Raw genomic sequence first — 56963 nt, forward strand, 5'->3', positions numbered from 1 at the left:
CACGCGCTCGTCGAGCAAGGCGACGACCTGTTCTTGCGGAAGGGTGTGTGCTTCGGCCAACGCCACCCGGAAGATCGGGTATTCCTGCACCGGTGTCCGCAGCAGGTCAGCGATCCGCCCCCGCAGCGCGGTCCGCCCGGAATCGGTGATCCGATAGGTGGTCCGCTCGGGCCGGTTCCCGGCCCGGCCGATCCCCTCCGCCGCCACCATCTCGTCGTCGGCCAGCCGGGCCACCACGTGATACAGCGACCCGGGCCGCACCTTGACCAGCAGATCCTCCCGCCGAGCGATCAGCAGTTGATACATCTCGTACGGATGCATCGGCCGCTCGTCGAGCAACCCGAGCACCGCGATAGCCAACGGCGTCATCACATTCCGCCCGGGCTGCCCCACCCCGCCACCTCCACTCAGCACTATAGTCCACACCAAATATTCCAGTAGGAATATACGGAGCGGAACATAGCCTGGCAAGGGCGCGACAGAGCCGCCGACACTGCCTGCCGTGATGACAGAGTTCGGAAGGTTGTTGGGGGTGCCTGACGATAAGGCGCAGTGGCGCTAGAGGCTGTGGGCGTCGAGCCAGGAGCGGGCGGCGTCGGCGGGGCGGGTGCCGGTTTCGATGTCGTGGATCAGATCGACCAGCTCATCGGTGGTCAGTTCGCCTGCTACGTAGTTGAGCTTCTTCAGCTGTTGGCGGTCGAAGATGCCGCTGCGGTAGAGGGCGACGATGCTCTGGGTGCGGGCGGCGCCCTCGGGCGCTCCGCTCTGCGCGCGGGGACGCAGGTCGGTGCCGTCCGCGGCGTCGGAGACCGAAATACCCTGGGGCAGAGCCGAGTTGACCGCGGCGACCACCTCGTCGGGCGTGCGGGCGGGCGAGGCCGGGTTCCAGAGATCCACGAGGGCACCGTTGCGGGCGGGGAGGACGGCGATGCGGCCCGCGTCGAGATCGGCGAGGGGGGTGCTCGATCCGGTCATGACGGTGGAATCGGCGCCCGCGCGGTCCAGTGCTTGGGAATAGATCTCGGCGAGCAGAACCGATTCCGTCGTCGAATTCCCACCCACCACAACCACCGGGGCGGGGTCGTCGGAGGCGCAGGAAATCGTGGTGAAAGCGCAGGCTGCGGCCAGGATCGCGGCGGCGGTTCGACGCACAGCGACCGAGTACATCCGGCGACACCAACTTTCCGTATTTGCCGTCAACCCGCGCAATTCGGCCCGACGGCGGGCAGTATGAACTACCAGAATGTACCTGTGGCCCCCGGGTCGCACGCACAGCGCACTGCCCGCCTTTGCCGGAAGGACACCAGTGAAAACCGACTTCGCCTCCTCATCGCCAGGACAACGTCGACCGGCACGCCGCCTCGCGATGCGAGCGGGCCGGGTACTGGTTGCCGCGGTGGCGCTGGCCGCCGCCATGATCGCCTCCGCCTGCGGCAACAACGATCCCCTTGCCGCCAAGGGTGATTGCACCAGCGACGCGTTGATCATCGGGTCGGCCAACTTCCCCGAGTCCGAGACCGTCGCCAACATCTACACCGAGGTGCTGCGGATCAACGGCTTCAAGGTCGACACCAAGTTCGACATCGGCTCGCGCGAGGCCTACATCCCCGCGCTGCGCCAGTGCGCGATCTCGCTCATCCCCGAATACACCGGCAACCTGCTGCAATACCTCGACAAAGACGCCACGGCCACCGCCGCGCCCGAGGTGAACGCCGCGCTCACCACCGCACTCGGCGACGACCTCGCCATCGCGACACCGGCCCCCGGCGAGGACTCCGACGCGGTGGTCGTCACCCGCGCCACGGCCGACAAGTGGAACTTGAAGTCCATCGCCGACCTCGCGCCGCACTCGGCCGAGGTGAAGTTCGGCGGGATGGCCGAATTCGCCCAGCGCCCGGGCGGACTGCCGGGCTTGAAGAAGAACTACGGCCTCGACATCACCGACGCCAATTTCGTGCCGATCGCCGACGGCGGCGGCCCCGCGACGGTGCGCGCACTGGTCGACGGCCAGGTCACCGCGGCCGACATCTTCACCACGTCGCCGGCGATCGCGCAGAACGACCTGGTCGTGCTGGCCGATCCGAAGCACAATTTCGCCGCGCAGAACGTGGTCCCGCTGTTCAACGCCGCGAAGAAGTCCGACAAGGCCGTCGCCGTGCTCGACGCGGTCTCGGCCAAGCTCACCACCACCGAACTGATCTCGCTGAACACGGCCGTCTCCGGCGACAGCAAGATCGAACCGAAGGCCGCCGCGCTCGCCTGGATCACCGCCCAGGGGCTGAACTCCCCCATCGGCTAGGCGACCCCGCGCCTCGAGGAGAATCTCATTGTCCGACATCGAATTCCGCGGTATCGACAAGACCTATCCGAACGGCACACACGCGGTCCGCGATCTGAACCTGCACATCGACTCGGGATCGTTCACCGTGTTCGTCGGGCCGTCCGGCTGCGGCAAGACCACCTCGATGCGCATGATCAATCGCATGGTCGACCCCAGCGCGGGCACCATCACCGTCGACGGACGCGACATCGCGACAGTCGACCCGGTGAAACTGCGCCTCGGTATCGGCTATGTGATCCAGAGCGGCGGGCTGCTGCCCAACCGCAGGGTGATCGACAACGTGGCGACCGTGCCGATGCTGCTCGGGCAGTCACGCAAGGCCGCCCGCGCGGCCGCACTGGAGGTGATGGACCGGGTCGGGCTGGATCGCGATCTGGCCGAACGGTATCCGGCGCAACTGTCTGGCGGCCAGCAGCAGCGAGTCGGGGTGGCGCGAGCGCTGGCCGCCGACCCGCCGGTGCTGTTGATGGACGAGCCGTTCAGTGCGGTCGACCCGGTGGTGCGCGCGGAACTGCAATCGGAGATGCGGCGGCTGCAGTCCGAATTGCACAAGACGATCGTGTTCGTCACCCACGACATCGACGAGGCGATCACGCTCGGCGACAAGATCGCGGTGTTCGGGCTCGGCGGGGTGCTCCAGCAGTACGACACGCCGGAACGTGTCTTGGCCCAGCCCGCGACGGATTTCGTCGCCGGGTTCGTCGGCAGGGATCGCGGGTATCGCGGACTGTCGTTCCGCAGCGCCGAAGCTGTTGCGCTGGCGCCGATTCGGATGATCGAGCCGGACGGCATCGCCGGATTGCGGCTCACCCAGGGCGAATGGGCACTCGTCGTCGACGAGCTCGGCAAGCCGGGCGGCTGGATCGACGTCACCGGCGTAGAACGGGTACGGGCCGGAAAACCGTTGGACTCCAGTGTTTCCGCGGGCGGTTCCCTGTTCACCCCGACCGGCGACCTCCGGCAAGCCCTGGACGCGGCGATCTCCTCGCCTTCGGGAATCGGCGTCGCCGTCGACGAGTCGGGCGCCGTGCGCGGCGGGCTGCTCGCCACCGATGTGCTGACCCAACTCGCCGAACAGCGGGTAGCCGAAGACTCCGAACGTAATCAGGAGTTCTTCACCCAGGGCACCTCGTGAGATACCTGATCGACAACTTCGCCGACATCATGGCGATCACCCGCACCCACCTGGTGCTGGCACTTGTCCCCCTGCTGCTCGGTCTGGTGATCGCGGTCCCGGTCGGCGCGCTGGTGCACGGAAGCCGCTGGGCCCGGCGGATCACCACCACGACGTCGAGCCTGGCCTACACCATCCCGTCGCTCGCGCTGTTCGTGATCATTCCGCCACTGGTCGGCATCTCGATGATCGACCCGCTCAACGTGATCATCGCGCTCACCGTGTATTCGACCGCGCTGCTGCTGATCGCGGTGCCGATGGCACTGGATACGGTGCCCGACAGCGTGATCGATGCCGCCGACGCGATCGGGTTCGGCCGGCTGCGGCGCACCGTCACCGTCGACATGCCGTTGGCACTACCGGTTTTCACCGCTTCTCTGCGCGTCGTCGTGGTCACCAATATCGCGATGGTGTCGGTCGGCGCGCTGATCGGAGTCGGCGGGCTCGGGAAGCTGTTCACCCAGGGCTACCAGCGCGATTACCCCGACCAGATCGTCGCGGGCATCATCGTGACCCTGGTGCTCGCGCTGATCTTCGATCGGCTGGTGTTCCTGCTCGGCACCCTCGCAACCCCGTGGACCAGGGCGGACGCGCGCGTGACAGGGGCACGCTCGTGAACCTCTTCGTCGAAGCCTGGAACTATCTGAGCGACAGCGCCAACTGGGGCGGACCCACCGGCATCGAACATCGCCTGCTGCAACACCTGTGGTACAGCTTCCTCGCGGTGGCGCTGTCGGCGGTGATCGCGGTGCCGCTCGGGTCGATCATCGGGCACACGCGCCGCGGCAGTGCCGTGATGGTCGGCTTCGCCAATGCCATGCGGGCGCTGCCGACACTGGGACTGCTCACCTTTCTGGTGCTCGGACTCGGGCTCGGGCTGATCCCGCCGCTGCTGGCGCTGATCACCGTCGGCATCCCACCGCTGCTGGCGGGGGCCTACGCGGGAATCGCGAATGTGCCCGCCGACGTGGTCGACGCCTCGCGGGCGATGGGGATGACCGAGCGCCAGATCCTGTTCCGGGTCGAGGTGCCCAACGCGATGCCGGTGCTGCTCGGCGGGTTGCGCGGCGCCACTCTGCAAGTCGTCGCCACCGCGACCATCGCGGCCTATGTCAACCTGGGCGGGCTCGGCCGCTACATCTTCGACGGCATCGGGCTCTACCGATACGACCTCGTACTGGTGGGCGCGCTGCTGGTCGCGGTGCTGGCACTGGTGCTCGACGGACTGCTCGCGGTGGCGGTGTGGGCGAGCACCCCGGGCACCGGCAGGCTCACCCGCGCGGGGGCCGACCCCCGGATCTCAGTCGTCGCCGAGTAGCGCCCGCAGGTGCGGGTCGTCGGCCAGCACCTGCTGCATCCTGGCACGTTCCCGGGAACGCTGAGCGTTGGCGTGAATCCACTCCTGCGCTGCCTGCACCATCGCCACATTCACCGAGACGCCCGCGGCCGCCGCGGCCTCCGCGAGCTGTTCGGCGACCTCGTCGGGAAGCTGCACGGTGATGGTGGTCATCGTTCGATGATCCCAGACAACGCGACAGCGCCCCCGTTCCGGTGGGAACGGGGGCGCTGTCCGGGAGAAACTAGGCGACGCCCTCGGCGCGCGCTGCTTCGGCGACGGCCTCGGCCACTGCCGGAGCCACGCGCGGATCGAGCGGGCTCGGGATGATCTTGTCGACGGCGAGCTCGTCGGCGACGACGCCGAAGATGGCGTTCGCGGCGGCGACCTTCATGCCCTCGGTGATCCGGCGGGCACCGGCGTCGAGCGCACCCTTGAACACGCCGGGGAAGGCGAGCACATTGTTGATCTGGTTCGGGAAGTCGCTGCGGCCCGTCGCTACGATCGCCACGTACTTGGCGGCCACGTCGGGGTGGATCTCGGGGTCCGGGTTGGACATGGCGAACACGATCGCCTCCGGCGCCATCGAGGCGATGAGCTCTTCGGGGATGGTGCCCGCGGACAGGCCGAGGAACACATCGGCGCCGGCGAGCGCGTCGGCCGGGCCACCGGTCAGGCCGCGCGGGTTGGAGCGGGCGGCCAGGTCGGCCTTCACACCGTTGAGGCCGTCGCGACCGGTGCTGACGATGCCCTTCGAGTCGAGCACGACCACATCGGGGACGCCGGCGGCGATCAGGATGTTCGCGCATGCCACACCGGCCGCACCGGCGCCGGAGACGACAACCTTCAGCCCGGACATGTCACGGCCCTGCACCGCGGCCGCACCCTTGAGGGCGGCCAGCACCACGATGGCGGTGCCGTGCTGGTCGTCGTGCATGACCGGGCAGTCCAGCGCCTCGATGACGCGACGCTCGATCTCGAAGCAGCGCGGGGCGGAGATGTCTTCCAGGTTCACCGCGCCGAAGCTCGGACGCAGGTGGATCAGCGTCTGGACGATCTCGTCGGGATCGGTGGTGTCGAGCACCAGCGGGATCGAGTTCAGGCCGGCGAACTTCTTGAACAGCGCGGCCTTGCCCTCCATCACGGGCAGCGAGGCGCGCGGGCCGATGTCGCCGAGGCCGAGCACGGCGGTGCCGTCGCTGACCACGACCACGAGCCGGTCGGTCCAGGTGTAGGTCTTGGTGAGCGCGGGGTCCTCGGCGATGGCGCGGCTGACCTGGGCGACACCGGGGGTGTAGGCGATGGACAGGTCGCGCTGGGTCTCGAGGGGGGCGCTGAGCTCGACAGACAGCTTTCCACCGAGGTGACCCGCGAAGATCTCCTCCTGGGTGATCGCAGCGAGGCTCGCTGCGTCATCGGCCTTGGGCGCCGCGGTGGCATTCGGTGCGTCAGTCACAGGTGACACGATTTCACTCCTGCTCGAGTCGGGCTCAACCGGGGGACGGTTACCGCCGGGTATATCGGAACTACTAATTTCTGGGGCGCCGGATCGCTACGACGCTGGATCGCTTACACGCTCATCGGGTGCGCGTCCGCACGCGTTTCGCGGTGGCAACCGGTACACGTGGCGCGGCACTGATCCGCCGAGCGGAACCGGACGGGTGTGTCCGGGCGAGCAAAACGGGTCGACCAACGCTGCGACGGTGCGTCGCACGGCGGAAGGTCACCATGTTTCCCCGAACCCGGCGGTGGCAAGGGAAGGGAATCCGCAACATTCTGCCAGCACGATGCGTTGATTGCCAAACCGCGTCATGTGTCGAGCGTAGCCGTGTCGAATTGCCGTGGCGTAAGCGAAAACTCGCAGCGCAGCGGGAACATCCGGTGAACTTTCACACCGTGGCGGGGGTGGCCGCGGTGAGCTCGCCACCGAGCGGCTCCGGCCATTCCTCCCGGCGCACCCACACGTCGTCGAGCCCACCGCAGCGCAGCCGGACCAGCCAGTCCGAGTGCGCGGCGGGGTGGTCGATGCGACGGTGGATACCACGACTCTCGGTACGCACGAGCGCGCTGTAGCCCGCCCACCGGGCGACGGCGAGCAGCGCGGCCGCCTGGCGTGCCCGCAGCTGCCCCACCCCGAGGCCGCCCAATTCGAACTGGGCGCCGGGCCACATCGCGTCCAGTTCGGCGATGCTGTCGCCGAGGCTGCCCGCGCTGCGCCGGTAGCTGCGGCGCAGCGGCAGCGTGTGCTCCTGCACCAGGCCGATCACCGACCGTGGGTCGATGTGGGCGTGCGGCCCGAGGCCGGCGCCCGGCACCGGACGCGCACTGCTCGCCCTTTCGTTGGCGACCGCGAACGCGGCGGCGCCCTGCCCCGCCCAGGTGCCCGAGGCCAGCGCCCAGGCGCCGTTGAGGCCGCCGCGGGCGCTCGCCGCCCCGGTGACGAGCTGCCGGCCGGTCACATCGCCGGCACCGAACAGGCCGCGGATCGTCGTCGAGCAATCGGTATCGGCGAGGGCCAGCCCGCCCGCGCCACGGATAGTTCCCGCCAGTACCGCTCGCACGGGTACCCGGCCCGCGCCGTCGACCGCGCCGTGCCTGCTCAGCCAGTGCCGGACGGTGTCGGGCACCTCGCTCAGCGCCGCGAACACCCGCCGGCCGTCCGCGATGGCGGTGAGCGCCGCCGGGTACTGATCGGGCAGTTCGACGCCCGCTTCGTCGTAGAGGGCCGCGAAATGCACCGACAGCCCGGGCGCGACCGCCGGATGCGGATGTACTCGCGACAGCACCGGCGCCAGTCCGTAGGCACTGGAGAACTCCATCCCGCACAGTTCGGCGCCTGCCTCTGCCGCCATCAGCAGGCCCTCGCCGGTACTCACCTCGGTGCCCGCACCGCCGGACAGGAACGCGCAACCACCGGTGGCGACCACGACCGCACCTGCCCGGATGGCCCACGGCCGAAACTTGTTGTGACGCTGGACCCCCGCCGCACCGACCACGGTGCCCGCCGGATCGACCAGCAATTGCAGCGCCGGATGATGATCGAGGATGCGCACGCCCGCCTCGAGCGCCCCGCGCCGCAGCCGGCGCAGGTAGCTCGCGCCGTCGAAGTGCACGTGGGCCGGGTCGCCGTTCGGATCGGGCACGCGATGGCGGGTCCCCGACCAGGTCTGCAATCGCCGGTGGGTCTCGTCGACCACGCGGTGCAGCCAGGCCCGATCACCGAGCCCGCCGCCGGAAACGAACATCTTCTCGACCGCCTCGGCGCGGCCAGGACCGGGCGGGATATCCCAGAGCACCGTCGTGCCGTACACGGTGGGACCGCTGGAACCGCAGCGGCTCTTGTCGACCAGCACCACCCGCGCGCCCGTCGCCGCGGCCGAGACGGCAGCCCAGAGCCCCGCGGGTCCACCGCCGAGGATCAAGACATCCGTTTCGATGCTGGTCACAAAGAGAAATATTCGGGCACAGTTCACCCGTCCGCAACCATTACGCGGCCGTCAACCCCACCATTGTGTCCAAAGCAATACACCGGCCGTGACCAAGACCGCCGCGGACCCGAACAGGGTGGACATGCCGCGGCGCCGGTCGGCGAAGACCTGCGCGACGACCACCACGACCGCGGCCACGAAATGCCACGCCAGCGATTCCGCGCCCGGCCCGGGAAAGTCGCGGCGCGAGCCGATCACCGCCGCACCGACGACCACGCACAAGAGCACGACAACCCCACCCGCGACAACGCCGCTGACCGCACGAAGCAGCGTCACGGGGCGATCACCGGCGTCCCGCTCGCCTTGTCGATGAGTGCTTCGTACTGATCGGGATCGGTGCCACACGCGCCGATCTCGATGGTCTTGTTGCTGCCGTGATAGTCCGACGAGCCGGTGCGCACCAGACCCAGTTCTCGCGAAAGCCCGGTCAGCACAAGGCGATCGGCTTCGCTGTGATCCGGGTGGTCGATCTCGAGCCCGCCGAGGCCGAGCCCGGCCAGCTCCCTGATGTCGTCGAGCGCCAGCAGCCTGCCCCGCTTCCGTGCGCGAGCATGGGCGATCACGCTGACCCCGCCCGCGGCCGCGATCAGCCGCACGGCCCTCGGCAGCGGGGTGTCGGCCTTCTCGGCGTAGTAGGGCCCGTGCGGAGCGAGCAGATCGACGAACGCGGCATTCACGCTCTCGACCACGCCCGCCGCGACCAGTGCCTGCGCCAGATGCGGCCTGCCCACCGCCGGACCCGCGGTCGCCATCACATCGACGGGATCGATCGGCAGTCCGTCGGCCGCCATCTTCTCGGCCATCGCCCGCACTCTGGCCACCCGCTCACCGCGCAACCGCTCGCGCTCCTCGGCGAAACCGCGGTCGGTGGGGTCGAACAGATACGCCAGCAGGTGCACCGGCACCGGGTAGCCGTCCTCCCCCATGCCCGTGCACGACATCTCCATGCCACGCACCAGGGTGAGTCCCGAGGGGCGGGCAGCCTCGGCCTCCGCCCAGCCACCGGTGGTGTCGTGGTCGGTGATCGCGACGACGTCGAGGCCGGCCGCCGCGGCATGCCGCACCAGTTCGGCGGGGGTGTCGGTGCCGTCGGAGGCGGTGGAATGGGTATGCAGGTCGATGCGCACACCTCAGTCTTACAGTGCGGTGTCGGGTCCCGCGCGTTCCCGGGTACGCGAGAACCGTGCCCGTAGGATCCACTCGGTGCCCTCATTTCCGCCGATGCCGTCGTTCCACGGGCCGAATCGCGCGACGAAAACACCGCGACCTCAGGTCCCCGTCCCGACGGCGCGAGCGATCGTCGACTGCGGGGTCTACGTCGACGGCGAGCGGCAGCCGGGACATTTCACACCGCAACAGGCGCTGACAGCGGCGGAGCGGACCGATGCGGGATTCGTCTGGATCGGCCTGCACGACCCGGACGAGCGGCAGATGAACGACATCGCCTCGATCTTCGACCTGCACCCGCTGGCGGTGGAGGACGCGGTGCAGGGCAGGCAACGCCCCAAGCTCGAGCGCTACGCCGACACCCTGTTCCTGGTGATGAGCACGGTCTGCTACGTCGAACACGACATCGACTCCACCAGCGAGATCGTGGAGACCGGCGACATCATGGTCTTCACCGGGCCGCGCTTCGCCGTCACAGTGCGCCACGGCGAACACACCCACCTGTCCACGGTGCGCCACGAGCTCGAAAAGCAGCCCGAGCAGCTGAAATACGGGCCGACCGCGGTGTTGCACGCCGTCGCCGACCACATCGTGGACACCTACGTCGATGTCACCGAGTCCGTCGGCGTCGACATCGACGAAATGGAGGAGGCGGTGTTCACGCCCGCCTCGAAGATCGGCATCGGCTCGATCTACCAGCTCAAACGCGAAGTGGTGGAATTGCGAAGGGCGGTCGCGCCGCTGGCGGTTCCGCTGGAGCGGCTGGTGAACAACACCGACTTACCGGTGCCGACCGAGATCCGTCGCTATCTGCGCGACGTGGCCGATCACCAGGCCAGCGTCTCCGATCACATCAGTTATTTCGACGAAGCGCTCAGCGGGTTGGTCAATGCCGCGCTGGCCAAGATCAGCGTTCAGCAGAACACCGACATGCGCAAGATCTCGGCCTATGCCGCGATGGCGGCGGTGCCGACGATGATCGCCGGCGTGTACGGCATGAATTTCGACCACATGTGGGAGCTGCACCAGGTGTGGGGCTATCCCGTGGTGCTGATCGTGATGGCAGTGCTGTGCGCGGTGCTGTTCCGCAGCTTCCGCCGAAACGGCTGGCTCTAGAGATTCACCGCGCCGCGCTCGGGATCACGCACGTCGATCCCGGCTTCGGCCCACGCGTCGCGCAACGCTTGGGCGCCGCGCACACGCACCCAGGCGGCCTCGGTCGCGGTCACCGGGGTGACGCTGAGGTAGCGCACCGGGTCGGCAGGGTCCGGCAGCGGGATCGCGGGAATATCGCTCTCACCGAGCACGACCGCGGTGAACTTCGCGTTGCGCCACAGCGGTTCTCCGAGATCGAGTAGCGCGTCGGCCTGCAGCACAACGCCTTCCACGGCGGGCGAGGCGACCAGCACACCGAGGGATTTGGCCACCCCGACCTGCGGGTCGGCGCTCATCAGCAGCGTCAGGACCAGTTCCGCGCGTGGTCCGCGCACCGGGTCGGCCAGCAGATCGGTCGGATCGCCCATCGGATGACGGGAACCGCCCAGCGTCGCGTAGTGGACCGCGCCGTCGCCCGGAATACGCAGGATCTCGACGGGTTCCAGCCCGAGGAAGGTCAGCGACGCCGAATCGACCTGGGCGCGTTCGACATCGAAGTGGTCCAGCACCGCGGCACGGACCGTGTTCTCCACATCCATCGCGCTACAGGGCCAATCTGGCAAGCATGTCGCGGGCCTGTTCGGCGGACTTCGGATCGCACAGCACGTCGTAACGGCCCGCGACCAGCTGCATGGTCGAGGCGAAGTCGCGCTGGCCCTTGGTGGCCGCGTACGGGATCGACGTGGTGATGACGCCGAAGACGATGCCGCCGAGCAGGCCGACGACGAGCGGACCGAGCGCACCGCCGGTGGTCGTGAACAGGCTCAGCAGCAGACCGAGGAACAGGCCGAGCCAGGCACCCGACACCACGCCGCCGCCGATGACCTTGCCCCACGTGAGCCGGTAGAGCACCCGCTCCACCTGCATCAGATCGACACCGACGATGGTCACGTCCTGCACCGGGAACTGCCCGTCGGCCAGGTAGTCGACCGCGCGCTGCGCCTCCGCGTAGGTCGGATACGAGCCGACCGGCCAGCCCGACGGCGGCGTCGGCAACGCCTGCCGCCCGCGATTCGAGTTGCCCAAGGGATTCGTCATAGTCCTATTCTGCTATTCGTCGACCGACTGTGCCGCAGTGAAACGCGCCATTCACCCCCGCGGGGATCAAGCGCCGGTTCTCGTCATCCCCGCGGCGCGCCCCTTGTCGGCGACAACCTGAGCCATCTTGGCGCTCGCTTCGTCGATCATCTCATCCCCCAACATGACAGCGCCACGCGCGCCACCGGCCTCGGAGGTGTGGAAGGCGTAGGTCTCCAAGATCAACTCGGCGCGGTCGTAGTCGGCCTGACGTGGACTGAAGATCTCGTTGGCCGCGTCCACCTGGCCGGGATGCAGCACCCACTTGCCGTCGAAACCCAGCGCGGCCGTGCGGGCAGCGGCCCGGCGGAAACCGTCGACATCGCGAATTTGCAGGTAGGGTCCGTCGATCGCCTGCAACCCGTGCGCGCGAGCGGCGAGCAGGATGGTCATCAGGATGTGGTGGTAGGCGTCGCCGACGTCGTAGCCTTCCGGCTGCTCGCCCACCACCAGCGTGCGCATATTGATACTGGCCATGAAATCGGCGGGCCCGAACACCAGCGTCTGCACGCGCGGGCTGGCGGTGGCGATGGCGTCGATATTGCGCAGGCCCAGCGCGTTCTCGATCTGCGGTTCGATGCCGATCCGGCCGACCTCGAGACCGCTGGCCTTCTCCACCTGGGTGAGCAGCAGATCGAGCGCCTGCACCTGACCCGCGTCGGTGACCTTGGGCAACAGGATCGCGTCGAGCCAGCTGCCCGCGCCCTCGACCACGCTGATCACATCGGCGAAGGTCCATTCGGTCGACCAGTCGTTCACCCGCACCACGCGCAACTGCGAACCCCAGCCCGGTTCGTTCAGGGCGGCGACGATATTCGCCCGCGCGGCCGCCTTGGCGCCGGGGGCGACCGCGTCCTCCAGATCGAGGAACACCTCGTCGACCGGCAGAGTTTTCGCCTTCGCGATCATCTTCGGGTTGCTACCCGGCACCGCGAGCACCGAACGACGTGGCTTCATGAGGAGCGCCTCCTGGTTCGAGCGGCCGTACTCGACCGATAGCCTGATGGTCATGGCAACCACCAGGGTGTATGTCGCCCGGCTCGCCGGCCTGACGGTGCTGGGTCCGGACGGGGAGTCTATCGGCCGGGTCCGCGACGTGGTCGTCGCCGTCCGCAACGCACGCCAGCCGCCGCGGGTACACGGGCTCGTCGTCGAATTGCTCACCCGGCGGCGAATTTTCGTACCGATACTGCGGGTGACCGCGATCGAACCCGGCATGGTGACGCTCAATACCGGGACCGTGAGCCTGCGCCGTTTCGCACCGCGAGCCGGCGAGCTCCTGGCCATGGCACAGATCGTGGACTCGCAGGTGCGGGTGAACGACCCGGACCTGCCGGATCTGGCCGACGTCGACGTGCTGGTCGCCGATCTGGGTATCGAACAGACCAGGACCAGAGATTGGATCGTCAGCCGGGTCGCGGTGCGCGGACATCGGCGGATCGGGCGCAGGCGCGCGGTGCATGTCGTGGAGTGGTCACAGGTCGACGGGCTCACCCCCGCCGAAGTGGACCGGCCCGGCCAGGACGTGACCACCCTGCTCACCCAGTTCGAGGGACTGCGCGCGGCCGATGTCGCGCATCGATTGCGTGAGCTGCCGGAGAAGCGGCGCATCGAGGTGGCGATCGCCCTCAACGACGAACGCCTCGCCGACGTGGTCCAGGAACTGCCCGATGACGACCAGGTCGACTTGCTCAGCCACCTCGAGGTGCGCCGCGCCGCCGACGTGCTCGAGGCGATGGACCCCGACGACGCCGCCGACCTGCTCGGCGAACTGCCCGAGAGCGAAGCCGAATCACTGTTGGCCCTGATGGATCCCGAGGAATCCGAGCCGGTGCGCCGACTGCTCGCGCACTCCCCCGACACGGCGGGCGGTCTGATGACGCCGAAACCGATCGTCCTCGGGCCCGCGACGACCGTCGCCGAAGCGCTGGCCCGGGTCCGCGACCCCGATCTCACGCCCGCGCTGGCCTCGATGGCCTTCGTCGTGCGACCACCCACGGCCACACCGACCGGCCGCTACCTGGGCTGTGTACACATTCAGCAGCTGCTGCGGGAACCGCCCGCGCACCTGGTGGGCGGGATCGTCGACAGTGACCTGGCGCCGCTGTCCCCCGACCTGCCGCTCTCGGCGGTGACCCGCTATTTCGCCACCTACAACCTGGTGTGCGGGCCGGTGGTCGACGCGGAGAACCATCTGCTCGGCGCGGTGACCGTCGACGACGTCCTCGATCATCTGCTGCCCGAGGATTGGCGAGAAGAAGAGCCCCCGGCGCTGCAGCAGGTCGAGGCGAGCGGGAGTACGGCATGAGTGAGAAGAATCCGGCGCGGCAACGCTTGGAGACGCCGGTCGGGTCGCGCTTCCGCTTCGACTGGGATTCGGACGCCTTCGCACAGGCCAGTGAGCGCGTGGCCCGGTTCCTCGGCACCGGGCGCTATCTCGCGATCCAGACGGTGATCGTGATCGTGTGGATCCTGATCAATGTGTTCGCGGTGGCGCTGCGCTGGGATCCGTACCCGTTCATCTTGCTCAACCTGGCCTTCTCCACCCAGGCCGCCTACGCGGCGCCGCTGATCCTGCTGGCGCAGAACCGTCAGGACAACAGGGACAAGGTCTCGCTCGAAGAGGACCGGACCCGGGCCGCGCAGACCAAGGCCGATACCGAGTTCCTCGCCCGCGAACTCGCCTCACTGCGTCTGGCGGTGGGCGAGGTCGCCACCCGCGACTACCTGCGGCGTGAGCTGGAGGAGATCAAGGACGTGCTCGACCGCATCGATGCGGTCACCACGCCCGACGGCGCGCCGAAGCCGGACAAAAAGCGAAAAGCAGTCCGCAAGAAAACCTCCGGTCAAACGGCCTCTTCCGCCCCGATTTCGCCTGGTGCTCCAGATGCATGACCGGAAATGCTCAACAACTTCCTGACCGGTAGGTAACCTGGATCACGTTGTTCCGGGTGGGCCGGAGGGGGACTCTGCGGCCTGCCGCTTTTCGACGAAAAGGGTGTGGCCGTGCGAATTTCTGCTCCGATAACGATGTCGGCCCTTGTAGTCGCAGGTCTTGTCGCCTCCGGGTCCGGGGTGCACACCAGCGACCCGAGCACCGCGCCGACCGCACCGGAGGCCCTGCTGGCGGCCACGGCGAGCACCGCCGAGGACACCCCCGAAACCGATCCGTCCGAGATCGTCGGCCTGCTGCCGGTCGCGCAGGAGGCGCCGCGCCGGTTGCGCGCACTCAACGCCAACACCGCCGCACCCTTCGCGGGAACAGTTCCGCTGCAAAGCATTTCGCTGCCCACGGGCAGCGGCGCGCTCGGCATCCCGGAGATCGTGCTCGCCGCCTACCGCAACGCCGAGCTGGCCATGGAATCCGCGCAGCCGGGCTGCGGGCTCACCTGGAACCTGCTCGCGGGCATCGGCCGGATCGAATCCGGGCACGCCAGCAGTGGCCGCACCGACCCCGCCGGTACGACGACGACGCCGATCTTCGGCCCCGCCCTCGACGGCACCCTGCCCGGCAACGAGGTGATCAAGGAAGCCGACGGCGGCTTCGTGCGAGCCCTCGGCCCCATGCAGTTCCTGCCGAGCACCTGGGCGCACTACGCCGCCGACGGCAACGGCGACGGCGCCTCGGACCCGCACAATGTCTTCGACGCGGCGCTGGCCGCGGGCAAGTACCTCTGCTCGGGTGGCATGAACCTGCGCGAGGCGGCCCAGGAGCTGCGGGCGGTTCTGCGCTACAACAACTCGATGTCCTATGCGGCCAACGTGCTGAGCTGGTCGGCGGCGTACCGGACCGGCGGCGCGCCGAGTCAGGTGGCCATCTCGCCGGAGATCATCCCGCCGGGTAGCGGTCCGCTGGTGGCGCCCAATGTGCTGGCGGCCTCGACCAACACCCCCACGTCCACCACCACGCCCACCCCGGCGACGCCGAAGGTCACCACGCCGACGCAGGTGATGATCACGCTGCCCGGCCTGCCGCCGATCCCCTGCGGGATCTTCTGCCCGGCGCCGGTCGCGCCGCCCGAGACGTGTGTGAGCGAGCCGCTGCCCGCGCAGATGCCGAACCCGCTCGCACCCGAGCAGCAGCCCGCCGACAAGCCCGCCGAGCAGACCTACGGCGCTGCGGCGCCGAAGGATCCGGCCGCACCCGAGCAGCCGGTGGTCGAGCCCGCCGCGTGCACCCCGGCGGCGGTCGCCCCCACGGAGACCCCCGCACCCACCACACCGGAGAAGACACCGGAACCGGGTGTCGCCCCGGCCGAGGAGCCCGCACCCGCCGAGCCCGCGCCGGTGGCGCCCACCCAGCAGCCCGGCATCACGCTGCCGTTCGGCATCGTCATCCCGCTGCCGCCCGCCCCTGCACCGGCCCCGTAGAAATCAAACCGAAATACAGATCACGGAGGGGTAACAAAAAGGTCTCGGGTGCGGTAATCTCTTCTCATCCAACACGGTTGAGGAGGGCACCACACAGTGGGTCGTCATCGGAAACAGCCTGCTACGACAGTTCGCCGTAGCTCGCTCATCGCACTGACCGGATTGGTCCCCGCTGGATTGGTAGCCGTGACCGCGGCCGCCACCGAGGCGACCCCGGCAACCAACGCAGCTGTCGAGCACGACCTGCTGCCCGGCGCCGAGCCGGAGGCTACGGCCGATCTGGTCTCGTCGCCTCAGGCCGACATCGCCGAGGTCGTCCACGCGGAAGCGCGCCAGTCGCCCTCGGCCGCGCCGGTCGTGAAAACCGTTGCACTGCCGGATGATCGCGCGTCCGCCGATATGCCCGCGGGTCCGCTCGGCATTCCGGGCATCGCCGTCGCCGCCTACCAGACCGCCGAACAGCAACTGGCCGTGGAGAATCCGCACTGCGGGATGTCCTGGTCGCTGCTGGCGGGCATCGGCCGCGTCGAGTCCACCCACGCCTACGGCAAGGCCGACGCGCAGGGTAACCCGATCAAGGCGGTCTACGGGCCCGTCCTCGACGGCAGCCTCTCCGGCAACAATGTCATCCACGACACCGACGGCGGCGAGCTCGACGGCCTCGGCGGCTACGACCGCGCCATCGGCCCGATGCAGTTCCTGCCCGAGACCTGGCACCGATACGCCGCCGACGGCAACGCCGACGGCAACGCCGACCCCCAGAACCTCTTCGACGCGGCCCTCACCGCGGGCCGCTACCTGTGCGACGGTGGCCTGAACATGCGCGACCTCTCCCAGCAGTCGAAGGCGATCCTGCGCTACAACAACTCGATGGCCTACGTCGCCAACGTGATGGCCTGGTCGGGTTCCTACTCCAGCGGCCTCGCCCCCAAGCCCCAGGACCTCCCCCGAATCCACTAGGAAGCGGCCTACCGGCCGGCGACTGTCGTCCCCGGATCGTCGACCGATCCGGGGGCGCATAACATCGGGGGTATGTCAGTGATTACGGAAGCGGATGTGCGGGCGGCGCTCGCGAAGGTCGACGACCCGGAGATCCGCAAACCGATCACCGAGTTGGGGATGGTCAAGTCCATCGCCATCGCCGACAGCGGTGATGTGCACATCGAGATCTACCTGACCACCTCCGGGTGCCCGTTGCGGACCGAGATCATCCAGCGGGTCACCAAGGCCGTCGCGGACGTCAACGGCGCGGGGGCGGTGACCGTCGATCTCGATGTGATGAGCGATGAGCAGCGCACCGAGCTGCGCAAGTCGCTGCGCGGCGATTCGGCCGAGCCCGTCATTCCGTTCGCCCAGCCCGGTTCGCTGACCCGCGTCTACGCGGTGGCTTCCGGTAAGGGTGGCGTCGGCAAGTCCAGCGTCACCGCCAACCTCGCCGTCGCGCTGGCCCAGCGTGGACTGTCGGTCGGTGTGCTCGACGCCGATATCTACGGCCACTCCATCCCGCGCATGCTCGGCTCCGACGCCAAGCCCACCCAGGTCGAGCGGATGATCATGCCGCCGGTGGCGCACGACGTGAAGATGATCTCGATCGCGCAGTTCACCCAGGGCAACACCCCCGTGGTGTGGCGCGGTCCGATGCTGCACCGCGCGCTGCAGCAGTTCCTCGCCGATGTGTTCTGGGGCGACCTGGACGTGCTGCTGCTCGACCTGCCGCCCGGCACCGGCGACGTCGCGATCTCCCTCGCCCAGCTCATCCCGAGCGCCGAGATCCTGGTCGTCACCACCCCGCAGATCGCCGCCGCCGAAGTGGCCGAGCGTGCGGGTGCGATCGCCCTGCAGACCCGCCAGCGCATCGCCGGGGTCGTGGAGAACATGTCCTGGCTCGACCTGCCGGATGGTTCGCGCATGGAGCTCTACGGCTCCGGCGGCGGCCAGGTCGTCGCCGACCGCCTCACCCGCGCCGTCGGCTCGAATGTGCCGCTACTCGGCCAGGTCCCGATCGAGCAGGCCCTGCGCGAAGGCGGCGACGACGGCAACCCGATCGTGCTCGCCGACCCGGCGAACCCCGCCGCCGTCGCCCTGCTCGGTATCGCCGACAAACTCGCCGTCCGCAAGCGTGGCCTCGCGGGCATGTCCCTCGGCATCGATACCACTCGACACCTGTAGAACATGGGTAACTCACCGGGTACGTGCAAACCTGACGACCTCGAGAACCGTCGGTCGCCAACGGCGCGCAAGTCCGCACACGAGTCCGGCTCGAATACGCGGAGAGGCGGAGGAGCTTCATGCTGACGCTGCTTCTTTACGTGCTCATCGTCGGGTTGGTCGCGGCGATGCTGTTCCTCGTCGCCAGTGCGGTATTCGGGCGGTCCGAGGAGCTCGGGCCCTTACCCGAGGGGACCACCGCTACCGTGCTGCCCGCCGACGGCGTCACGGGGGCCGATGTGCGGGCGTTGCGATTCCAGCAGGTGGTGCGTGGGTACAAGGCCGGCGAGGTCGACTGGGCGCTGGGCAGGCTGGCCGAGCGGATCGACGAACTCGAGTTCGAGCTGGCGCAGGCTCGGCAGTGGCAGGCGCAGGTGGCGGCGGGCCAGGATCGCGGGTGAGCGAGCTCGCCGACGACGGCCTCGTGCGCTGCGACTGGTCGACCGGCTCGCAGCTGTACCGCGATTACCACGACACCGAATGGGGTCAGCCCCTGCACGGTGACGACGCCATGTTCGAACGGCTCTGCCTCGAGGCCTTCCAGTCCGGCCTGGCCTGGATCACCGTCCTGCGTAAACGGCCCGCCTTCCGCAGTGCGTTCGCCGGTTTCGAGATCGCGAAGGTCGCCGAGTTCGACGATCACGACCGCGCGCGGCTGCTGGCCGACGCGGGCATCGTGCGCAACCGCGCCAAGATCGACGCGGTGATCAACAACGCCCGGGTTGCTCGCGACCTGCCGGTGAGCCTGGACGAGCTGCTGTGGTCGTTCGCACCCGCGCCACGCCCACGGCCGACCTCGATCGAGAATGTGCCCGCCACCACACCCGAATCCATTGCTCTGGCAAAGGAATTGAAGCGCCGAGGGTTCGCTTTCGTCGGCCCGACGACGGCGTATGCCCTCATGCAGGCAACCGGCATGGTGGACGATCACCTGGATGTTTGCTGGGTGGCAGCGGTACCGAACGGAACCGACTCCGCAGTCACATTTCGCACTCAGGTGTCCGCCCGCGACGGCAATAGGGAAGAATAGGACCGGTGTGGCCCGCCGAACACCCGGCGAGCCCGCTGGTTGGCGACAACCGGCAGACGAGAAAACAGTGCGCAGAACCACCGCGCAGATCTGGAGGGAGCAGAGGATGGCGGCCATGAAGCCCCGTACCGGGGACGGTCCCCTCGAAGCAACCAAGGAAGGTCGTGGAATCGTCATGCGGGTTCCACTCGAGGGTGGCGGGCGTCTGGTCGTCGAACTCACACCGGACGAGGCTGCGGCGCTCGGTGACGAACTGAAGAGCGTCACCAGCTGAATGCGCTGACCGAGGTCGCCGCACTTCTGGCCTGCCCGGAGTGCGGCGACGAGCTGCAACCGCACGATCGTGCGCTGCGATGCGGTACCGGTCACAGCTTCGACATCGCCCGCCAGGGCTATGTCGGACTGCTGACCGGCGCATCGACGAAAATGACCGGCGACACCCCCGACATGCTCGACGCCCGCGCCGCTTTTCAGGGTGCGGGCCATTTCGCCCCGATCGCCGCGGCGATCACTCGTGCCTTCGACACCGTCGCGACGGTGCTCGAAATCGGGGCGGGCACGGGCTACTACCTCGCCGACGTGCTCGACGCGCACCCCGATGCGCTCGGCATCGCCTTGGATGTGGCAAAGCCCGCCGCCCGTCGAGCCGCCCGCGCGCACCTTCGCGCGGCCTCCGTACTCGCTGACGCCTGGCGCGGCCTGCCACTGCGCGACGATGCCGTCACCGGCGTGCTGTCGGTGTTCGCCCCGCGCAACCCCGCCGAGGTCGCCCGCGTCCTCGCGCCCGGCGGACGCTTCGTCGTCGTCGCTCCCACGACGCGTCATCTGGGCGAGCTGATCGGCCCCCTCGGCATGGTGGGCGTCGACCCGGACAAGGACCGGCGCCTGGCCGACTCGCTCGCGGGCGCGTTCGCCCGTGCCGAGCACACCCTCGTCGAGTTCCCGATGAAGCTGTCTCGCACCGATGTCACCCATGTCGTCGCGATGGGCCCGTCGGCCTTCCACCGCACATCCGCCGACGATCCACGCATCGCGGCACTGCCGGACGTCACCGAGGTGACGGCGTCGGTCACCGTGTCGACCTATCTGCCGAACCGCTGACCTAGCGCAACACACTCCGGTACACGTCGAGCGTGTGCTCGGCGATCCGCGCCCAGTCGAACTCCGCGATCGCCCTCGCCCGCCCGGCCTCGCCGTAGCGCACGGCCAAGGCCGGATCCCCCGCGACCTCGTTCACCGCGGCGGCGAGCCCGCGCTCGTATTCCCCGGTCGCCTCGGGGTCGTAGTGCACCAGACGCCCGGTGACCCCGTCGTCGACCACCTCCGGAATCCCGCCGACGTCCGAGGCCACGACGGCGGTCGCGCACGCCATCGCCTCCAGATTCACGATGCCCAGCGGTTCGTACACCGACGGGCACACGAAGACCGACGAAGCGGACAGGATCTGGCGGACCTGCTCGGCGGGGAGCATCTCCTTCACCCAGAAGACGTTGCCGCGCTGCCGCTGCAATCCGTCGACGGCGGCGGCGACCTCCACCTCGAGTTCCTTGGTATCGGCCGCACCCGCGCACAGCACCACCTGGATGTCCGGGGCGAACGAGGCGGCCGCGGCGAGCAGGTGCCCGACGCCCTTCTGCCGGGTGATCCGCCCGACGAAGGACACGATCGGCAGGTCGGCGCGCACGCCGAGCCGCTCGAGCACCGGCGCCTCGTCGGCGGCGGGCGGGCCCGGGTGCCACACGCTCGCGTCGATACCGTTGTGCACTACATGGACTCGATCGGGGTCGATCGCGGGATAGGCGTCGAGCACATCGTGGCGCATGCCTTCGCTGACCGCGATCACCGCGTCGGCGTTCTCCATCGCGTTGCGTTCCGACCACGACGACAGCCGGTACCCGCCACCGAGCTGCTCGGCCTTCCACGGCCTGCGCGGTTCCAGCGAATGCGCGGTGAGCACATGGGGGATCCCGTACAGCATGGCGGCGAGATGACCGGCCAGGCCCGCGTACCAGGTGTGCGAATGCACCACGTCCACGCCGCCCGCCGCGTCGGCCATCCGCAGCTGCGCCGACATCATCTGCAACGCGGCGTTGGCGGCGTACAGCTCGGGGTCGGGGCGATGCACCACCGCACCGGCGCGCGGCGCGCCCATGCAGTGCACGGTGACGTCACAGAGCTCACGCAATCGGGAAGTGAGTTCGGTGACATGTACTCCCGCACCGCCGTACACCTCGGGGGGATACTCCCGGGTCAGCATCGCCACCCGCAGCGGTTGCGCTGGAGTCTGCTCGCTGTCGGTGCCATCACTCACCGGTCCAAATTAGACCCTCGGGTCGACATGGGCCACCGTAACCTCGCTGGCCCTGTACTTTGAGCAGGGTGAGGAGCCAGCCGCACGTACTCGGGATCGTGCTCGCCGGTGGCGAGGGCAAACGACTGTTTCCACTCACGGCCGACCGCGCCAAGCCGGCGGTTCCGTTCGGTGGCGCCTACCGGCTCATCGACTTCGTGTTGAGCAACCTCGTGAACGCGGGATACCTGCGTCTGTGCGTGCTCACCCAGTACAAGTCGCACTCGCTCGATCGCCACATCTCCCAGACCTGGCGGCTGTCCGGCTTCACCGGTGAGTACATCACCCCGGTGCCTGCCCAGCAGCGTCTCGGGCCGCGCTGGTACACCGGCAGCGCCGACGCGATCATGCAGTCGCTCAACCTGATCTACGACGAGGATCCCGACTACATCGTGGTGTTCGGCGCCGACCACGTGTACCGGATGGATCCGGAACAGATGGTGGCCAGCCATATCGCCTCGGGCGCCGGTGTCACCGTCGCGGGGATCCGGGTGCCGAGGGCCGAGGCCAGCGCGTTCGGCTGCATCGACTCCGACGAGTCCGGCAAGATCACCCAGTTCCTGGAGAAGCCCGCGCACCCGCCGGGTACCCCCGACGACCCGAACGTGACGTTCGCCTCGATGGGCAACTACGTGTTCACCACCCGCGTGCTGGTCGACGCCATCCGCGCCGACGCCGCGAACTCCGATTCCGACCACGATATGGGCGGCGACATCATCCCGAAGCTGGTCGCCGACGGCAAGGCAGCCGTCTACGACTTCGCCGACAACGACGTCCCCGGCGCCACCGAACGCGACCGCGGCTACTGGCGCGACGTCGGCACCATCGACGCCTTCTACGAGGCGCACATGGACCTGGTCTCGGTGCACCCCGTCTTCAACCTCTACAACAAGCACTGGCCGATTCGCGGCGCGGCGGAGAACCTGCCGCCGGCGAAGTTCGCGCAGGGCGGGCTCGCCCAGGAATCGATCGTCGGAGCAGGCTCGATCCTGTCGGCGGCCACGGTCCGCAATTCGGTGCTGAGCTCGAACGTGGTGATCGAGGACGGCGCGACGGTCGAGGGCAGTGTGTTGATGCCCGGTGTGCGGATCGGGCGTGGCGCGGTGGTGCGCCACGCGATCCTGGACAAGAACGTGGTGGTCGGCGAGGGCGAGATCATCGGCCTCGATCTCGACCGCGACCGCGAGCGTTTCGCCGTCAGCAACGGCGGTGTGGTCACCGTCGGCAAGGGGATCTGGGTCGGTTAGCCCCGCGAGGCGCAGAGCAGACCGTCGCCGATCGGGATCAGCACGCTGGTGAGCTCGGGGTTCTCGGCGATCGCCCTGGTGGCCGCGCGCACGGCCTGCGTCGCCGGGTCACGCTGTTCCTGATCGGGCACCCGCCCGCCGAGTAGCGCGTTGTTGAGGATGAACGCGCCACCCGCACGCAGCAGCCGCACGCCCTGTTCGACGTAGTGGGGGTGTTCCATCGGCGCCGCGTCGATAAAGACCAGGTCGTAGGAGCCGTCGGCCAGCCGGGGCAGCACGTCCAGCGCGCGCCCGTTGATCAGGCGCGTGCGCGACGGGGTGATCTCGGCGGTCCGGAACGCCTCCTTGGCCGCGCGCTGATGCTCGGGCTCGGAGTCGATCGTCGTCAGGGTCCCGTCCTCCCGCATCCCGTCGAGCAGCCACAGCCCGCTGACGCCCGCCCCGGTACCGACCTCTACCACCGAGCGCGCACCCAGCATCTGCGCGTACATGCTCAGCAGCGCGCCGACCGCCGCGGGCACCGGCGCGGCACCCAATTCGGTGGCCCGCTCACGCGCTTCGAGAAGGACCTCGTCCTCGACGACGGACTCCTCCACATAGGCCAGGTTCCGCTCCACGTTCGATGCCACAGCTATGAGGCTAAGCCACCGGAGGGGTATGTGTATTCAGCAAAGGGACGGATCCGGCACTGTGTCGCACCGAACCCGAACAATTGCCGGAGGTTTGCGGATCGGTCACAACAGTCCCCGAACTGCTGGTTCTCCGTTGCCGGCGGGACTAGGCTCGAGTCCGACCAGAATTCTCAGGTCACACTCAGGATCTCCACACCTGACCCATATCAGGGCAGGAAATAGTTGCCCTACGCAAGGCCAGCCGATCGCGGCGGGCACGAGGCTCGGGAACAACCGCACACAGTTGCTGGTTGATTGTCGGTAAGCAAGGTTCGCTGACCCGGACCAGCGAGGTTTCGTGCCAGCGGTCCCGAGTAGGAGGTGTCCCATCCCAATGGTAGACACGGCGCGTCAAGACGCCACCGACCAGACTCTGCCCGCTGATCTCATCGCGGCAGAAGCCGAAGAACTCGACGCCGAACTCACCGGCACCGCCGCTTTCGACGCGACCGGCGATCGCGCCGCCATGCCGTCCTGGGACGAACTCGTCCGCGAACACGCCGACCGGGTCTACCGCCTGGCCTACCGCCTCTCCGGCGATGCCCAGGACGCCGAGGACCTCACGCAGGACACCTTCATCCGGGTGTTCCGCTCGCTGCAGAACTACCAGCCCGGCACCTTCGAGGGCTGGCTGCACCGCATCACCACCAACCTGTTCCTCGACATGGTCCGCCGCCGCAACCGCATCCGGATGGAAGCGCTGCCCGAGGACTACGACCGGGTGCCCGCCGAAGGGCCGACCCCCGAGGACGCCTACCACGACTCCCGTCTCGACCCGGACCTGCAGAAAGCACTCGATTCGCTGGCGCCGGAGTTCCGTGCCGCCGTGGTCCTGTGTGACATCGAGGGTCTGTCCTACGAGGAGATCGGTGCCACGCTCGGGGTGAAGCTCGGAACCGTGCGCAGCCGGATCCATCGCGGGCGTCAGGCACTGCGCGAGTACCTTGCGCATAATGGAAGTGAGCAGCGGTACTCCGCTGAAGCCCCATCGGTGTGACGGGTGTTCCGACGTCACCCGGTGGCTCAGGTGATGTCGGTCGGAAGGAAGAAATCCGCATGAGTGTGGACCCCAGTGCCGCAGGTCGCCCACCGCGCTTTCAGCCCACCGAGCACTTGGCCAGTGAGGCTGTCGCGGCCTTCGTCGACGGCGAACTACGGATGAACGCGTATCTGCGTGCCGCCCAGCATCTTTCGGTCTGCACCGAATGCGCGGCCGAGGTCGATGCCCAGCAGCAGGCGCGGATCGCGCTGCGCCGCGCCGCCGAGGTGGCGATTCCGCGCAGCCTGCACGACAGCCTCTCGCGCATCCCGCTGGCCGACCTCCCCGGCAACGCACCCGAACCGCAACGCCGTAACGAGGCATTTCTCGGATTCATCACAGATTCCTTCACCGCGACCCGGTGGACAACGTGGCGGCGCAAGTAGAGTCTGCGACGTGACAGGCGAATCGATGAATTCCGGATCGGCCGACCACTCGGATTCGGGGGCTGAATCACCCAGGACGGACGCACGCAAGGACGCGCGGGGCACCCTGCGCCCTTCCGACGCGCCGAGCCTCGGCCCGCGCCCGGTCTACCGGCCGCACATCGACAGCCACACCGCGCGCGCGTTCCGCCGCCCGAACGGCCAAGCCGGTTCGTTCGCACCGCACGACCCCCAGCGCGCGGCCGGCAAGGGTGCCGACGACGGACTCGTCCAGCGCCCGCCGGACGGCGTGCTCGCCGAAGCGTTCGCCCGGCCCGAGGGCTCCTCGGAGCTGCTGCAGCGCGAGCCCGGCGCCGACGAGCCGAAGACCGTCATCGCGGGCCCGGTGGATCCGTGGCGTGACCCCGACGCGGCGGCCAGGCTCGGTTCGCCCGCCGTCGACACTCCCCCGCCCGCCCGGCTGCCTGTCGCGGACAAGCTGAGCGCGCGCGAGGTGCTGTTCGGTTCGCGGGTGGCGCCCAAGGCGCTCGCGATCTTGGCCGCGCTGGCGCTCGGCATCGCCGTGATCGGCGGGCTCGTCGGCCGGGTCACCGCGGAGACCGCGTCCACGCTCACCTCACGCAAGGTGACCCTCGATCAGAGCGCGGGTGTCGAGACTCCGCACAGTCAGATCGCCGCCGTCGCCAATGCCGTTCTGCCCTCGGTGGTGTCGATCCGGGTCACCGTCGGCGACAACGGCGCGACCGGCTCCGGCGTGGTGATCGACGGCGGCGGGTATGTCGTCACGAACAATCACGTGATCTCGATGGCCGCGACCGACAAGTCCAACCGGGCCGCCATCCAGGTGCAGTTCTCCGACGGCACCCGGGTGCCCGCGCAGATCGTCGGCCGCGATCCCAAGACCGACCTCGCGGTGCTCAAGGTCGAGGCGAAGAACCTGACCGTGGCCAATCTCGGGAAGTCCGCCGACGTACAGGTCGGCGACGACGTGCTGGCGGTCGGTTCGCCGCTGGGCCTGAGCAAGACCGTCACGTCCGGCATCGTCAGCGCCCTGCACCGTCCCGTGAAGCTCGCGGGCGAAGGCAGCGACACCAACGCGGTGATCGACGCCGTGCAGACCGACGCCGCCATCAACCCGGGTAACTCCGGTGGCGCGCTGGTCGACATGCAGGGCCGCGTGGTGGGCATCAACACCGCCATCCGCAGCGAGACCGGCGGTTCGGTGGGCCTCGGCTTCGCCATCCCCGTCGATGTGATGACCACCGTCACCCAGACCCTGATCCGCGACGGCCAGATGCACCACCCGGTTATCGGTCTGAGCGCGCGCACCAAGACCGTCGCCAACGAGGTGATGAGCGGTGCCGCCGTCGCCGATGTGACGCCGGGCAGCCCCGCCGACAAGGCGGGCATCGTCGAGGGCGACGTGGTCGTGCGGATCGGCGACCGCGAGGTCACCGGGCCCGACGAACTGGTGGTCGCCGTGCAGCAGCACAAGATCGGCGACAGGGTGAACGTGCAGTTGATCCGTGATGGCAGGCAGGTGGACGTGCCGGTCACCCTCGAATCCGACTGAGCTTCGACGCCGCGCGACGGGTAGCCTGGATCCGTGTTCAGCAACATCGGGTGGAGCGAGATGATGATTCTGCTCGTCGCCGCCCTCGTGATCCTCGGCCCGGAGCGACTGCCCGGTGCCGTCCGCTGGACCACGGGCGCGCTGCGCCAGGCGCGCGACTACGCCAGCGGCGCCACTTCTCAGTTGAAGCAGGAACTCGGGCCGGAGTTCGACGACCTGCGCAAGCCGCTGGCGGAGCTGAACGAGTTGCGCGGGATGAGTCCGCGGGCCGTGGTCACCAAGCACCTGCTGGGCGGTGACGACTCGGTGCTGCGCGATCTGGAGAGCGCGGTGCCCGACAAGCAGCAACTGTTCGGCACCAGCAGCGGCATGCCCGGCACCCCGGCGAAGCCCGAGCCGCAGAAGTCGCTGGAGCGCAACGAGCGCCCCCCGGTCGACTACGACGCGACCTAGCACGCTCCGGACCAGCAAACACACCGCACGGTCGGCATTTGCTACGAGGTCGCGCCGCCCGAACACTGCGGCGGCGACCTCGCCCGTCTGTGATTTGCCGACAATCCACGCCCGAGACCGTTGTCTCGCAAGACAGTTCGATGTCAACCGTTATAGACACACAACGCTGTCGAGCTGTCTAGACTTCGCACATGTCGGCCGATGACGTGGCACGAGTTTTCGCGATCGAAGACAAGGTCGAGAGACTCAAAGCAGCCACCGACGGGGTGGCGGCTGCCCAGCAGACCATCAACGAACTAACGAGGATCCGGCGAGCCGTGATCCGGGAACTCCATGCCGACGGCTGGACGTTCGCGCGGATCGGTGCCGCCGCCGGATTGTCGCGTGCGCGCATCCACCAGGTGAGCACCCAGGGCCCCGTGCCCGAGGGACTGTTCTTCGGGCACGGCACGCTGACCGTGCTCGCCCCCGAGGTCCGCTCCGGCAGGCTACTCGGCGCACCCGACCCACAAGCCGCCCAACGCCTGGCCGAGCTCTTGCGGCAGCTCGGCTTCGCCGCGAACGTCGAGACGTTCATGCCGGGCAGGCCGATCGACCTCAATCGCGACGGACTGGTGATTCTCGGCGGGCCCGAGCTCTCGCCGAGCCTGCGTCAGCTGGTGGTGGCCGATCCCCGCCTGCGCCGCACCGTCACCCGCGCGGGCGATACCCGGCGTGGCATCGAGGACAGGGCCGCACGCCGCGTGTACCGGCCGGGCGGCACCGAACCCCACGACATCGCCTACCTCGCCCGGCTGCCCCGGCCCGACCGCCGCGGCAGCATCATGCTGATCGACGGGCTGCATCCGCCCGGCTCGCTGGGTGCGATCCGATTGCTGGCAACCCGGTTGGCGACCCTGCACGAGCGCGCGAGCAGCCATCTGTTCTCGGTTCTCATCGCAGTCCGGTACGACCGCGCGACCGGCGAACCGGTCGATGCAGATCTACTCACCCCGGTATACCGCCATGAAACAGACCCAAAGTTGGCTACGACCCGGGTTCGTCCGTAGGCTGATCTAAACTCGCCGTGCTTGGTGATCTGCATCACTGTACTGTTATGGATCACAAGTCGCCCGCGATGGTTAGATTGCTAGCGAGTAACCGAGTGTGAGTAGGTGAGCATCAGATGTTCTCGTCTCCTGAGGCCAGCGCATGCCGGGTTCTGCCCGTGCACGCGAGTGGTCACCCTAGGCCCGTTCCGCCCTTCGACGCGGGGCCGGCCAGCGGCGACGTCATCGTCACCACCCATCGCGTCACCTACAGCGACCGCCTGAAGGTCTTCATCGGCCCGCACGAGGACGTGGACAGCTTTTTGCGCCCCCTGCGCCGGATGGACGGCCATCAGCGTTACGCGCTCGATCTGACCGTGCTGCCCGAACCGGTGCCCGCCACCGAGGTCACCACCTCGGTGAGTTCGGCGCGCGGCGATCTCGCGCTCGGTTGCGCCGGCTCGGCGGACGCGATGACGCTGCAGCTGCGCAGCACGGTGGATCACGTCACCCGGCGCTTCACTCTCGGCCTACCCGGCGGACGGCTCGGCCTGCCGACCGTTTACCTCCCGCACGGCGACGAGGACACCTACGTCTACCCGGAAGAGGTGTTCACCGCCGACAACGCGGTGGCGATCTTCCGCGACTTCTTCCACACCGGTGCCGTGCCGGCCGGGCTCCAGCAACGCGAGATCCTCGACTGACGACTCCCGGCCGCTCGCCGCGCGAGCATGCCCGGAGATAGCTAGGCTGGTCAGCACGGTCACAACGCCCGGACGGTGATCGTGGAGAGGCCGGTGCGCGATGCGTGATCTGCTCGGGCAGGTGCTCGAGTTGCTCCCCGACCAGGCCCTCGCGCTGGCCAGGGTCGTCGACCGGACCGGTGCCGGGCCGCGCGAAACCGGGGCCGCGATGGTGGTCACCGCGGACGGACGGGTCCTCGGCTCGCTGTCCGGCGGCTGCGTCGAATCGGCGGTACTCACCGCTGCCCACCAGGTTCTCCTCGACGGCCACGCCACCATCGAGCGTTTCGCCGCCGCCGACGAACTCACCGTCGGCCTGCCGTGCGGTGGCGAGATCGAAATCTTCGTCGAACGCCTCGATCGCACCGACCTGCCCACCCTGCGCGCGCTCCACGCCGCGCTCGACGCGCACCGCCCGGTCGCGTACGCCACGACCCTCGAGTCGGCCCCCGATCGAAAACTCCTGTACCCCGGCGATTCCCCGCCATGGCGCGGCCTCGATCACGACGCCGCCGCCCTGCTCACCGCGGGCCACAACGGCCTCGTCGGCGCCCAGGACTGCACCCCGGCCCAAGCCGACCGCCCCCGCACCTTCGTGCAGGTCTTCCGCTCGCCCGCCCGGATGATCCTGGCCGGCGCCAACGATTACACCCGAGCACTGACCGTCGCCGCGACGAACCTCGGTTACCACGTCACGGTCGTCGATGCCCGCGAGACCTTCACCACCCCAACCCGTTTCCCGGCAGCCGACGAGGTGATCGTCGACTGGCCGCATCGCTACCTCGAAGCGGAACAGGAGGCGGGCCGCATCGACGACCGGACGGTCGTCTGCGTTCTCACCCACGACCCGAAATTCGACGTTCCCCTGCTGGCTTCGGCCCTGCGCCTGCCGGACGTCGGATTCATCGGCGCACTCGGCTCCCGCCGGGCGCACGCCGAACGCACTGTCCGCCTGCGCGATACCGGCCTCACCGCCGCCGAAACCGCCCGCATCCGCAGCCCGCTCGGCCTCGACCTGGCCGCCGACACGCCCGAAGAAACCGCCGTCTCCATCCTCGCCCAAGTCCTCGCCGACCGGGGAAACACCACGGCCCAACCCCTGGCGAACCTCGACGGCCCCATCCACCGCCGGCCGGACTAGAGGCGCCTCGACGATACGAACAACCCGGCACCTGTTCATCCGCGGACAATTTCGATACAGTTTGTTTCGAAGTTCTGAAACAGATTGTCCGAGAAGGAGTGCGGTGCGACCACCCGATCCACGAACGGTGCGCAGTCGTGATGCCGCGCTCGCCTCGGCTCGCGAACTGTTGATCGAGCAGGGATTGGCCGGGCTCACGCACGGCGCCGTCGCGGCGCGCAGCGGGATCAGCCGGGCCACCCTGTACCGGCTCTGGCCGGAGCCGACCGATCTGGTTCGCGACACCCTCACCCGGCACATCACCCTCGCGCAGCCGGAGCCGACCGGGGATCTGCGCGTTGATCTGCTGACCGAACTGACGGCCACTCACGCGATGCTGCACGAACCGGCCACCGAGCAGGGCATGCGGGTGATGATCGAAAGGGCCGCTGTCGACCCGAGATTCGCGGATGTCAAGGAGGCGCTGTACCGGTCGGGAACCCGGGCGGCGCGCACGACCTTGACCGAGGCCGTCGCCCGCGGGGACCTGCCTGCCGAACTCGATGTCGACCTCGCGCTCGATCAGCTGCACGGTCCGCTGTTCTTCCGTCGCCTGGTCGCCAACCGGACTTTCGACCTCGACTATGTGCGCGATGTCCTCGACGACTTCCTGCGCGCCCACTCCTCGAAACACCCACGTCAGCAAGGAAGCTCGTGACATGACGACCGTCGTCTCCAGAAACCTCTCCGCCCCGCGTGTTCTCGTCGTGCTCGTCGCGGTCATCACCGTATTCGGTGCTCTGCTGGCGGATTTCATCATTCCGGCGGGAGCCGCACAGCACCTGCGCAACGACGCGTGGCCGCCGCACGCGAAATTCCACGATGCCCAGTACATCGCCATGTCGATCCTGCTCGGCGGGCTCGCGTTGACCCTGCTGCTCCGGCGCGACGGTGCCACCCGGACGCGCTTGTGGACGGCCTGCGCGATCCTGGCCACGCCGTGGCTCGGCCTGCTGGCGGCAATGCTGTTTCCCGGCACCGCCGTTCACGATCCGGAGTTCGCCGCCACCACGATCATCGGCCTGCACCCGCAGGTGTTGCTGGCGGTGATCCTGCTGGCGCTGCTGGCCGTCGCCGTCACACTCAGCGCGCGTCATCGGGACTGACACACCTCGGGCGCCGCACCCGGTCCACCGACCGAGGCGACGCCCGAGGTGAACGACTACGCCGCGACTTGTTCGGGGCGAAGGGTTTTCATCGGGGGGCGGTCTTCGAGGGAGACCGTGGTGGTGTGGGCGATGAATTCACCCTCGATCAACGGGAACTGGGTGAGGGGGGCGCCGGAGTCGGGGACGCCGCTGCGGCGCAGGGCGGTGCCGAGGATCTGGCGGCTCATGACGCCCAGGTCGGCGAGGGGGCGGTTGCGATGGGTGCGGACGCCGAGGTTCACCTGGGTGATGGCGTCGAGACCCATCGCGTCGTAGGTGTCGAGGAGCAGACCGATCTCGACGCCGTAGCCGGGTGCGAAGGGCACCGAGGTGAGGAGTTCCCGGGTGCCCGCGTATTCGCCGCCCAGCGGCTGGAGGACCTGCGCCAGGTCGGGGCGAAGGGCTGCCAGCAGGGGTCGGGCGACGAGTTCGGTGACGCGGCCGCCGCCGTTGGCGTCCACCGACTCGCCCTGGCGTAACGGGCGGCGGTAGTAGGCCTTGGACAGGTGGGTGCCCTGCATCATCAGCAGCGGGCCGAGGAGCTTGGGCACGAAGGCTGGGTCGGGATCGATCAGGTCGGAGTCGACGAAGGCGATCAGGTCGCCGGTGGTGGCCGCCAGCGACCGCCACAGCACCTCCCCCTTGCCGGGGACCGGGTCGAGTTCGGGAACGGCCTCCTCGCGCGAGATCACCTCGGCGCCCGCCGCGCGTGCGCGTTCTGCGGTGGCGTCGGTGGACCCGGAGTCCAGCACGATCAGTTCGTCGACCAGCGTGCCGAGCAGCGGCCGGATGCTGGCCACGACATCGGCGACGGTGTCCTGTTCGTTCAGCGCGGGCAGCACCACCGAAACGGTGCGGCCCTCCTTGGCGGCGACGAGTTCGCCGACCGTCCAATCAGGGGTGTCCCATGTGTGGGTAGTGGCCCAGGCGGGCTCGCGGTGTTGGATTTTCATGCCAGACCTCGCAGAGTTCGTGCGGGGGGCCGGATGCCCTGGATCGCGGCGATCATGTCCACGACCCGCCGGGTTTCGGCGACTTCGTGAACCCGGAAGATCCGAGCGCCCGCGGCGGCCGACCATGCGGTTGCCGCCAGTGTGCCCTCGACCCTTTCGGTAAGACCTACTCCTAGAGTCTCCCCGATAAAATCCTTGTTGCTCAGTGCCATCAGGACTGGCCATCCGGTTTTTACAAGACCGTCGATTCCGCGCAACAACTCGAGCCCGTGATAGGTGTTTTTCCCGAAATCATGGGTGGGATCGATCACGATGCCATCGGCTCGCACCCCCGCGGCCGCGGCGTTCTCGGCCGCGGCCACCACGGTCGCGGTCACCTCGGCCACCACATCGGCGTACCGGACACGGTGCGGCCGGGTGCGCGGCACGGCGCCACCGGTGTGACTGCAGACGATGCCCGCGCCGGTGTCGGCGGCGACGTGCACGAGATCGGGGTCGGCGCCGGCCCAGGTGTCGTTGATCAGGTCGGCACCCACAGCGACGGCCGCCCGCGCGACGTCACCACGCCAGGTATCCACACTGATCAACAGGTCCGGGTACTTCGCCCGGATCGCCGCGACGAACGGCACCACCCGCTGCGTTTCCTCGGCCGCGTCGACGGTGACGCCCGGCCCGGCCTTCACCCCGCCGATATCGACCAGATCGGCGCCCTCGTCGACCGCGCGCGAGACCCGTTCCATCGCGGCCTCGTCACTGAACGTGGCCCCGCGGTCGTAGAAGGAGTCCGGCGTGCGATTCACGATCGCCATCACCAACGCGCGATCCGTCGCCACCTCGCGCCCGCACAGAGTGCGCCCGTTCCGGCTCCCCGAGACTTCTGGCGACAACTCGGGACCGCGACTGCTGGTGCTCCGGGCAGGCGGTTCGTTCTCTGGTCGGGGTCCGGGCGTACCCGACGAGTTACCGATGTTCATGCGAAATCAGACGTTACCTTGCTACCTCGGGGCTTTGCCGACGGCAACGTCAGCCGCGTATTCGTCGTAAGCGGGGATGTAGCCATCGGTCGGGCCGGACAGCACGTACAGCTGACTGTCCGGATCGGGTGCGTAGCCCTGCTTGCGCAGTTCCACCTTCCGGCTCTTGAACGTCGAGGTCTGTTCCAGCTCCTCGACCACTCGCACGTACAGCGGGACCGCGTACAGCGGCAGGCGCCCGTAGGCGGTGGCGGCCAGTGCCTTCCCGTCGAACGAGGCATCGGCGGCGAGGGTGATCGCGGCCATGCCCGCTTTGCCGTCGGTGCCGGGGATGTCGACCCCGTAGACGACGGCCTGTTCGATGCTCTCGTTGTGCCCGAGCGCGCCCTCGACCTCCGTGGTCGCCACGTTCTCGCCCTTCCACCGGAAGGTGTCGCCGAGCCGGTCGACGAACGCGATGTGCCAGAAGTGCTGATCGCGGACGAGGTCGCCGGTGTCGAACCAGCAGTCGCCCTTCTTGAAGCCGTCGCGCACCAGCTTGGACTCCGATGCCTTCTTGTCGGTGTACCCGTCGAACGGCTGACGATTGTTCACCTTCGCCAGCAACAGCCCCACCCCGCCGGACCGCACCCGGCGCAGCTTCCCGTCCCGGCCGCGCCGGGCACGGCCGGTCTCGTCGTCGTACTCCACCACCGCGTACGGCAGCGGGCACAGCCCGGCGGTCCGGTCGACGCCGAACGCGTTGACGAACGCCAGCGGCGCCTCGCTGGACCCGTAGAACTCGACCACCCGGCTGATCCCGAACCGGCGACGGAACTCGTCCCAGAGTTCGGGCCGCAGCCCGTTGCCGACGGCCAGCCGGACCCGGTTGCCCTTCTCGGCGGGCCGCACCGGCTGGTTGATCAGGTACCGGCACAGCTCACCGATGTAGATGAACGCGGTGGCCCGTTCGCGCGCGATCTCGTCCCAGAACCCCGACGCCGAGAACTTGCGGCTGAGCACATAGGTCGATTCGCCCGCGAGCACCGCCGACAGCGCGACCGTGAGCGCGTTGTTGTGATAGAGCGGCAGGCAGCAGTACAGGGCGTCGTCGGCGCGCAACCGGACGCCGAGCCCGCCGAGCCCGGACATGCTCTTGGTCCAGCGCTGGTGGGTCATCACGCTGGCCTTGGGCAGGCCGGTGGTGCCGGAGGTGAAGATCAGGAACGCCCGCTCCCCCGCCCGCACCCGCTCGCACACAACAGGATCCGAATCGGCCGCGGTGCGGGCGGATTCGGCCAGTTCCTCGGCGGAGAGCACGTTCGCCGCGGGCTCGGGCAGCGATTCCAGCGCCTCGGCGCACTCCTCGCCCACGACGTTGAGCACGCTGCCGAGCAGCCCGATGCTGTGGGCGAGGACCTGATCACGCTGGTTGTAGTTGAGCAGACCGACCGTGGCACCGAGTTTGAGCACGGCCAGCACCGTGAACAAGGTCTCGGGCCGGTTGGTCATCAGCACACCGACCACATCGCCACGGGAAACCCCGCGCGCGGACAGCACCGCGGCGTAACGGTTCACCTCACCGTTGGCGGCGCGGTAGGTGTAGGAGCGGCCCTCGAAACGCAGGAACACGCGATCGGGTCTGCGGTGCGCGACCCGCTGGAAGTACAGGCCGATGGAGGCTTTGTCCTTGGGCCCCACCAGCATCCCGCGCGCGTTGCGCAGCATGCCGGGGGCGTCGAGTGCCATCGCGGGCAGGGCTTTGGCCAGGTCGAACACGCTTACCGTGTCGCGGGCATCTGTGCTCACGTCGATCTCTCCTACTGGGCGGCCGGTTCGAGCGCGGCGAACGCGGTGGGCAGGTCGGTGGCCACGACGAGGCGCTCACGCGCCTGCCTGGGCACAATTGTGCGTTCGGACAGTTCGTCGATCCAGCGGAACAGTCCGTCGTAGAAGCCGTTCGCGTTCAGCAGGACCACAGGTTTGGCGTGTTCGCCGAGGTAGCCGCCGGTCCAGGTCTCGAACAGCTCCTCGAGTGTCCCGATGCCGCCCGGCAGGGTGAGAAACGCGTCGGCGCGCGCTTCCATCAGCTGTTTGCGCTGGCGCATGGTGTCGGTGACGAGCAGTTCGTCGGCGTCGACATCGGCGACTTCCTTGTGCACCAGGTGTTTCGGGATCACGCCGATGGTGTGCGCACCACCGGCCCTCGCCGCGGTCGCGACCGCGCCCATCATCGACACGTGACCACCGCCGGAGACCAATTGCCACCCGCGCCGGGCGATTTCGGTGCCGACTCGCGCGGCGAGGCTGATCAGGTCGGGATCGGTGGTGCTGGCGGAGCAGTAGACACAGACGGAATAGCTCACCATTGATCCTCGGTGCCGAGACGTTCGATGTTCGCGTGGTCGCCGGTCTCGCCCTGGATGATCCGCACGACCTCGTCGACGCTGTCGGTGAGCTGGATCAGATCGAGATCCTCGGGCGAGATCTTGCCCGAGCCCGCCAGCGAGCTACGCAACCAGTCGACCAGGCCCGACCAGTAGTCGACCCCGAACAGAATGATCGGGAACCGGGTGATCTTGCGGGTCTGCACCAGGGTGAGCGCCTCGAACAATTCGTCGAGGGTGCCGAACCCACCGGGCAGGCAGACGAAGGCCTGGGAGTACTTCACGAACATCGTCTTGCGGACGAAGAAGTACCGGAAGTTGATCCCCAGATCCACCCAGTTGTTGAGCCCCTGCTCGAACGGCAGCTCGATGCCGAGCCCGATCGAGTATCCGCCCGCCTCCGAGCAGCCACGGTTGGCCGCTTCCATCGCGCCGGGCCCGCCACCGGTGATCACCGCGAAACCGGCTTGGCTGAGCGCGGTGCCGATCGCCTTGCCCGCCACGTACTCGGGATGATCGGGACCCGTGCGCGCCGAGCCGAACACCGTCACCGCGCGCGGAATCTCCGCGAGCGCACCGAAACCCTCGACGAACTCGGCCTGGATCCGCAGCACCCGCCACGGATCGGTGTGCACCCACTCGCTGTCCTGCCGCGTATCGAGCAGGTTCCGGTCGGCGGTCCGCACGCCGGGCTTGCGCTCCCGGCGGAACATCACCGGCCCACGGAACTTCGGCTTGGCCTTCCCAACCTGTTCATCAGCGGAATCGGTAGACATGAACCCAACCTACTGTGTTGGATTCCGGGCACGGGCGCGTACTTGGCGGATCGGCCGGGCCACGGCCACCCCGCGCACTCGATCGAGCCGAAGGATTGTCTGTGTCGCTTGCAGTTCCGGCGCGTTCCAATCGCGTTCTCGCGGTGCTGGTCGCCCTGGCCGGTGCGTTGATCGCCGCGTTCGTCGTCGCGCCGCGCCTGCTGGCGAACGGTTCGGGCGCCGGCTTCCGGGACGAGAGCGATCTGCGGCGAGCGTTCCGCACGGCCTTCGCCGAGTACTGGCGGACCGGGACCCGGGACTTGCCCGCCGAGCTGGCGACGGTGGTCGACTACTGGTTCCGCTATCACCTCGCCAAAGCGGTGCTCGCGGCGATGCTGCTGGCCGTGCTCGTCGCGCTGGCGGTGCTGCTCTGGCGGGCGTTCCTGGCGGCGGGTGCGGCCGGACGCGGTCGGCGGGTGACGCTGGCGGTGTCGGGTGGCGCCGCCGCGGTGCTGGCGCTGTGCTCGCTGGTGCTGGTGCTCGCGAACGTGCAGGGCGCGGTGACGCCCTTCGCCTCACTGTTGCCCCTGCTGACGGGCGACGATCCCACCACGGTCGCGGCCCAGGTCGGCCGGCGCCTGGCCGACGGCACCCGGACACCCCCGCTGGATGTGATGATCGACGAGTTCGCTCGCTATCACGTCGCGATGGCCGTGCTCGCCGCCGTCACCGCCGTTTCCCTCGTCGGGGCGTGTGCCGTCCTGTGGCGTGCCGCCGTCTGGTCCGCCGACCGGCGTTCCCGCCGCGTCCTCGCCGTGTTCGGCACCGTCTCGGCAGTCCTCGCGCTGATCATGGTCGTCGTCGCCGTCGCGAACACCACCAACGCGTCCGACCCGGTCCCCGGCCTGGCGGCCCTGTTCGCCGGCGGTTGGTGAGCGGCTAGGGCTTCGACAGGTAGGTCCGCAGCATCGCGGTGACGGCGGTGATCTGACTGAGCGGGACGTGCTCGTCGCGCTTGTGGGCCAGGTTGGGATCACCGGGGCCGAAGTTGACGGCGGGAATGCCGCGGGCGGCGAAACGGGAGACGTCGGTCCAGCCGTACTTGGCGCGTACGCCCCCACCGCCGTGGGCGTTGACGGAGTCGATGAGGGTGCGAGCGGCCGGGGAGGTCAGGCCGGGGAGGGCGCCGGGCGAGGAATCGGTGACCTCGAAGGCGACATCGAGTCCGTCGAAGACCTCGCGGACGTGCGCGACGGCCTGCTCGACGCTGCGATCGGGGGCGAAACGGAAGTTCACATCCACCTCGGCGACATCGGGCACCACATTGCCCGCGACCCCACCCGAGACCCGCACGGCCGACAGCCCCTCGCGGTACACGCAGCCATCGATATCGACTTCGCGCGCCTCGTAGGCCGACAACCGCGCCAGCACGGGAGCCAGACCATGAATCGCATTCTCCCCCAGCCACGCTCGCGCCGAATGCGCGCGCACACCCGCGGTGGTCAAGCGCACCCGCAACGTGCCCTGGCAGCCTGCCTCGATCCAACCCGCCGAAGGCTCACCGAGAATCGCCACATCGCCTTCGAGCCATTCCGGCAATTCCCGCTCGATGTGCCCGAGGCCGTTGAACTCCGCGGCGATCTCCTCGCCGTCGTAGAAGATCAGCGTCAGATCATGGGCTGGATCGGCGATCGTGGCGGCCAGGTGCAGGAATACCGCATCGCCGGACTTCATATCGACTGTGCCACAACCGAACAGCACCGCTTCGCCGTCGACTTCGTCCGGTCGGCTCGGCACATTGTCCGCGATCGGCACGGTATCCAGATGGCCCGCCAGGATCACCCGCGTCGGCAGCCCGCGCCGCGTGCGCGCCAGCACCACGTTTCCGTGCCGCAGAATCTCGAACCCGGTGGTCTGCTCCCGTAACGCCTGCTCGACCAGATCCGCGATCTTGGCCTCGTCACGCGACACACTCGGCACGTCGACGAGGGCGGCGGTCAACTTGATGGGGTCGGCACGCAAATCGAGAGTCACATCTTCGACAGTAGTACGGGTGCGCTCCGATCCCGGAGATCCGGGCGAAGCAGACCGCGTGGTCGAACGCACAGGGCCCGCGGCACACCGCAACGGCCGCAACGGGCAAAATGGCGTCCGTGAGTATTCAGGGAGCAACTGCAGTCGGTATCGCCAATGTGACCTCGGACGGGACCGTCCTCGATACCTGGTACCCCAGCCCCGCGCTGGGCGAATTCACCGAGACCGGCTCCCAGCGCCTCGACGCCGCCGACGTGCCCGAGTTCGCCGAACTCCTCGGCGTGGACGCGGCACGTGGGGTCGAGGTGATCGCGGTGCGCACCACGATCGCGGACCTGTCGGCCGCCCCGGTCGACGCGCACGACGTCTACCTGCGCCTGCACCTGCTCTCGCACCGCCTCGTGCGACCGCACGGCCTGAACCTCGACGGCCAGTTCGGCCTGCTCAGCAATGTCGTGTGGACCAACCACGGCCCGTGCGCGGTCGACGGCTTCGAGCAGACCCGCCTGAAGCTGCGCGCTCGCGGCCCGGTGACGGTGCTCAGCGTCGACAAGTTCCCCCGCCTGGTCGACTATGTGGTCCCCTCCGGTGTACGCATCGGCGACGCCGACCGGGTTCGGCTCGGCGCGCACCTCGCCGCGGGTACCACCGTCATGCACGAGGGCTTCGTCAACTTCAACGCGGGCACCCTCGGCAACTCGATGGTCGAGGGCCGTATCTCGGCGGGCGTCGTGGTCGGCGACGGCTCCGATGTGGGTGGCGGCGCCTCCATCATGGGCACCCTGTCCGGCGGCGGCACCCAGGTCATCTCGGTCGGCGAGCGTTCGCTGCTCGGCGCCAACGCGGGCGTCGGCATCTCCCTCGGCAACGATTGCGTGATCGAGGCGGGCCTCTACGTCACCGCCGGCACCAAGGTCACCGGAACCGACGGCACCGTCGTCAAGGCCGCGAGCCTGTCGGGTCAGGACAATCTGCTGTTCCGTCGCAATTCCACCACCGGCGCCGTCGAGGTCGTGCCGCGTAAGGGCACCGGCGTCGAACTGAACGCCGCATTGCACGCCAACGATTGATCTCCTCGAATTGCCGGGCCGCGCGGCCCGGCAATTCCCGGCACCAGAAACAATTCAGCAAATATTGCGGTTTCATGACGATGAACCCGAATGTGCGACAAGCAATTTCGCACGCTAACCTTCGTTTCGCTGGTCCGATCAGGACAGCGAAAAAGCGGAGGGATTGAAGAATGAAGTTCGGAAAGATCACTACTGCTGTTTTCATGGCAGTCGCTGCGGTGGGGATTACCGCGGCCACTGCTCACGGTGCGCCCGCGGTGGCCACCGAACAGCCCGCTGTAGTGGCTTCGGGGGGCGTGACTTCTGGCGTGACGCACGGAATCAACTACCAGACCACGGTCTCGCCCGCCGACAAGACCGTCACCTGGGCGGTCGACAGCGGCAAGTTCGAGCTCGCCGCCGACGGCGCCTCGGTGCTGCTGAAGGCCACCGACGGCGCGATCGTCGACCAGGCGCCGCTGCGCTCCGAGGTCGCGGGCCTGCCGATCGCCGTGAACCAGCAGATCAGCGAGGACGGGCGCACCGTCAAGCTGACCTCGACCATGGCGCCCGAGGATTCCGCGAAGCTGAGCAACATCGCGGAATTGAAGGACATCAGCTCCTACGACCGGCTCATGGAGCAGGTCAACAAGAACCTGCCCGGCGTCGTCATCGGCGGCGTCATCGGCGCGTTCTTCCCGTTCCTGTGGCTGTTCACCATCCCGGCGGGCATGGTCATCGGCGGCTACGTGATGGGTGGACAGGAATTCCTGGATGCCGTGATCGCGTTCGCGACCGGTCAGCCCTGATCTGACCTCGCGATAAGGAAAGGCCTCGTACTTCTGCGGAGTACGGGGCCTTTCCGTTGTGAGGGGGATCACTGTCACAAACAGGCGCCCGCGCGCATCCCATGGTCGAACACATCAGTTCCCATGGCAGGAGGCACAGATGAACATCGTGGTTATCGGAGCGGGCTACGCAGGGACTGTCGCGGCGAACAGGCTGAACAAGAAAGTTCCCGACGCCCGGATCACTGTGGTCAATCCACGGGGCGACTTCATCGAACGGGTGCGCTTGCACGAGCAGATCGCGGGCAGCGGTGCCGCGGCTCGACCGCTCACCGAGATGCTCAGGGACTCGATCACGATCGAGACCGCGAGTGTCGACAAGATCGGCGACGGCACGGTCTCCCTCGACGACGGTCGGAGCCTGAACTTCGACCACGCGATCCTCGCGGCGGGCAGCATCGCGAATCCGCTGCCCGGCGCGATCGCGGTCGATACGTGGGAGGGCGCCGAACAGGCGCGCATCGCGCTCGCGGCGCTGCCCGCCGACGGGATCGTCACGGTGATCGGTGGCGGGCTGACCGGGATCGAGACCACGACCGAGGTCGCCGAAGCCCGTCCCGACCTGCGCGTACGACTGGTGAGCGAGACGGTCGCCGGCGCGCTCTCGGCCGGTGCGCAACGCCATATTCGTAAGACGCTGGCCCGATTGAACGTGGAGATCGTGGCCGATCGGGTCGCCGGGATCGACGCGACGACACTGCGAACGGGCTCGGGCACCGAACTCGATTCCGATCTCACCCTCTGGGCCATCATCTCCGCGGTACCCGACCTGGCCGCGCGCAGCGGACTCGCCGTGGACATCGACGGTCGCGCCCTGGTCGACGCCAACCTGCGCAGCGTCACCGATTCTCGTGTCTTCGTCGTCGGCGACTGTGCGGCCGTCCCCGGCATGCGCATGGCCTGCGCCACTGCCGCTCCTCAGGGCGCGCATGCGGCCGATACGCTGGCCAGGATGAGCAAAGGACGGGAGCCGCGGCCGTTTTCGCTGGGCTACAGCGGCCAGGGGATGAGCCTGGGCAGGCACGGCGGCCTGGTACAGGCGACCGACCGCAACGACGTCGCCCGGCGGCTGTTCCTCGGCGGACCCGTCGCGGCGTTCACCAAGGAACGGATCAGCCGCTACGCCGCCTACGCCTCCCGCACCGGCAACAGCGTGTGGATCAGCGGCCCGAAACGGTGATCCAGGCACACCTCGACACCTTCACCGAGAACCGGCGGCTGCTGTTCTCGATCGCCTACGAGATTCTCGGCTCGGTCGTCGACACCGAGGACGTCCTGCACGACAGCTACCTGCGCTGGCGCGAGGTCGACCTCGCGCTGATCGAGAACCCGCGCGCCTATCTCGCGCAGATTGTCACGCGGCAGGCACTCGGGGTGCTGCGGTCCACCGCGCGCAGGCGCGAGGACTACATCGGACCGTGGCTGCCGGAACCACTGGCGACCGAGGCCGACGGCGGGGTCGAGCATGTGCTCACCGGCGAGGCGGTGACCACCGCGATGCTGCTCGTGCTGGAAACGCTGACGCCGGTGCAGCGGGCGGTGTTCGTGCTGCGCGAGGTGTTCGCGTTCGATTATCCGGAGATCGCGGCGGCGGTGGACAAATCCGAAGCCGCTGTGCGGCAGCTGAATCAGCGCGCCCGCAACCGGGTGCACGCCGCGCGCCACACCGCCGTCGCCACTCCCGCACAGGCCCAGTCGGTGGTCGAGAAGTTCTCGATCGCGGCCGCCACCGGCAATGTGCAAGCACTGATGGACGTGCTCGCCCCCGAGGTGGTGTTCCTCGGCGACGGCGGTGGTGTGGTGAACACGGTGCGCAGGCCGGTACACGGCCAGGACAAGGTGGCCAGGCTGGTGATCGGCTTGCTCGCCAAGGGGCAGCGACTCGGCGTCCTGGGCGCGCACCTCGGCATCTACAACGCGATGCCCACGATCCTGGCGACCATCGACGGCGTGCTCGACCAGGTGACGTCCATCGAGGTCACCAACGGTCGCGTCACCGCGATCTACTCCATGCGCAACCCCGAAAAGCTCAGTGCTGTGCGGGTTCCGGAATGAGGCCGAAGGCGATGACCGGTCGGGGTGGATCCGGATGAGCGCGTCGGGCTGATCACCGATGTAGGACTCGACCCCGGCCGGCCCCTCGACCTAGCACGGTCCGCGCGCTAAGCTGGCGAATATACGGAACCGTATAACTGGAGGTTCGGCATGACACTTCCCCCTGGTCAACGCGCGATCGACGGCTTCCCCCGTTTCGGCACACACCTCCATCACCCACCGCCGCCGATTCCCGCGAATCCGGTGATCGAGCTCGGCGGGGCGCTGACGGAACCGCTCACGCTCACCATGGCGGACCTCGCCGAGCTACCGCGCGTGGAGGTGAAGGCCGACTTCCACTGTGTGGCCGGCTGGTCCGCCACCGACCTGCGGTGGGAGGGCGTCCCGTTCGCCACGCTCTATCGCACGCGCGTCGAACCGCTGCTCGCGCCGGGTAGCTCGATCAGCCATGTCGTCTTCGAAGGGCTCGACGGATATCGATCGGTCGCGCTACTCGCCGACGCCATGGCCGAGGATGTGCTCATCGCCGACCGACTCGACGGACAGCCACTCACCAGCGACCACGGCGCGCCGATCCGGCTGGTGAGTCCCGGCCAGTACGGGTTCGTCAACACGAAACACCTGTGCCGCATCGAATTCCACGCCGCGCAGCCCGTCGACCCGGACAAGTGGTCACCGCTCGCGGGGCACCGCAGGGCGCGTGTGTGGGAGGAAGAGCGCCATCGCTACCTGCCCGGCCGGGTGGTCCGGCCGATCTACCACGCGCTGATCGGGCCGATCCGCCGGATGAGCGCGCGCGGCAGTACCGAACGAACTACGTGAATCCCGGTGCCGGACAACCTCAGTCGAGCAGCTTCTTCTGCACCTTGCCCATCGCGTTGCGCGGGAGCGCCTCGACGAAGCGAACCTCCCGCGGGCGCTTGTGGGCCGAAAGCTGTTCGCCCACATAGGCGGTGAGCTCGACACCGAGCGCGTCGGAACTCCCGTCGCGCGCGACGACGAAGGCCACGATCCGCTGTCCGAGATCGTCGTCGGGCAGCCCGACCACGGCGACCTCGCCGACCGCCGGATGCCCCAGCAGCGCGGTCTCGATCTCCCCCGCGCCGATGCGGTAACCGCCGGACTTGATGAGGTCGATCGACTCGCGTCCGACGATGCGATGGAACCCGCCGGCATCGATGACGGCCACATCGCCGGTGCGGAACCACCCGTCCTCGGTCCAGTCCCGCGCGGTGGCCTCCGGCCGGTTCAGATACCCGCCGAACAGCATCGGCCCGCGCACCTGCAGGCCGCCGATGCTCGCGCCGTCGTGCGGAACGGGCTCGCCCGCTTCGTCGCGCAGCCTGGTCTCCACCCCGCGCACCGGCGTGCCGACCCAGCCGGGCCTACGCTCGCCGTCGGCCCGGGTGGACAGCGTGATCATGGTTTCGCTCATCCCGTACCGCTCCACCGGCGCCTGCCCGGTGAGCTCGGCCAGCTTCTCGAACACCGGCACCGGCAGCGGCGCGCTACCCGAGACGAGCAGCCGCGCCTTACTCAGCTCCTTGGCCAGTTCGGGCTTCTCGACCACGCGTGACCACACCGTCGGTACCCCGAAATACAGACTGCCGCCCGCCGCCGCGTAGGCCTCCGGCGTCGGCTTGCCGGTGTGGATCACCGGGCTGCCGATCCGCAGCGGCCCGAGCAGACCGAGGATCAGCCCGTGCACGTGGAACAGCGGAAGCCCGTGCACCAGTGTGTCTTTCCACGTCCACGCCCACGCCTCGGCCAGCGCGTCGAGCCCGGCGGCGATGGCGCCGCGGCTGAGCATCACGCCCTTGGGCGCCCCGGTGGTTCCCGAGGTGTAGAGGATGAAGGCGATCGCGGCCGGATCGGGTTCGGGATAGGTGTGCCACGACCGCGCGTGCAGCCGCACCGGTACCACCGGCAGGTCCGTGCCCTCCGGCGCCGGGCCGAGCCAGGCCTGCGCGCCCGAATCGCGCAGGATGTGCTCGCGTTCGGCGGCGCCCGAGTCCGGCGGCACCGGAACCACGGTCACCCCCGCGATCAGGCAGCCGACCACGGCGATCACGGTGCGCAAGGTGGGTTCGGCCAGCACCGCGACCCGGTCGGCGCGCGCGATGCGTTCCGCCACCGAGGTTGCCGAACCCAGCAGATCGCTGCGCGAGACGGTGGCATCATCGATGGTGACGGCGTCGGGAATGTCATCCCCGGCGGCGACGGCGGCCGGATTCAGCGAGGCGAGCAGCAGCGGCGGACCATAGGGCATTCGTCAACGCTAACGCGACGCGATTCGGCGGGTTCCGCCGCCGCCGTCGTTGACACTCCGACACCGCGGTGAGACATTAAACGTGTAAGTCTCTCACGCTCTCTTCGACGAAAACGGGGTCAACGATGACCATCCTGTCGCGCTCGCGTTCGCAGCGGTCCGAACCGGCACCCTTCGACATCCGCGACTACGTCGACGGTTCCGCGGCCTTCTACGGCGCGACCGCCAATGTGATCATGCAGCTCAGCCTGGCCCCCGTCGGCTACGGCGTCGCCGAATCGACGGTGCACAGCGGCAGCATCATGAAGCACCCGGTGAAGCGCACCCGAACCACGCTCACCTACCTGTCGGTGGCGCTGATGGGCACCGATGCGGACCGCGAGGCCTTCCGCACCGCCGTCAACGGCGCGCACCGCCACGTCCACTCCACCGCCGACAGCCCCGTGAAGTACAACGCCTTCGACAGGAACCTGCAGCTGTGGGTGGCCGCGTGCCTGTACTGGGGCTCGGTCGACGTGATGCATCGCCTCTACGGCCCCGTCGACGACGCCGTCGCCGACACCTTCTACGACTACGCCCACTACCTCGGCACCACCCTGCAGGTGCCCCGCGAGATGTGGCCCGCCGACCGCGCCGCCTTCGATGCCTACTGGTCCGAGCATCTGAAGCTCACCAGCGTCGATGCCACGATCAAGGCCTACTTCGACGACCTGCTCGACCTGAAGATGCTCCACCCGCTGCTGCGCCCGCTCTTCGCCCGCTTCCACCGCTGGTTCACCACCGGCCTACTCCCCCAACACCTCCGAGACGAACTCGGCCTGTCGTGGAGCCCCGCCGACGAGCGCAAGCTCAACCGCATGATGCGCACCACCGGCACGGTGACGGGCCGCCTGCCACGTCCCCTGCGCAACTTCCCCTTCAACGTCACCCTCGTCGACATGCGGCGCCGCAACCGGCGCGGCAAGCCGCTGATCTGATCGGCATTGCCGCGCGCCTCCCACGCCGACCTGCGGCGTTCGGGTTTCATTCCCCACGATCGCATCGCCGGCGCGCGGAATCGGAGGACGTTCGTGAGCATTCGGACAGTGACATGGTGTGCGGCGGCGGTCGCCGTCGGCCTCATGGCGGCTGCGCCCGCCGCCCACGCCGACGAGGACCCGGCGACGGTGCCGCCGCGAACCGCCATGTCGCTGCGGATGCCAGGCGGATTCGCCTGGGGCACCGCCAACGAGCACGAATCGCGGGCGGCGTTGTCGATGTCGAAGCTCTACATCGCCGATTACGCGCTGCGCCACGGCGACGGTTCGCCGCAGGACCGCGCGCTGTCGGAACGGATGATCCGTGACTCCGACGACGGCGCCGCCACCCAACTCGCCGACAAGTATCCGCAGGCGATCGAAGCGACCGCCGGCGAGTACGGATTGCGCGCGACGCACGGCAGCTCCGACTGGGGCCGGTCGAGCACCAGCACCGCCGACATCACCGAGTTCCTGGCCGCCAAGCAGCGCACCGACGCCGGTTCGCCGATCTTCGAGTGGATGGCGGGTGCGAGCAACACCGCCGCCGACGGCACTCCCCAGAACTGGGGCACCGCCCAGCTGCCCGGCGTCCAGGGCAGCAAGTGGGGATGGTCGGATGTGGGCGCCCCCGAGGTGGCTTCCGCATCCTTCGGGCCCAGCTTCTCGGTCGCCGCGCACACCTACGGCACCCCGGCCGACCAGTCCGCCGATGTGCTCGACGCCCTGCCCGCGTTGATCCTGCGCCTGGCTGGGGCGTACTGACAGAGGTCCGTGTGCGGCCCGCCCGGGTCAGAAGGGCGCTTGCTGCCACCAGTTGTCGCGGGCTTCCTCGAAGGTATGGCCCGGCCACGACACCTCGACCACCGAGTTCGCACTGAACACATTGCCGCGTTCCCTGGCCGCGAGCGTGAACGGCGCGGCGGGGTCGCGAGGGCGGTAGGCGGCGAGACTGGTGTGGTGCAGCTCTCGCGAGATGTCCTCGGTGGCGTGCCGCAGAAGGTAGGCATCGGCGTCGGCGGCGGAGGGGTACTCGGTGTACCACGCGATGAGACCGTCGGCGTCGGTGCAGGTGATCTGCTGGAGCGGCGCCGGGTCGCCCGGCAGCACGACCAGCGACGGGGTCGCCGAACAGTTCGCCTCCCGCCAGCCGCGCCCGGCGGGCCCCGACGGAATCAAGTCGGTGAATCCCGAGGCCACCGACGCGTGCGCACCCCAGGTGGGCGGCGGCGGAACTCGATTCGGGCGCACGAACTTCCAGTAGACCGCACCGACGCCGATCACACCGGCCCCGGCGACCATCGCCAGCACGAGCAGACTCACCGCGAGTACCCGCCACCGCGAGGAAACCGCCCGCGGTGGCCGCGTCCCCGCACGGCCGACCGGCACCCCACCGCGATGCACGGCCTGCCGCGGCACGGAGGGTGAGCTCACCAGCGTCGGGTTCAGCGAATTCGCCGCAGGATCCGCCGACCACACTTCCCGACCGGAAGGACGCGACGCTGTACCGGAATCGCTTGCCGCACTGCCGACTTCCCGAACACGCGCTGGCCCGAAACCGCCGACGCCCGGCGACACGAGATCGGTGCGGGCCAGCGCCGCCGTCGCCGCCTGCGCGAATTCCACACAGCTGTCGAATCTTTCGGCAGGTTCCTTCGCCATGACCCGCGCGATGACCGCGTCGATTCCGGGCGACAGATCGTCGATCATCTCGGACGCGCGCGGTACCGGTTTGGTGAGGTGGGCGGCGACCACCGCACCGGGATTGTCCGCGGGAAAGGGGCTTTGGCCGGTGAGCAGGGTGAACAGAGTGCAGCCGAGCGAGTACTGGTCGCAGCGGTGGTCGACCGGAGCGCCCGAGAGTTGTTCGGGCGACGCGTAGGCGAGGGTGGCGAGAAAGGCTCCGGTGCGGGTGAGCTGGCGGGCGTCGCCGCGCAGCCGGGCGATACCGAAATCGGTGAGCAGAACGCGGTCGCCGGAGCGGCTGGGGGCCAGCAAGATGTTGGCGGGCTTCACATCTCGGTGCAGCACGCCGCGATCATGGGCGTAATCCAGCGCTTCGGCGGTCTGCGCGATGATCCCGACCGCCCGCGCCGGATCCAGCGGCTCGCCGCGGAACACCGAGGCGTCGCGGCCGTCGACGTACTGCATGGAGATCCACATCAGGCCGTCTTCGACGCCGCGGTCGAGCACCGAGACGATGCCGGGATGATCGAGATGGGCGGACACGTCCGCCTCACGCTCGAACCGCCCACGGACCTCGTCGTCGGAATACAGTTCGCGATTGAGCAGTTTCAGCGCCACCTGCCGAGGCAGGCGCGGATGCGCCGCGAGGTACACGGTGCCCATGCCGCCCCGGCCGAGCAGCCGGTCGATCCGGTACCCCGCGAAGACCGTGCCCGCACTGAACTCCACCCCGTGCATTCCGCTGTGCCTCTCGATCTTGTGCAGGACAGCTACCGCCCCTGTGTCCACACGATATCGGCCGCGGCGGACAGCGCGAACCGCTGGGCGCGATCTACCCAGCGGTTCGTGCGGACGGCGTTCAGGACAGGCGTGCGGCCGCTTCGGCGATGCGTTCGTCGGTGGCAGTGAGGGCGATACGCACGTGCTCGGGCGAACGGGGACCGTAGAAATCGCCGGGGGCGGCGAGGATTCCGCGTTCGGCGAGCCAGTCCAGGGTGACGCGGCAGGGCTCGCCGCGGGTAACCCACAGGTACAGACCGGCTTCGGAGAAGTCGATGCGGAAACCCGCCTGCGTCAAAGCTTTTCGCAGGATTTCGCGGCGGGCACGGTAACGCTCGCGCTGCTCGGCCTCGTGCACGTCGTCGCTGAGCGCGGCGGTCATCGCGGCCTGGATCGGGAACGGCATGATCATGCCGGAGTGCTTGCGCACCTCGAGCAGCTCGGCCACGAGTTCCGGGTCACCAGCGAGGAAACCGGCACGGTAGCTGGCCAGGTTCGAGGTCTTCGACAGGGAGTGGATGGCCAGCAGGCCGGTGTGGTCACCGTCGCAGACGCGGGGGTCGAGGATCGACACGGCCTCGCCCTCCCAGGTCAGGCCCAGGTAGCACTCGTCGGACGCGACGATCGCGCCGCGCTCACGCGCGAACGCCACCACCTTGCGCAAGTGCTCGACGGGCAGCACCTTGCCGGTGGGGTTCGAGGGCGAGTTCACGAAGATCAGCGCCGGATTCTGCGGACCGACCTGAGTGAGACCGTCTGCGCGCCAAGGCTTCGCGCCCGCCAGCAGCGCGCCGACCTCATAGGTCGGATAGGCGATCTCGGGGATCACCACCAGATCGTCGGTGCCGACACCGAGCAGTCGCGGCAGCCCGGCGATGAGCTCTTTCGTGCCGAGCACCGGCAGCACCGCCGCCGGGTCGACGCCGGTGACGCCGAACCGGCGCGCCAACGCAGCGACGGCGGCGGAGCGCAGCTCAGGGGTGCCGTGCGTGGTCGGATAGCCGGGAACAGCCGCCACCGAACCCAAGGCCGCCCGGATCAGCGGATCGACCGGGTCCACCGGTGTACCCACGGACAGGTCGACGAGGCCACCGGGGTGGGTGGCCGCCTTCTGTTTGACCGCCGCGATGGTGTCCCAGGGAAAATCGGGCAGCAGGCCGCTCACCCGGCCCTTCCGGCTCTGGGTGGGCACCCCTGCGCTCACTCTTCGGCCATCGGGGGCAGCGCCTTGATGAAGGCGGGGTCGAAATCGACCACACCGACCTTGGTCGCGCCACCGGGGGATCCCAGCTCGTTGAAGAAGTCGACGTTGGCGTTGATGTAACCGCTCCACTGATCCGGAGTGTCGTCCTCGTAGAAGATCGCCTCCACGGGGCAGACCGGCTCACACGCACCACAGTCCACGCACTCGTCGGGTTGGATGTAGAGCATGCGACCGCCCTCGTAGATGCAATCCACGGGGCATTCCTCGATGCACGCCTTGTCCTTCACGTCAACGCACGGTTCAGCGATGATGTACGGCACTGCCGTTCTCCTAGTCTGTCCTCACCTGCGGGGTTACTCCGCCCACGAAACACTATCCCGACCGCCCACATTACTCCCAGGTCAGCCTGCCCTAACTCACACTGACAATCATCCGATAGCCAATGGCAACGGTGCCGGTTTGGCTTCCACCACTCCGTAGGTGGTGGTGCGTTCGCGGACCGGACGGTCGATGCCCGCCGCGATCTCGGTGAGCTCGGCGACGGTTTTCGCCGAACCGTGCTGGGAACCGGCCATCCGGGAGATGGTCTCCTCCATCAGCGTGCCACCCAGATCGTTGGCGCCGCCGGTGAGCATGGCCTGGGTACCGAGGGTACCCAGTTTCACCCAGCTGGTCTGGATGTTGTGGATGCGGCCGTGCAGCATGATCCGGGCCAGCGCGTGGACCGCGCGGTTGTCGCGGTTGGTGGGGCCCGGCCGGGCCGCGCCGGCCAGGTAGAGCGGTGCGCTCTGGTGGACGAACGGGAGCGGGACGAACTCGGTGAAGCCGCCCGTCTCGTCCTGGATGCCGCGCAGCACCCGCAGGTGGCCCACCCAGTGCTTCGGGTTGTCCACATGTCCGTACATCATCGTCGAGCTCGACGGGATGCCCAGCTTGTGCGCGGTGGTGATGACCTCGATCCAGGCCGAGGTGGGGAGTTTGCCCTTGGTGAGCACCCAGCGGACCTCGTCGTCGAGGATTTCGGCGGCCGTTCCGGGGATCGAGCCCAATCCGGCCTCCTTCAGCGCCGACAGCCAGTCGTGGATGCTCTGGCCCCCGCGCGAGGCGCCGTTGACGATCTCCATCGGGCTGAACGCGTGGACGTGCATCGACGGCACCCGCGCCTTGATGGCGCGGACCAGGTCGGCGTAGCCGGTGACGGGGAGTTCGGGATCGATGCCGCCCTGCATGCAGATCTCGGTGGCGCCGTCGACGTGGGCCTCCCACGCGCGGTCGGCGACCTCGTCGGTGCTGAGGGTGAAGGCGTCCGCGTCGCCCTTGCGCTGGGCGAAGGCGCAGAAGCGGCAGCCGGTGTAGCAGATATTGGTGAAGTTGATATTGCGGTTCACCACGTAGGTGACCTCGTCGCCGGAGACCTCGCGTCGCAACGAGTCGGCCAGTGCGGCAACGGCTTCCATGTTCGCGCCGTCGGCGGTGGCCAGGGCCAGGTACTGATCGTCGGTCAGACCCGCCGGGTCCTTCTCCGCGGCGCGCAGGGCGTCGAGCACCTCGGAATCGAGACGCTCGGGCGCGACGACGGCCAGGTCGCGGGCGTGTTCGCGAATCGTCTCCCAGTCGCCGAACGCGCCGACGACTTCCTGACCGAGCCCGGAATCGCTGCGGCTGTCGGTGTTTCGTCCCTCGGTGTCGATGGCGGTGTTCAGGTCGACACGGCCGACCGAATCCCACGACTCGTCGGGTTCCTGCCACGGCAGGCCGACCGGCACGGCCTCGGGCCTGGCCAGGCCCGTCGCGGGGTCGGTGAGCGCGTCGACGTGCGCGCCGATCCGGGGATCGATCCAGGGATGGCCCGCGCGAACGTATTTCGGGTGCGCGGAGGTGCGCTCGACGAGGGTGAACCCGGCCGCCTCGGTGATCTCGCGCAGGGTGTCCAGATTCGGCCACGGGCGTTCGGGGTTGACGTGGTCGACCGTCACCGGCGACACCCCACCCCAATCGTCGATGCCGGCGTCGATCAGCGCCCGGCAATCACTGTGCGACACCAGGTTCGGCGGGGCTTGCACCGGAACATCGGGGCCGAGCAGCAACCGCGTCACCGCGACGGTCGCCAGGAACTCCGCGACGCCCGCATCGGGAACATCGCGCATGGCGGTGTCGTCCTTGGCGCGGAAGTTCTGCACGATCACTTCCTGGATGTGCCCGAACTCCCTGTGCTGCTTGCGGATCGCCATGATCGACTCGGCGCGCTCGGTGAGATTCTCGCCGATGCCCACCAGGATGCCGGTGGTGTAGGGCACCGAGAGCCTGCCCGCGTCGGTGATCGAGCGCAACCGGACCGCGGGATCCTTGTCGGGGCTGCCGTAGTGGCATTCGCCCTTGTCGGTGAACAGCCTGGTGGCGGTGGTTTCGAGCATCATGCCCATGGACTGGGCGACGGGCTTGAGGCGCGAGATCTCGTTCCAGCTCATCACGCCGGGGTTCAGATGCGGCAGCAGGCCGGTCTCCTCCAGCACGAGAATGGAGACGGCGCGCAGATAGTCGAGGGTGGAGTCGTAGCCGCGCTCGTCGAGCCACTGCGCGGCCTCTGGCCAGCGGTCCTCCGGCCGGTCACCGAGGGTGAACAGCGCTTCCTTGCACCCCAGGGCGGCGCCCTGGCGGGCGATCTCGAGCACCTCGTCGGGTTCGAGGAACATGCCCTTGCCCTCGGCGCGCAGCTTGCCGGGCACGGTGACGAACGTGCAGTAATGGCACTTGTCGCGGCACAGCTTGGTGAGCGGGATGAACACATTGCGCGAATAGCTGATCGTGCGTGGGCGGCCCGCCGATTCCAGGCCCGCGTCGCGGACTCTGGCGGCGCTGGCGCACAGGTCGGCGAGGTCGTCGCCGGTGGCATGCAGCAGGACGGTGGCCTCGTCGACGTTCAACGTGACGCCGTCGCGGGCTCGGCGCAGGGCCCGTCGCATCGCGGCGGGACTCGGCGGCGACATCGGAACGCTCGGCTTCGGAAGGTCGGTCACCCCGTCGATCATGCGCTACTTCTTCCCCGGACGTGTGGTCGGCTGGTCACGGGCCCGTGGCGGGCGCGGCGTGGTCGTCCTTGTCCGACGACAACCTCCACCGTGACCACGCGTATTCCCGACGGGGTGAAACCGTCGCACGCGCATGGAACCATGGGCAGCATGTCACTGCCGCGTTCCACCATCCTGGCCGAACCGGCCTGGCGTCCGAGTTCGAAGGCCAAGCTGCTGTGGGCGTTGGAGAACGCGATCGGCGTGGTGGTGTCGGTCGTCGTGCTCGGGGTGTGGGCGGTGCTCGACGGGGACCGTCGCGGCTGGCAGGTGCTCGCCGGGCTGGCGCTCGTGGTGCTCGCGGTGCTCGCCGTCGTGGTGATCCCGCTGTGGCGGTACGCGGTGCATCGGTGGGAGGTGACCGATGAGGCCGTGTACACGCGGGTGGGGTGGCTGGATCAGGAGTCACGGGTCGCGCCGATCTCGCGGGTGCAGACCGTGGACACCGAGCGTGGGCCGCTGGAACGGATCCTGGGGCTGGCGACGGTCACCGTGACCACCGCGTCGTCGGCCGGGGCGGTGAAGATCAGTGCGCTCGACCTGCCGGTGGCCGAGGAGACGGTGCTGCGGCTGACCGCGATCGCCGCGCAGCACCGCGGGGACGCGACGTGATCCAGCCCGTCGAATGGCAGCGCCTCGACCCGCGCATGCTGCTGGTGTATCCGGTCAACGAGATCATGAAATACATTCCGGTGCTGCTCGGTTCGATCATCGTCGGCACGACCAGCGGCAACCCGCTGTGGAGTCTCATCCCGGTGGTGCTGGTCGCGGCGTTCGGTGTCGCGCGCTGGTTCACGACGTCGTATCGGATCGACGCCGATCACGTGCAGCTGCGCAGTGGAATCGTGGCACGCCGGACCCTGTCGGTGCCGAGGCCGCGCATCCGGTCGGTGGACGTGGAAGCCGACCTGCTGCACCGGGTGCTGGGGCTGGCGGTGCTGGCGATCGGTACCGGCAAGCAGACCGACAAGGGCGAGGAGTTCAAGCTCGACGCGCTCGATACGAGTCAGATCCCGGCGCTGCGGGCCGAATTGCTCTCCCACACCGGCCAACACGCGCCCGACCACGTCGACGCGGCCGGAGCGCCCCATGTTTCGCGCCCTGACGCGCTCGCCGAGTCCGGGGTGGAGATCGGGCACTGGCGGGCGGCCTGGGTGCGCTACGCGCCGCTGTCGCTGACCGGACTGGCTGTCGTGGCACCCATCGCGGGGCTCGGCGCGCAGTACGGGGTGATCGACGTGCTGTCGGAAAGCGCTGTCGTGCAGCACCTCGACGACGACACCGCGGCGATCGTCACGATCACCATCGCGGGGTTGACCGTGCTGACGTTGGCGCTGGTGAGCCTCGCCGCGTGCGGCCAGTACCTCGCCACCTGGTTCGGCCTGCGTGTGCTCGACAACGGCACCACCTTGCACCTGCGCCACGGGCTGTTCACCACCCGCCAGATCACCCTCGACCTGGCCCGCTTCCGTGGCGCCACCCTCAACGAACCGCTCCTGTTGCGCGCCGCCCGGGCGGCCCAGCTGGAAATGATCATGACCGGCGAGAACCCGCGCCAGAAGATCCTTCCCCAGGCGCCACGCGTCGCCGTCGAACGCACCCTCGACGAACTACTGCGCAGCCGCCGGGGCCCGCGGGCCGGAGCATCGGCCGATTCGGCCACGCCACAACCGATCACCGGTTCCGCCCTCGGCACCGTCGAGCTGCGCAGGCACGGACCCGCCGCCCGCCGTCGCCGCTACACCCGCGCCGCGTGGCCCGTCGGAATCGTTGTCGTCGCCATGCTCGCCGTCGTGCTCACGGGGGGTCAGCCGGCACCGTGGGCCTGGACCTTCCCGGTGGTCTTCGCCGTCGTCATGGCCCTGCTCGCCGAGGACCGCTACCGCGGCCTCGGCCACCGCGTGCTCCCCGGCACCACCGGCCCGACCTGGCTGATCACCCGTCGCGGCAGCCTCGACCGCAATCGGGACTGTCTCGAAGCGCCGGGCATCATCGGATGGACTGTGCGACAGACCTACTGGCAGCGCCGGGCCGGACTCGCCACCGTCGTCGCGGCCACCGCCGCGGGCAAGAAGGCCTACCGGGTGGTCGACATCCCGATCGATCAGGCCGCGGCCCTGATCGAAGAAGTGACCCCGGGCGGACTCGGCAAACGCTGACAAGGTCCGCAAGACCCGCCGAGCCCGATAGCGGCGCGGACGCCAGCGACGCGGCGTAGCGTTCGATTCGATCGCCGTGCCGCTGACGCTAGGGGTGATTCGTGCATTTCACCGAGGTTATCGAGAACGCGGGCAAGGTGCTGGACGCCGCGGGCGTCGCGGCCATCGTCATCGGCGCGTTCGTGGGCACGGTCCGCTTCCTGCGACAGTTGGCCGGGCACGAGGAGTTCGAGCTCGCCTACAGCACCTATCGGCGCGGGCTCGGCCGGGCGATCCTGCTCGGACTGGAATTCCTGGTCGCGGCCGACATCATCCGCACGGTCGCCATCGCACCGACGTTCACCAGTGTGGGTGTGCTGGCCTTGATCGTGCTGGTGCGGACGTTCCTGAGCTACTCGCTCGAACTCGAACTGACCGGGCGCTGGCCCTGGCAGAAGACGAAAGCTACCGGCTGACGTTCGACCGGTAGTACATGTACCCCGCGGGCGCGAGCACACCGCAGGCGAACAACAACAGGGTGCGGCCGTCACTGCCGAGCATGATGTCACCGCCGGGGCCGCGCGAGGCGCAGACCAGGAACCCGAAGACCCACACCACGATCGGGGCGAAGGTGAAGCCGATCCGGTCGGTCACCGATTCCATGCCGTAGACCAGCGCGATGTTGATGGGTGCGGCGAACAGCGCCACCACCGGAAACGCCAGCGAGCCGATGTACAGGGGCAGGAACAGCACTTCGACGGCCAGGGTGATCAGCGCGTCGACCAGCAGCAGCACGACGATGAGACCCGAGATCAGCGGATCCGCCACGCCGGAGATGCGTGCGGACCGCAGCACGGCGGTGGGCTGATCGCGATCGGTCACCATGCGCGTGAGTCTATTCGGCCGAAGCGGTCTGCTGTGCCGCGCGCGCCCGGGAGAACCGCCAGCCGATCAGCAGCGCGGGCACGATCAGCAGCAGGCTCGCCACCGTCCATGTGCCGACCGGGCGGTCGATCGCCATCAGGACCAGCACCGTGCACAGGAAGGCCAGCGTGGCCCAGCCGGTGTACGGCGCGCCCATCATCCGGAACGCGGGCCGCTCGAGCTGCCCCCGCTTCCACAGGTGCCACATCCGCAACTGACAGAGCACGATGGTGGCCCACGACGCCAGGATGCCCAGCGAGGCGACATTCAAGACGATCTCGAAGGCCTGATCCGGAACGAACCCGTTGAGCACCACTCCGAGCAGCGCGATGCCGAAGGTGAGCAGGATCCCGCCGTAGGGCACACCGTGGCTGCTCATCACCGAGGTGAACCGAGGGGCGCTACCGCGCATCGACATCGAACGCAGGATGCGCCCGGTCGAATACAGACCCGCGTTGAGACTGGAGAACGCCGCGGTGAGCACGACGATGTTCATCAGCGATCCGATGCCGGGCACGCCGAGCGCGGCGAAGAACGTGACGAACGGGCTCTCCCCCGCGTGATAGGACGTGTACGGCAGCAGGAGTCCGAGCAACAGCAGCGATCCGACGTAGAACACCGCGATCCGCAGGATCACCGAGTTGATCGCCCGCGGCATCAGCTTCTCGGGATCCTTGGTCTCCCCCGCCGCCGTACCGACCAATTCGACGGCGGCATAGGCGAAGATCACGCCCGAGGTGACGAGCACCAGCGGCAGAATGCCGGTCGGGAACATGCCACCGTGCTCGGAGATCATCGGCGGCCCGGTCTGTTCGCCACGAATGGTGAAGCGCCCCAGCAGGAACACCGTGCCGATCACCAGGAAGGCACACAGCGCGGTCACCTTCACCAGCGCGGCCCAGAACTCCAGCTCACCGAATGCCTTGACGCTCACCAGGTTCACGATCAGCACGATCACCAAGGCGATCAGCGCCAGCACCCATTGCGGCACCGAGGTCATCGGCTGCCAGTAGTGGAAGTACAGCGCGATGGCGGTCGAGTCGGCGATGCCGGTCATCGACCAGTTCAGGAAATACATCCAGCCCGCGACGAAAGCGGCTTTCTCCCCGAGGAATTCGCGCGCGTAGGAGACGAACGAACCGGATGTGGGCCGGTGCAGCACCAGCTCGCCCAGTGCGCGCAGGATGAAGAACACGAACACACCGCAGACCGCGTAGACGACCCACAGCATGGGCCCCGCACTGGCCAGCCTGCCACCCGAACTCAGGAACAGGCCGGTGCCGATCGCCCCGCCGATCGCGATCATCATCAGCTGACGTCTGCCGAGGGACTTGTGATACCCGGCGTCCTCGGCGTCGAGATCCGGCCGATCACCCACAGCGGTCATGACACGCCACCCATCGTGTGAGAACACCCGAGAACGCGGACACCGGAACGGTACCGGCACGCGCGCCGATCCGCGATGGCAACCCTGTGGCTAGCGACTCAATCGAGACCGGCGAACAGGTCGTGCTCGAATCCGTCGGCGCCCACCTGGCCACGAGTGCCGCGCACCAGCCTGAAATGTTCCTCCGGCAGCACCGGCAGCGCGATGTTGTTCGACAGAGCGAATTCCCGGCCACTCGGCGCGACGGTGACCTGGGTGGCGTGCGCGCGCATGGCGGCACGCTTGGCCGAGA

General features: G+C 68.6%; 61 protein-coding genes (2 of these 61 cut by a window edge). 35 read left to right on the forward strand and 26 right to left on the reverse strand.

Annotation, left to right across the window (positions count from 1 at the left end; translation table 11 throughout):
* Positions 1–369: the 5' portion of a PadR family transcriptional regulator gene (locus tag ACWF99_RS17015; RefSeq protein WP_452536693.1), read on the reverse strand. Its footprint begins 288 nt before the window's first position; the window shows 369 of its 657 coding nt (coding positions 1–369); its start codon is at positions 367–369; its stop codon lies off the left edge, out of view.
* A 189-nt stretch (positions 370–558) separates the two neighbouring features.
* Positions 559–1167, reverse strand: a complete 609-nt coding sequence (locus ACWF99_RS17020) for a hypothetical protein (protein WP_452536695.1) — start codon at positions 1165–1167, stop codon at positions 559–561.
* A gap of 199 nt (positions 1168–1366) precedes the next feature.
* On the opposite strand from ACWF99_RS17020, the gene ACWF99_RS17025 reads away from it, so the two are divergent.
* Genes ACWF99_RS17025 through ACWF99_RS17040 form a run of 4 tightly spaced genes read left to right on the forward strand, consistent with a single transcriptional unit; the run spans position 1367 to position 4833 of the window.
* Entirely contained in the window at positions 1367–2299 is a 933-nt protein-coding gene (locus tag ACWF99_RS17025) for an ABC transporter substrate-binding protein (RefSeq protein ID WP_378638448.1), read from the forward strand.
* 28 nt (positions 2300–2327) lie between these two features.
* Entirely contained in the window at positions 2328–3476 is a 1149-nt protein-coding gene (locus ACWF99_RS17030; RefSeq protein ID WP_452536697.1) for an ABC transporter ATP-binding protein, read from the forward strand.
* Entirely contained in the window at positions 3473–4132 is a 660-nt protein-coding gene (locus ACWF99_RS17035) for an ABC transporter permease (RefSeq protein WP_378638297.1), read from the forward strand. The genes ACWF99_RS17030 and ACWF99_RS17035 overlap by 4 nt, the downstream gene beginning before the upstream one ends.
* Complete coding sequence (locus ACWF99_RS17040; protein WP_378638295.1) at positions 4129–4833, forward strand: ABC transporter permease; 705 nt, start codon at positions 4129–4131, stop codon at positions 4831–4833. Before ACWF99_RS17035 ends, ACWF99_RS17040 begins: the two co-directional genes overlap by 4 nt.
* Here the strand turns inward: ACWF99_RS17040 and ACWF99_RS17045 are convergent.
* The 5 genes from ACWF99_RS17045 to ACWF99_RS17065 form a co-directional block, all read right to left on the reverse strand.
* Positions 4816–5025 (reverse strand): ribbon-helix-helix protein, CopG family, encoded by a 210-nt coding sequence (locus ACWF99_RS17045; RefSeq protein WP_452536700.1) that lies wholly within the window; start codon positions 5023–5025, stop codon positions 4816–4818. The genes ACWF99_RS17040 and ACWF99_RS17045 overlap by 18 nt on opposite strands.
* A gap of 70 nt (positions 5026–5095) precedes the next feature.
* Positions 5096–6316 (reverse strand): NAD(P)-dependent malic enzyme, encoded by a 1221-nt coding sequence (locus ACWF99_RS17050; protein ID WP_378638290.1) that lies wholly within the window; start codon positions 6314–6316, stop codon positions 5096–5098.
* A 424-nt stretch (positions 6317–6740) separates the two neighbouring features.
* A complete protein-coding gene (locus ACWF99_RS17055; RefSeq protein WP_378652256.1) occupies positions 6741–8297 on the reverse strand; it encodes an FAD-binding protein in 1557 nt (518 codons plus the stop codon).
* 51 nt (positions 8298–8348) lie between these two features.
* A complete protein-coding gene (locus ACWF99_RS17060; protein WP_378638286.1) occupies positions 8349–8615 on the reverse strand; it encodes a hypothetical protein in 267 nt (88 codons plus the stop codon).
* Positions 8612–9466 (reverse strand): PHP domain-containing protein, encoded by an 855-nt coding sequence (locus tag ACWF99_RS17065; RefSeq protein WP_378638284.1) that lies wholly within the window; start codon positions 9464–9466, stop codon positions 8612–8614. Before ACWF99_RS17065 ends, ACWF99_RS17060 begins: the two co-directional genes overlap by 4 nt.
* Positions 9467–9533: 67 nt before the next feature.
* On the opposite strand from ACWF99_RS17065, the gene ACWF99_RS17070 reads away from it, so the two are divergent.
* A complete protein-coding gene (locus tag ACWF99_RS17070) occupies positions 9534–10622 on the forward strand; it encodes a magnesium and cobalt transport protein CorA (protein ID WP_378638445.1) in 1089 nt (362 codons plus the stop codon).
* Here ACWF99_RS17070 and ACWF99_RS17075 read toward each other — a convergent pair.
* The 3 genes from ACWF99_RS17075 to ACWF99_RS17085 all read right to left on the reverse strand — a co-directional run bounded on the left by ACWF99_RS17075 (position 10619) and on the right by ACWF99_RS17085 (position 12695).
* Entirely contained in the window at positions 10619–11200 is a 582-nt protein-coding gene (locus ACWF99_RS17075) for a suppressor of fused domain protein (protein ID WP_378638282.1), read from the reverse strand. The genes ACWF99_RS17070 and ACWF99_RS17075 overlap by 4 nt on opposite strands.
* Before the next feature lie 4 nt (positions 11201–11204).
* Positions 11205–11699: a general stress protein gene (locus ACWF99_RS17080; protein ID WP_056813349.1), complete on the reverse strand. Its 495-nt coding sequence runs from the start codon at positions 11697–11699 to the stop codon at positions 11205–11207.
* 66 nt (positions 11700–11765) lie between these two features.
* Positions 11766–12695, reverse strand: coding sequence for an HpcH/HpaI aldolase/citrate lyase family protein (locus ACWF99_RS17085; protein ID WP_378993388.1), 930 nt, complete (start codon positions 12693–12695; stop codon positions 11766–11768).
* Positions 12696–12747: 52 nt separating this feature from the next.
* On the opposite strand from ACWF99_RS17085, the gene ACWF99_RS17090 reads away from it, so the two are divergent.
* The 9 genes from ACWF99_RS17090 (at position 12748) to ACWF99_RS17130 (ending at position 20448) form a co-directional block, all read left to right on the forward strand.
* Complete coding sequence (locus tag ACWF99_RS17090; protein ID WP_378638280.1) at positions 12748–14046, forward strand: magnesium transporter MgtE N-terminal domain-containing protein; 1299 nt, start codon at positions 12748–12750, stop codon at positions 14044–14046.
* Positions 14043–14633, forward strand: a complete 591-nt coding sequence (locus ACWF99_RS17095; RefSeq protein ID WP_378638278.1) for a DUF1003 domain-containing protein — start codon at positions 14043–14045, stop codon at positions 14631–14633. The genes ACWF99_RS17090 and ACWF99_RS17095 overlap by 4 nt, the downstream gene beginning before the upstream one ends.
* Positions 14634–14744: 111 nt before the next feature.
* Positions 14745–16109, forward strand: coding sequence for a lytic transglycosylase domain-containing protein (locus ACWF99_RS17100; RefSeq protein WP_378638276.1), 1365 nt, complete (start codon positions 14745–14747; stop codon positions 16107–16109).
* A 96-nt stretch (positions 16110–16205) separates the two neighbouring features.
* Positions 16206–17069, forward strand: coding sequence for a lytic transglycosylase domain-containing protein (locus tag ACWF99_RS17105; RefSeq protein WP_452536705.1), 864 nt, complete (start codon positions 16206–16208; stop codon positions 17067–17069).
* Positions 17070–17141: 72 nt separating this feature from the next.
* Positions 17142–18278 carry an Mrp/NBP35 family ATP-binding protein gene (locus tag ACWF99_RS17110; protein WP_378638272.1) on the forward strand — a complete coding sequence of 379 codons (1137 nt, stop codon included), beginning with the start codon at positions 17142–17144 and terminating at the stop codon, positions 18276–18278.
* A 119-nt stretch (positions 18279–18397) separates the two neighbouring features.
* Positions 18398–18718 carry a DivIVA domain-containing protein gene (locus tag ACWF99_RS17115; protein ID WP_378638270.1) on the forward strand — a complete coding sequence of 107 codons (321 nt, stop codon included), beginning with the start codon at positions 18398–18400 and terminating at the stop codon, positions 18716–18718.
* A complete protein-coding gene (locus ACWF99_RS17120; protein ID WP_378638268.1) occupies positions 18715–19347 on the forward strand; it encodes a DNA-3-methyladenine glycosylase I in 633 nt (210 codons plus the stop codon). Before ACWF99_RS17115 ends, ACWF99_RS17120 begins: the two co-directional genes overlap by 4 nt.
* Positions 19348–19453: 106 nt before the next feature.
* The gene (locus ACWF99_RS17125; RefSeq protein ID WP_011211259.1) at positions 19454–19621 is read left to right on the forward strand and encodes a DUF3117 domain-containing protein; all 168 of its coding nucleotides are present in this window, start codon (positions 19454–19456) and stop codon (positions 19619–19621) included.
* Entirely contained in the window at positions 19618–20448 is an 831-nt protein-coding gene (locus ACWF99_RS17130; RefSeq protein ID WP_452537154.1) for a putative RNA methyltransferase, read from the forward strand. Before ACWF99_RS17125 ends, ACWF99_RS17130 begins: the two co-directional genes overlap by 4 nt.
* Before the next feature lies 1 nt (position 20449).
* On the opposite strand, the gene glgA is transcribed toward ACWF99_RS17130, so the two are convergent.
* Positions 20450–21616, reverse strand: a complete 1167-nt coding sequence (gene glgA / locus ACWF99_RS17135; RefSeq protein WP_378638438.1) for a glycogen synthase — start codon at positions 21614–21616, stop codon at positions 20450–20452.
* Between the two features lie 110 nt (positions 21617–21726).
* On the opposite strand from glgA, the gene glgC reads away from it, so the two are divergent.
* Positions 21727–22944, forward strand: a complete 1218-nt coding sequence (glgC, locus tag ACWF99_RS17140) for a glucose-1-phosphate adenylyltransferase (RefSeq protein ID WP_378638266.1) — start codon at positions 21727–21729, stop codon at positions 22942–22944.
* On the opposite strand, the gene ACWF99_RS17145 is transcribed toward glgC, so the two are convergent.
* A complete protein-coding gene (locus tag ACWF99_RS17145; RefSeq protein WP_378638264.1) occupies positions 22941–23573 on the reverse strand; it encodes an O-methyltransferase in 633 nt (210 codons plus the stop codon). The genes glgC and ACWF99_RS17145 overlap by 4 nt on opposite strands.
* 376 nt (positions 23574–23949) lie before the next feature.
* Between ACWF99_RS17145 and sigE the strand changes: the two genes are divergently transcribed.
* From sigE to ACWF99_RS17190, 9 genes are all read left to right on the forward strand, one after another.
* A complete protein-coding gene (sigE, locus tag ACWF99_RS17150; protein WP_378638262.1) occupies positions 23950–24612 on the forward strand; it encodes an RNA polymerase sigma factor SigE in 663 nt (220 codons plus the stop codon).
* Positions 24613–24671: 59 nt separating this feature from the next.
* Positions 24672–25040, forward strand: coding sequence for a hypothetical protein (locus ACWF99_RS17155; RefSeq protein WP_378638261.1), 369 nt, complete (start codon positions 24672–24674; stop codon positions 25038–25040).
* 25 nt (positions 25041–25065) lie between these two features.
* On the forward strand, positions 25066–26613 hold the full coding sequence (locus tag ACWF99_RS17160; RefSeq protein ID WP_452537155.1) for a trypsin-like peptidase domain-containing protein: 1548 nt from the start codon (positions 25066–25068) through the stop codon (positions 26611–26613).
* A gap of 33 nt (positions 26614–26646) precedes the next feature.
* The gene (tatB, locus tag ACWF99_RS17165; protein ID WP_378993370.1) at positions 26647–27066 is read left to right on the forward strand and encodes a Sec-independent protein translocase protein TatB; all 420 of its coding nucleotides are present in this window, start codon (positions 26647–26649) and stop codon (positions 27064–27066) included.
* 191 nt (positions 27067–27257) lie between these two features.
* The gene (locus ACWF99_RS17170) at positions 27258–28115 is read left to right on the forward strand and encodes a hypothetical protein (RefSeq protein ID WP_056813397.1); all 858 of its coding nucleotides are present in this window, start codon (positions 27258–27260) and stop codon (positions 28113–28115) included.
* Between the two features lie 116 nt (positions 28116–28231).
* Positions 28232–28798, forward strand: coding sequence for a hypothetical protein (locus ACWF99_RS17175; RefSeq protein WP_378638256.1), 567 nt, complete (start codon positions 28232–28234; stop codon positions 28796–28798).
* A 100-nt stretch (positions 28799–28898) separates the two neighbouring features.
* Positions 28899–29978, forward strand: a complete 1080-nt coding sequence (locus ACWF99_RS17180; RefSeq protein ID WP_452536709.1) for an XdhC family protein — start codon at positions 28899–28901, stop codon at positions 29976–29978.
* A gap of 103 nt (positions 29979–30081) precedes the next feature.
* Positions 30082–30675: a TetR/AcrR family transcriptional regulator gene (locus ACWF99_RS17185; protein ID WP_452536711.1), complete on the forward strand. Its 594-nt coding sequence runs from the start codon at positions 30082–30084 to the stop codon at positions 30673–30675.
* A gap of 1 nt (position 30676) precedes the next feature.
* The gene (locus ACWF99_RS17190; protein ID WP_452536713.1) at positions 30677–31123 is read left to right on the forward strand and encodes a DUF6640 family protein; all 447 of its coding nucleotides are present in this window, start codon (positions 30677–30679) and stop codon (positions 31121–31123) included.
* A 56-nt stretch (positions 31124–31179) separates the two neighbouring features.
* Here the strand turns inward: ACWF99_RS17190 and ACWF99_RS17195 are convergent, their stop codons facing one another.
* The 5 genes from ACWF99_RS17195 to ACWF99_RS17215 are packed head-to-tail and all read right to left on the reverse strand — an operon-like array spanning position 31180 to position 36234.
* Entirely contained in the window at positions 31180–32118 is a 939-nt protein-coding gene (locus tag ACWF99_RS17195) for a glucosyl-3-phosphoglycerate synthase (RefSeq protein ID WP_452536715.1), read from the reverse strand.
* Positions 32115–33092: a dihydropteroate synthase gene (folP, locus tag ACWF99_RS17200; protein WP_378638245.1), complete on the reverse strand. Its 978-nt coding sequence runs from the start codon at positions 33090–33092 to the stop codon at positions 32115–32117. The genes ACWF99_RS17195 and folP overlap by 4 nt, the downstream gene beginning before the upstream one ends.
* Before the next feature lie 21 nt (positions 33093–33113).
* Positions 33114–34880, reverse strand: a complete 1767-nt coding sequence (locus ACWF99_RS17205; protein ID WP_452536717.1) for a long-chain-acyl-CoA synthetase — start codon at positions 34878–34880, stop codon at positions 33114–33116.
* Between the two features lie 11 nt (positions 34881–34891).
* The gene (locus ACWF99_RS17210; RefSeq protein ID WP_378638240.1) at positions 34892–35440 is read right to left on the reverse strand and encodes an LOG family protein; all 549 of its coding nucleotides are present in this window, start codon (positions 35438–35440) and stop codon (positions 34892–34894) included.
* Entirely contained in the window at positions 35434–36234 is an 801-nt protein-coding gene (locus ACWF99_RS17215; RefSeq protein WP_378638238.1) for an LOG family protein, read from the reverse strand. Before ACWF99_RS17215 ends, ACWF99_RS17210 begins: the two co-directional genes overlap by 7 nt.
* Before the next feature lie 101 nt (positions 36235–36335).
* Here ACWF99_RS17215 and ACWF99_RS17220 point away from each other — a divergent pair, with 101 nt between their 5' ends.
* Positions 36336–37148, forward strand: coding sequence for a hypothetical protein (locus tag ACWF99_RS17220; RefSeq protein ID WP_452536720.1), 813 nt, complete (start codon positions 36336–36338; stop codon positions 37146–37148).
* A gap of 4 nt (positions 37149–37152) precedes the next feature.
* Here the strand turns inward: ACWF99_RS17220 and dapE are convergent, their stop codons facing one another.
* Positions 37153–38247: a succinyl-diaminopimelate desuccinylase gene (dapE, locus tag ACWF99_RS17225; protein WP_378638233.1), complete on the reverse strand. Its 1095-nt coding sequence runs from the start codon at positions 38245–38247 to the stop codon at positions 37153–37155.
* Positions 38248–38366: 119 nt separating this feature from the next.
* On the opposite strand from dapE, the gene dapD reads away from it, so the two are divergent.
* The 5 genes from dapD to ACWF99_RS17250 all read left to right on the forward strand — a co-directional run bounded on the left by dapD (position 38367) and on the right by ACWF99_RS17250 (position 43021).
* Entirely contained in the window at positions 38367–39317 is a 951-nt protein-coding gene (gene dapD / locus ACWF99_RS17230) for a 2,3,4,5-tetrahydropyridine-2,6-dicarboxylate N-succinyltransferase (protein WP_452536722.1), read from the forward strand.
* A 308-nt stretch (positions 39318–39625) separates the two neighbouring features.
* Positions 39626–40105 (forward strand): hypothetical protein, encoded by a 480-nt coding sequence (locus ACWF99_RS17235; protein WP_378638229.1) that lies wholly within the window; start codon positions 39626–39628, stop codon positions 40103–40105.
* Between the two features lie 139 nt (positions 40106–40244).
* Positions 40245–41324 carry an NAD(P)/FAD-dependent oxidoreductase gene (locus ACWF99_RS17240; protein ID WP_452536724.1) on the forward strand — a complete coding sequence of 360 codons (1080 nt, stop codon included), beginning with the start codon at positions 40245–40247 and terminating at the stop codon, positions 41322–41324.
* A complete protein-coding gene (gene sigJ / locus ACWF99_RS17245) occupies positions 41300–42199 on the forward strand; it encodes an RNA polymerase sigma factor SigJ (protein WP_452536726.1) in 900 nt (299 codons plus the stop codon). Before ACWF99_RS17240 ends, sigJ begins: the two co-directional genes overlap by 25 nt.
* A 150-nt stretch (positions 42200–42349) precedes the next feature.
* A complete protein-coding gene (locus tag ACWF99_RS17250) occupies positions 42350–43021 on the forward strand; it encodes a molybdopterin-dependent oxidoreductase (RefSeq protein ID WP_452536728.1) in 672 nt (223 codons plus the stop codon).
* Positions 43022–43040: 19 nt separating this feature from the next.
* On the opposite strand, the gene ACWF99_RS17255 is transcribed toward ACWF99_RS17250, so the two are convergent.
* Positions 43041–44468 carry an acyl-CoA synthetase gene (locus tag ACWF99_RS17255; RefSeq protein WP_452536730.1) on the reverse strand — a complete coding sequence of 476 codons (1428 nt, stop codon included), beginning with the start codon at positions 44466–44468 and terminating at the stop codon, positions 43041–43043.
* Positions 44469–44593: 125 nt separating this feature from the next.
* On the opposite strand from ACWF99_RS17255, the gene ACWF99_RS17260 reads away from it, so the two are divergent.
* Together ACWF99_RS17260 and ACWF99_RS17265 are read left to right on the forward strand one after the other, a co-directional pair.
* Complete coding sequence (locus ACWF99_RS17260; protein WP_452536732.1) at positions 44594–45445, forward strand: oxygenase MpaB family protein; 852 nt, start codon at positions 44594–44596, stop codon at positions 45443–45445.
* 93 nt (positions 45446–45538) lie between these two features.
* The gene (locus tag ACWF99_RS17265; protein WP_452536734.1) at positions 45539–46249 is read left to right on the forward strand and encodes a hypothetical protein; all 711 of its coding nucleotides are present in this window, start codon (positions 45539–45541) and stop codon (positions 46247–46249) included.
* A 27-nt stretch (positions 46250–46276) separates the two neighbouring features.
* On the opposite strand, the gene ACWF99_RS17270 is transcribed toward ACWF99_RS17265, so the two are convergent.
* From ACWF99_RS17270 to ACWF99_RS17285, 4 genes are all read right to left on the reverse strand, one after another.
* Positions 46277–47899 (reverse strand): serine/threonine-protein kinase, encoded by a 1623-nt coding sequence (locus ACWF99_RS17270; protein ID WP_452536736.1) that lies wholly within the window; start codon positions 47897–47899, stop codon positions 46277–46279.
* Positions 47900–48029: 130 nt separating this feature from the next.
* Positions 48030–49115: a succinyldiaminopimelate transaminase gene (gene dapC, locus ACWF99_RS17275; RefSeq protein WP_452537156.1), complete on the reverse strand. Its 1086-nt coding sequence runs from the start codon at positions 49113–49115 to the stop codon at positions 48030–48032.
* Positions 49116–49150: 35 nt separating this feature from the next.
* Positions 49151–49474 (reverse strand): ferredoxin, encoded by a 324-nt coding sequence (fdxA, locus tag ACWF99_RS17280; protein ID WP_056813450.1) that lies wholly within the window; start codon positions 49472–49474, stop codon positions 49151–49153.
* A gap of 108 nt (positions 49475–49582) precedes the next feature.
* Positions 49583–52183: a bifunctional FO biosynthesis protein CofGH gene (locus ACWF99_RS17285; RefSeq protein WP_378638212.1), complete on the reverse strand. Its 2601-nt coding sequence runs from the start codon at positions 52181–52183 to the stop codon at positions 49583–49585.
* Between the two features lie 150 nt (positions 52184–52333).
* Here ACWF99_RS17285 and ACWF99_RS17290 point away from each other — a divergent pair, with 150 nt between their 5' ends.
* The 3 genes from ACWF99_RS17290 to ACWF99_RS17300 all read left to right on the forward strand — a co-directional run bounded on the left by ACWF99_RS17290 (position 52334) and on the right by ACWF99_RS17300 (position 54836).
* Positions 52334–52834 (forward strand): PH domain-containing protein, encoded by a 501-nt coding sequence (locus tag ACWF99_RS17290; RefSeq protein WP_452536739.1) that lies wholly within the window; start codon positions 52334–52336, stop codon positions 52832–52834.
* A 35-nt stretch (positions 52835–52869) separates the two neighbouring features.
* A complete protein-coding gene (locus ACWF99_RS17295; RefSeq protein ID WP_452537157.1) occupies positions 52870–54381 on the forward strand; it encodes a PH domain-containing protein in 1512 nt (503 codons plus the stop codon).
* A gap of 101 nt (positions 54382–54482) precedes the next feature.
* The gene (locus ACWF99_RS17300) at positions 54483–54836 is read left to right on the forward strand and encodes a DUF1622 domain-containing protein (RefSeq protein ID WP_378638208.1); all 354 of its coding nucleotides are present in this window, start codon (positions 54483–54485) and stop codon (positions 54834–54836) included.
* Here ACWF99_RS17300 and ACWF99_RS17305 read toward each other — a convergent pair.
* From ACWF99_RS17305 to mshB, 3 genes are all read right to left on the reverse strand, one after another.
* Positions 54826–55245, reverse strand: a complete 420-nt coding sequence (locus ACWF99_RS17305) for a hypothetical protein (RefSeq protein WP_378638206.1) — start codon at positions 55243–55245, stop codon at positions 54826–54828. The two genes, ACWF99_RS17300 and ACWF99_RS17305, sit on opposite strands and share 11 nt — an antisense overlap.
* A gap of 10 nt (positions 55246–55255) precedes the next feature.
* Positions 55256–56671, reverse strand: coding sequence for an amino acid permease (locus ACWF99_RS17310; protein ID WP_378652316.1), 1416 nt, complete (start codon positions 56669–56671; stop codon positions 55256–55258).
* A 98-nt stretch (positions 56672–56769) separates the two neighbouring features.
* Positions 56770–56963 carry the final stretch of an N-acetyl-1-D-myo-inositol-2-amino-2-deoxy-alpha-D-glucopyranoside deacetylase gene (gene mshB, locus ACWF99_RS17315; protein ID WP_452536742.1) on the reverse strand. The gene runs 688 nt beyond the window's last position, so only the last 194 of its 882 coding nucleotides appear in the window; the start codon falls outside the window, past its right edge; the stop codon is at positions 56770–56772.

The sequence above is a fragment of the Nocardia sp. NPDC055002 genome (assembly GCF_053608825.1).

Bases quoted from the DNA above. Each gene is read 5' to 3' on its own strand.
- ACWF99_RS17020 (WP_452536695.1), bottom strand. From the start codon at position 1,167: ATGTACTCGGTCGCTGTGCGTCGAACCGCCGCCGCGATCCTGGCCGCA.
- ACWF99_RS17025 (WP_378638448.1), top strand. From the start codon at position 1,367: ATGCGAGCGGGCCGGGTACTGGTTGCCGCGGTGGCGCTGGCCGCCGCC.
- ACWF99_RS17045 (WP_452536700.1), bottom strand. From the start codon at position 5,025: ATGACCACCATCACCGTGCAGCTTCCCGACGAGGTCGCCGAACAGCTC.
- ACWF99_RS17075 (WP_378638282.1), bottom strand. From the start codon at position 11,200: ATGGATGTGGAGAACACGGTCCGTGCCGCGGTGCTGGACCACTTCGAT.
- ACWF99_RS17080 (WP_056813349.1), bottom strand. From the start codon at position 11,699: ATGACGAATCCCTTGGGCAACTCGAATCGCGGGCGGCAGGCGTTGCCG.
- ACWF99_RS17085 (WP_378993388.1), bottom strand. From the start codon at position 12,695: ATGAAGCCACGTCGTTCGGTGCTCGCGGTGCCGGGTAGCAACCCGAAG.
- ACWF99_RS17090 (WP_378638280.1), top strand. From the start codon at position 12,748: ATGGCAACCACCAGGGTGTATGTCGCCCGGCTCGCCGGCCTGACGGTG.
- ACWF99_RS17095 (WP_378638278.1), top strand. From the start codon at position 14,043: ATGAGTGAGAAGAATCCGGCGCGGCAACGCTTGGAGACGCCGGTCGGG.
- ACWF99_RS17110 (WP_378638272.1), top strand. From the start codon at position 17,142: ATGTCAGTGATTACGGAAGCGGATGTGCGGGCGGCGCTCGCGAAGGTC.
- ACWF99_RS17115 (WP_378638270.1), top strand. From the start codon at position 18,398: ATGCTGACGCTGCTTCTTTACGTGCTCATCGTCGGGTTGGTCGCGGCG.
- ACWF99_RS17125 (WP_011211259.1), top strand. From the start codon at position 19,454: ATGGCGGCCATGAAGCCCCGTACCGGGGACGGTCCCCTCGAAGCAACC.
- sigE (WP_378638262.1), top strand. From the start codon at position 23,950: ATGGTAGACACGGCGCGTCAAGACGCCACCGACCAGACTCTGCCCGCT.
- ACWF99_RS17155 (WP_378638261.1), top strand. From the start codon at position 24,672: ATGAGTGTGGACCCCAGTGCCGCAGGTCGCCCACCGCGCTTTCAGCCC.
- ACWF99_RS17160 (WP_452537155.1), top strand. From the start codon at position 25,066: ATGAATTCCGGATCGGCCGACCACTCGGATTCGGGGGCTGAATCACCC.
- ACWF99_RS17170 (WP_056813397.1), top strand. From the start codon at position 27,258: ATGTCGGCCGATGACGTGGCACGAGTTTTCGCGATCGAAGACAAGGTC.
- ACWF99_RS17175 (WP_378638256.1), top strand. From the start codon at position 28,232: ATGTTCTCGTCTCCTGAGGCCAGCGCATGCCGGGTTCTGCCCGTGCAC.
- ACWF99_RS17180 (WP_452536709.1), top strand. From the start codon at position 28,899: ATGCGTGATCTGCTCGGGCAGGTGCTCGAGTTGCTCCCCGACCAGGCC.
- ACWF99_RS17190 (WP_452536713.1), top strand. From the start codon at position 30,677: ATGACGACCGTCGTCTCCAGAAACCTCTCCGCCCCGCGTGTTCTCGTC.
- ACWF99_RS17195 (WP_452536715.1), bottom strand. From the start codon at position 32,118: ATGAAAATCCAACACCGCGAGCCCGCCTGGGCCACTACCCACACATGG.
- folP (WP_378638245.1), bottom strand. From the start codon at position 33,092: ATGAACATCGGTAACTCGTCGGGTACGCCCGGACCCCGACCAGAGAAC.
- ACWF99_RS17210 (WP_378638240.1), bottom strand. From the start codon at position 35,440: ATGGTGAGCTATTCCGTCTGTGTCTACTGCTCCGCCAGCACCACCGAT.
- ACWF99_RS17215 (WP_378638238.1), bottom strand. From the start codon at position 36,234: ATGTCTACCGATTCCGCTGATGAACAGGTTGGGAAGGCCAAGCCGAAG.
- ACWF99_RS17240 (WP_452536724.1), top strand. From the start codon at position 40,245: ATGAACATCGTGGTTATCGGAGCGGGCTACGCAGGGACTGTCGCGGCG.
- ACWF99_RS17250 (WP_452536728.1), top strand. From the start codon at position 42,350: ATGACACTTCCCCCTGGTCAACGCGCGATCGACGGCTTCCCCCGTTTC.
- ACWF99_RS17255 (WP_452536730.1), bottom strand. From the start codon at position 44,468: ATGCCCTATGGTCCGCCGCTGCTGCTCGCCTCGCTGAATCCGGCCGCC.
- ACWF99_RS17260 (WP_452536732.1), top strand. From the start codon at position 44,594: ATGACCATCCTGTCGCGCTCGCGTTCGCAGCGGTCCGAACCGGCACCC.
- ACWF99_RS17285 (WP_378638212.1), bottom strand. From the start codon at position 52,183: ATGATCGACGGGGTGACCGACCTTCCGAAGCCGAGCGTTCCGATGTCG.
- ACWF99_RS17290 (WP_452536739.1), top strand. From the start codon at position 52,334: ATGTCACTGCCGCGTTCCACCATCCTGGCCGAACCGGCCTGGCGTCCG.
- ACWF99_RS17295 (WP_452537157.1), top strand. From the start codon at position 52,870: ATGCTGCTGGTGTATCCGGTCAACGAGATCATGAAATACATTCCGGTG.
- ACWF99_RS17305 (WP_378638206.1), bottom strand. From the start codon at position 55,245: ATGGTGACCGATCGCGATCAGCCCACCGCCGTGCTGCGGTCCGCACGC.
- ACWF99_RS17310 (WP_378652316.1), bottom strand. From the start codon at position 56,671: ATGACCGCTGTGGGTGATCGGCCGGATCTCGACGCCGAGGACGCCGGG.